57 protein-coding genes, 1 tRNA gene and 4 pseudogenes (1 of these 62 running past the window's edge) are annotated in these 57,671 nt (G+C 65.1%); 42 read left to right on the top strand and 20 right to left on the bottom strand.

The window, feature by feature from the left end; translation table 11 throughout:
* A pseudogene (locus IEX72_RS06845) lies at positions 1-74 on the bottom strand (IS200/IS605 family transposase); the annotation flags it as partial.
* A 234-nt stretch (positions 75-308) separates the two neighbouring features.
* Here IEX72_RS06845 and IEX72_RS06850 point away from each other — a divergent pair.
* A complete protein-coding gene (locus tag IEX72_RS06850; RefSeq protein WP_326838262.1) occupies positions 309-2,486 on the top strand; it encodes an ATP-dependent DNA helicase in 2,178 nt (725 codons plus the stop codon).
* Between the two features lie 245 nt (positions 2,487-2,731).
* Here the strand turns inward: IEX72_RS06850 and IEX72_RS06855 are convergent, their stop codons facing one another.
* Positions 2,732-3,298 carry a DUF4112 domain-containing protein gene (locus tag IEX72_RS06855; protein ID WP_188786640.1) on the bottom strand — a complete coding sequence of 189 codons (567 nt, stop codon included), beginning with the start codon at positions 3,296-3,298 and terminating at the stop codon, positions 2,732-2,734.
* Positions 3,299-3,474: 176 nt separating this feature from the next.
* Between IEX72_RS06855 and IEX72_RS06860 the strand changes: the two genes are divergently transcribed.
* From IEX72_RS06860 to IEX72_RS06890, 7 genes and pseudogenes are all read left to right on the top strand, one after another.
* The gene (locus IEX72_RS06860) at positions 3,475-4,431 is read left to right on the top strand and encodes an ABC transporter ATP-binding protein (protein ID WP_188786641.1); all 957 of its coding nucleotides are present in this window, start codon (positions 3,475-3,477) and stop codon (positions 4,429-4,431) included.
* Positions 4,428-5,231 (top strand): ABC transporter permease, encoded by an 804-nt coding sequence (locus IEX72_RS06865; protein ID WP_188786642.1) that lies wholly within the window; start codon positions 4,428-4,430, stop codon positions 5,229-5,231. Before IEX72_RS06860 ends, IEX72_RS06865 begins: the two co-directional genes overlap by 4 nt.
* A 64-nt stretch (positions 5,232-5,295) precedes the next feature.
* Positions 5,296-6,222, top strand: coding sequence for a S49 family peptidase (locus IEX72_RS06870; protein WP_188786643.1), 927 nt, complete (start codon positions 5,296-5,298; stop codon positions 6,220-6,222).
* Positions 6,209-7,204: a hypothetical protein gene (locus IEX72_RS06875; RefSeq protein ID WP_188786644.1), complete on the top strand. Its 996-nt coding sequence runs from the start codon at positions 6,209-6,211 to the stop codon at positions 7,202-7,204. The genes IEX72_RS06870 and IEX72_RS06875 overlap by 14 nt, the downstream gene beginning before the upstream one ends.
* 64 nt (positions 7,205-7,268) lie before the next feature.
* Positions 7,269-7,865 (top strand): tRNA (pseudouridine(54)-N(1))-methyltransferase TrmY, encoded by a 597-nt coding sequence (gene trmY / locus IEX72_RS06880; protein ID WP_188786645.1) that lies wholly within the window; start codon positions 7,269-7,271, stop codon positions 7,863-7,865.
* A gap of 2 nt (positions 7,866-7,867) precedes the next feature.
* Positions 7,868-8,317 (top strand): annotated as a pseudogene (locus tag IEX72_RS06885) (CHY zinc finger protein).
* 66 nt (positions 8,318-8,383) lie between these two features.
* Positions 8,384-8,456: transfer RNA gene (locus tag IEX72_RS06890), tRNA-Pro, on the top strand.
* A gap of 288 nt (positions 8,457-8,744) precedes the next feature.
* Here the strand turns inward: IEX72_RS06890 and IEX72_RS06895 are convergent.
* Positions 8,745-9,167: a hydrolase gene (locus IEX72_RS06895; RefSeq protein ID WP_229663765.1), complete on the bottom strand. Its 423-nt coding sequence runs from the start codon at positions 9,165-9,167 to the stop codon at positions 8,745-8,747.
* 226 nt (positions 9,168-9,393) lie between these two features.
* On the opposite strand from IEX72_RS06895, the gene IEX72_RS06900 reads away from it, so the two are divergent.
* Positions 9,394-10,623, top strand: coding sequence for an aryl-sulfate sulfotransferase (locus IEX72_RS06900; RefSeq protein WP_188786646.1), 1,230 nt, complete (start codon positions 9,394-9,396; stop codon positions 10,621-10,623).
* Between the two features lie 226 nt (positions 10,624-10,849).
* Here the strand turns inward: IEX72_RS06900 and IEX72_RS06905 are convergent, their stop codons facing one another.
* On the bottom strand, positions 10,850-11,899 hold the full coding sequence (locus IEX72_RS06905; RefSeq protein ID WP_188786647.1) for a metal-dependent hydrolase: 1,050 nt from the start codon (positions 11,897-11,899) through the stop codon (positions 10,850-10,852).
* A 128-nt stretch (positions 11,900-12,027) separates the two neighbouring features.
* Here IEX72_RS06905 and IEX72_RS06910 point away from each other — a divergent pair, with 128 nt between their 5' ends.
* From IEX72_RS06910 to IEX72_RS06990, 18 genes and pseudogenes are all read left to right on the top strand, one after another.
* The gene (locus IEX72_RS06910) at positions 12,028-12,432 is read left to right on the top strand and encodes a VOC family protein (RefSeq protein WP_188786648.1); all 405 of its coding nucleotides are present in this window, start codon (positions 12,028-12,030) and stop codon (positions 12,430-12,432) included.
* An 80-nt stretch (positions 12,433-12,512) separates the two neighbouring features.
* A complete protein-coding gene (locus IEX72_RS06915) occupies positions 12,513-13,811 on the top strand; it encodes an NHL repeat-containing protein (RefSeq protein WP_188786649.1) in 1,299 nt (432 codons plus the stop codon).
* A gap of 86 nt (positions 13,812-13,897) precedes the next feature.
* On the top strand, positions 13,898-14,494 hold the full coding sequence (locus IEX72_RS06920; protein ID WP_188786650.1) for an NUDIX hydrolase: 597 nt from the start codon (positions 13,898-13,900) through the stop codon (positions 14,492-14,494).
* 62 nt (positions 14,495-14,556) lie between these two features.
* Complete coding sequence (locus tag IEX72_RS06925) at positions 14,557-15,378, top strand: CPBP family intramembrane glutamic endopeptidase (RefSeq protein WP_394354598.1); 822 nt, start codon at positions 14,557-14,559, stop codon at positions 15,376-15,378.
* A 97-nt stretch (positions 15,379-15,475) separates the two neighbouring features.
* Positions 15,476-16,975, top strand: coding sequence for a tRNA guanosine(15) transglycosylase TgtA (gene tgtA, locus IEX72_RS06930; RefSeq protein WP_188786652.1), 1,500 nt, complete (start codon positions 15,476-15,478; stop codon positions 16,973-16,975).
* Positions 16,976-17,081: 106 nt separating this feature from the next.
* Positions 17,082-18,926 (top strand): archaeosine synthase subunit alpha, encoded by a 1,845-nt coding sequence (arcS, locus tag IEX72_RS06935; RefSeq protein ID WP_188786653.1) that lies wholly within the window; start codon positions 17,082-17,084, stop codon positions 18,924-18,926.
* A 92-nt stretch (positions 18,927-19,018) separates the two neighbouring features.
* Positions 19,019-19,288, top strand: a complete 270-nt coding sequence (locus IEX72_RS06940) for a hypothetical protein (protein WP_188786654.1) — start codon at positions 19,019-19,021, stop codon at positions 19,286-19,288.
* Between the two features lie 179 nt (positions 19,289-19,467).
* Positions 19,468-19,818: a winged helix-turn-helix transcriptional regulator gene (locus IEX72_RS06945; protein ID WP_188786655.1), complete on the top strand. Its 351-nt coding sequence runs from the start codon at positions 19,468-19,470 to the stop codon at positions 19,816-19,818.
* A gap of 161 nt (positions 19,819-19,979) precedes the next feature.
* Entirely contained in the window at positions 19,980-20,294 is a 315-nt protein-coding gene (locus tag IEX72_RS06950) for an ArsR family transcriptional regulator (protein WP_229663766.1), read from the top strand.
* Positions 20,295-20,562: 268 nt separating this feature from the next.
* On the top strand, positions 20,563-20,727 hold the full coding sequence (locus tag IEX72_RS06955; protein WP_188786656.1) for a hypothetical protein: 165 nt from the start codon (positions 20,563-20,565) through the stop codon (positions 20,725-20,727).
* Between the two features lie 78 nt (positions 20,728-20,805).
* Positions 20,806-20,910: pseudogene (locus tag IEX72_RS15535) on the top strand (surface glycoprotein); the annotation flags it as partial.
* A 27-nt stretch (positions 20,911-20,937) separates the two neighbouring features.
* On the top strand, positions 20,938-26,709 hold the full coding sequence (locus tag IEX72_RS06960; protein ID WP_229663767.1) for a beta strand repeat-containing protein: 5,772 nt from the start codon (positions 20,938-20,940) through the stop codon (positions 26,707-26,709).
* Positions 26,710-26,798: 89 nt separating this feature from the next.
* Complete coding sequence (locus IEX72_RS06965; RefSeq protein ID WP_188786658.1) at positions 26,799-27,986, top strand: PGF-pre-PGF domain-containing protein; 1,188 nt, start codon at positions 26,799-26,801, stop codon at positions 27,984-27,986.
* Positions 27,987-28,086: 100 nt separating this feature from the next.
* A complete protein-coding gene (locus IEX72_RS06970) occupies positions 28,087-28,893 on the top strand; it encodes a carbon-nitrogen hydrolase family protein (RefSeq protein WP_188786659.1) in 807 nt (268 codons plus the stop codon).
* Positions 28,894-28,930: 37 nt separating this feature from the next.
* A complete protein-coding gene (locus IEX72_RS06975; protein WP_188786660.1) occupies positions 28,931-29,344 on the top strand; it encodes a hypothetical protein in 414 nt (137 codons plus the stop codon).
* 198 nt (positions 29,345-29,542) lie between these two features.
* A complete protein-coding gene (locus IEX72_RS06980) occupies positions 29,543-29,833 on the top strand; it encodes a ubiquitin-like small modifier protein 1 (protein WP_188786661.1) in 291 nt (96 codons plus the stop codon).
* A complete protein-coding gene (locus IEX72_RS06985) occupies positions 29,830-30,099 on the top strand; it encodes a hypothetical protein (RefSeq protein ID WP_188786662.1) in 270 nt (89 codons plus the stop codon). The genes IEX72_RS06980 and IEX72_RS06985 overlap by 4 nt, the downstream gene beginning before the upstream one ends.
* On the top strand, positions 30,092-30,559 hold the full coding sequence (locus tag IEX72_RS06990; protein WP_229663768.1) for a hypothetical protein: 468 nt from the start codon (positions 30,092-30,094) through the stop codon (positions 30,557-30,559). Before IEX72_RS06985 ends, IEX72_RS06990 begins: the two co-directional genes overlap by 8 nt.
* A 334-nt stretch (positions 30,560-30,893) precedes the next feature.
* Here the strand turns inward: IEX72_RS06990 and IEX72_RS06995 are convergent.
* Positions 30,894-31,106 (bottom strand): annotated as a pseudogene (locus tag IEX72_RS06995) (DUF7562 family protein); the annotation flags it as partial.
* A gap of 270 nt (positions 31,107-31,376) precedes the next feature.
* On the opposite strand from IEX72_RS06995, the gene IEX72_RS07000 reads away from it, so the two are divergent.
* The 5 genes from IEX72_RS07000 to IEX72_RS07020 all read left to right on the top strand — a co-directional run bounded on the left by IEX72_RS07000 (position 31,377) and on the right by IEX72_RS07020 (position 36,863).
* Positions 31,377-31,859, top strand: a complete 483-nt coding sequence (locus IEX72_RS07000) for an RNA-binding protein (protein ID WP_188786663.1) — start codon at positions 31,377-31,379, stop codon at positions 31,857-31,859.
* A gap of 117 nt (positions 31,860-31,976) precedes the next feature.
* Positions 31,977-32,330, top strand: coding sequence for a cell division protein SepF (locus IEX72_RS07005; protein WP_188786664.1), 354 nt, complete (start codon positions 31,977-31,979; stop codon positions 32,328-32,330).
* Positions 32,331-32,363: 33 nt separating this feature from the next.
* Positions 32,364-32,471, top strand: coding sequence for a zinc-ribbon domain-containing protein (locus tag IEX72_RS15540; protein WP_188786767.1), 108 nt, complete (start codon positions 32,364-32,366; stop codon positions 32,469-32,471).
* A 120-nt stretch (positions 32,472-32,591) separates the two neighbouring features.
* Entirely contained in the window at positions 32,592-35,546 is a 2,955-nt protein-coding gene (uvrA, locus tag IEX72_RS07015; RefSeq protein WP_188786665.1) for an excinuclease ABC subunit UvrA, read from the top strand.
* A gap of 234 nt (positions 35,547-35,780) precedes the next feature.
* The gene (locus tag IEX72_RS07020) at positions 35,781-36,863 is read left to right on the top strand and encodes a geranylgeranyl reductase family protein (protein WP_188786666.1); all 1,083 of its coding nucleotides are present in this window, start codon (positions 35,781-35,783) and stop codon (positions 36,861-36,863) included.
* 23 nt (positions 36,864-36,886) lie between these two features.
* Here the strand turns inward: IEX72_RS07020 and ygfZ are convergent, their stop codons facing one another.
* Both ygfZ and IEX72_RS07030 read right to left on the bottom strand, forming a co-directional pair.
* Positions 36,887-37,993 (bottom strand): CAF17-like 4Fe-4S cluster assembly/insertion protein YgfZ, encoded by a 1,107-nt coding sequence (ygfZ, locus tag IEX72_RS07025; protein WP_188786667.1) that lies wholly within the window; start codon positions 37,991-37,993, stop codon positions 36,887-36,889.
* A gap of 568 nt (positions 37,994-38,561) precedes the next feature.
* Entirely contained in the window at positions 38,562-38,861 is a 300-nt protein-coding gene (locus tag IEX72_RS07030) for a DUF6432 family protein (protein WP_188786668.1), read from the bottom strand.
* A 172-nt stretch (positions 38,862-39,033) separates the two neighbouring features.
* Between IEX72_RS07030 and IEX72_RS07035 the strand changes: the two genes are divergently transcribed.
* The 6 genes from IEX72_RS07035 to IEX72_RS07060 all read left to right on the top strand — a co-directional run bounded on the left by IEX72_RS07035 (position 39,034) and on the right by IEX72_RS07060 (position 45,191).
* On the top strand, positions 39,034-40,470 hold the full coding sequence (locus tag IEX72_RS07035) for a DUF7093 family protein (protein WP_188786669.1): 1,437 nt from the start codon (positions 39,034-39,036) through the stop codon (positions 40,468-40,470).
* 215 nt (positions 40,471-40,685) lie between these two features.
* Positions 40,686-41,066 carry a DUF5611 family protein gene (locus tag IEX72_RS07040; protein WP_188786670.1) on the top strand — a complete coding sequence of 127 codons (381 nt, stop codon included), beginning with the start codon at positions 40,686-40,688 and terminating at the stop codon, positions 41,064-41,066.
* 121 nt (positions 41,067-41,187) lie between these two features.
* Positions 41,188-42,156: an ROK family protein gene (locus tag IEX72_RS07045; RefSeq protein WP_188786671.1), complete on the top strand. Its 969-nt coding sequence runs from the start codon at positions 41,188-41,190 to the stop codon at positions 42,154-42,156.
* A complete protein-coding gene (locus tag IEX72_RS07050) occupies positions 42,156-43,730 on the top strand; it encodes an LVIVD repeat-containing protein (RefSeq protein ID WP_188786672.1) in 1,575 nt (524 codons plus the stop codon). The genes IEX72_RS07045 and IEX72_RS07050 overlap by 1 nt, the downstream gene beginning before the upstream one ends.
* Before the next feature lie 104 nt (positions 43,731-43,834).
* Positions 43,835-44,167 (top strand): NifU family protein, encoded by a 333-nt coding sequence (locus IEX72_RS07055; protein WP_188786673.1) that lies wholly within the window; start codon positions 43,835-43,837, stop codon positions 44,165-44,167.
* A gap of 13 nt (positions 44,168-44,180) precedes the next feature.
* Positions 44,181-45,191, top strand: coding sequence for a DUF5787 family protein (locus tag IEX72_RS07060; protein WP_188786674.1), 1,011 nt, complete (start codon positions 44,181-44,183; stop codon positions 45,189-45,191).
* Between the two features lie 702 nt (positions 45,192-45,893).
* Here IEX72_RS07060 and gvpM read toward each other — a convergent pair.
* From gvpM to IEX72_RS07110, 10 genes are read right to left on the bottom strand one after another with little or no spacing between them, the layout of a single operon-like run.
* Positions 45,894-46,127, bottom strand: coding sequence for a gas vesicle protein GvpM (gvpM, locus tag IEX72_RS07065; protein ID WP_188786675.1), 234 nt, complete (start codon positions 46,125-46,127; stop codon positions 45,894-45,896).
* On the bottom strand, positions 46,127-46,981 hold the full coding sequence (gvpL, locus tag IEX72_RS07070; protein WP_188786676.1) for a gas vesicle protein GvpL: 855 nt from the start codon (positions 46,979-46,981) through the stop codon (positions 46,127-46,129). Before gvpL ends, gvpM begins: the two co-directional genes overlap by 1 nt.
* Entirely contained in the window at positions 46,978-47,325 is a 348-nt protein-coding gene (locus tag IEX72_RS07075) for a gas vesicle protein K (RefSeq protein ID WP_188786768.1), read from the bottom strand. Before IEX72_RS07075 ends, gvpL begins: the two co-directional genes overlap by 4 nt.
* Complete coding sequence (gene gvpJ / locus IEX72_RS07080; protein WP_188786677.1) at positions 47,321-47,671, bottom strand: gas vesicle protein GvpJ; 351 nt, start codon at positions 47,669-47,671, stop codon at positions 47,321-47,323. Before gvpJ ends, IEX72_RS07075 begins: the two co-directional genes overlap by 5 nt.
* The gene (locus IEX72_RS07085) at positions 47,664-48,095 is read right to left on the bottom strand and encodes a protein gvpI (RefSeq protein ID WP_229663770.1); all 432 of its coding nucleotides are present in this window, start codon (positions 48,093-48,095) and stop codon (positions 47,664-47,666) included. Before IEX72_RS07085 ends, gvpJ begins: the two co-directional genes overlap by 8 nt.
* Positions 48,092-48,658 (bottom strand): gas vesicle protein GvpH, encoded by a 567-nt coding sequence (gene gvpH / locus IEX72_RS07090; RefSeq protein WP_188786678.1) that lies wholly within the window; start codon positions 48,656-48,658, stop codon positions 48,092-48,094. Before gvpH ends, IEX72_RS07085 begins: the two co-directional genes overlap by 4 nt.
* Entirely contained in the window at positions 48,658-48,909 is a 252-nt protein-coding gene (gvpG, locus tag IEX72_RS07095; RefSeq protein ID WP_188786679.1) for a gas vesicle protein GvpG, read from the bottom strand. The genes gvpH and gvpG overlap by 1 nt, the downstream gene beginning before the upstream one ends.
* 3 nt (positions 48,910-48,912) lie before the next feature.
* Positions 48,913-49,554, bottom strand: coding sequence for a gas vesicle protein GvpF (gene gvpF / locus IEX72_RS07100; RefSeq protein ID WP_188786680.1), 642 nt, complete (start codon positions 49,552-49,554; stop codon positions 48,913-48,915).
* Positions 49,547-50,122, bottom strand: a complete 576-nt coding sequence (locus tag IEX72_RS07105; protein ID WP_229663771.1) for a winged helix-turn-helix domain-containing protein — start codon at positions 50,120-50,122, stop codon at positions 49,547-49,549. Before IEX72_RS07105 ends, gvpF begins: the two co-directional genes overlap by 8 nt.
* Positions 50,119-51,729 (bottom strand): gas vesicle protein GvpD basic region 2 domain-containing protein, encoded by a 1,611-nt coding sequence (locus IEX72_RS07110; protein ID WP_188786681.1) that lies wholly within the window; start codon positions 51,727-51,729, stop codon positions 50,119-50,121. The genes IEX72_RS07105 and IEX72_RS07110 overlap by 4 nt, the downstream gene beginning before the upstream one ends.
* 180 nt (positions 51,730-51,909) lie before the next feature.
* On the opposite strand from IEX72_RS07110, the gene gvpA reads away from it, so the two are divergent.
* From gvpA to IEX72_RS07130, 4 genes are all read left to right on the top strand, one after another.
* The gene (gene gvpA, locus IEX72_RS07115) at positions 51,910-52,128 is read left to right on the top strand and encodes a gas vesicle protein GvpA (protein WP_188786682.1); all 219 of its coding nucleotides are present in this window, start codon (positions 51,910-51,912) and stop codon (positions 52,126-52,128) included.
* A gap of 80 nt (positions 52,129-52,208) precedes the next feature.
* On the top strand, positions 52,209-53,318 hold the full coding sequence (locus IEX72_RS07120; RefSeq protein ID WP_188786683.1) for a MucR family transcriptional regulator: 1,110 nt from the start codon (positions 52,209-52,211) through the stop codon (positions 53,316-53,318).
* A gap of 2 nt (positions 53,319-53,320) precedes the next feature.
* A complete protein-coding gene (gene gvpN, locus IEX72_RS07125; RefSeq protein WP_188786684.1) occupies positions 53,321-54,364 on the top strand; it encodes a gas vesicle protein GvpN in 1,044 nt (347 codons plus the stop codon).
* A 23-nt stretch (positions 54,365-54,387) separates the two neighbouring features.
* Positions 54,388-54,819: a gas vesicle protein GvpO gene (locus IEX72_RS07130; protein ID WP_188786685.1), complete on the top strand. Its 432-nt coding sequence runs from the start codon at positions 54,388-54,390 to the stop codon at positions 54,817-54,819.
* 178 nt (positions 54,820-54,997) lie between these two features.
* On the opposite strand, the gene IEX72_RS15635 is transcribed toward IEX72_RS07130, so the two are convergent.
* From IEX72_RS15635 to tatC, 3 genes are all read right to left on the bottom strand, one after another.
* Positions 54,998-55,444 (bottom strand): NAD(P)/FAD-dependent oxidoreductase, encoded by a 447-nt coding sequence (locus IEX72_RS15635; RefSeq protein ID WP_229663772.1) that lies wholly within the window; start codon positions 55,442-55,444, stop codon positions 54,998-55,000.
* Between the two features lie 85 nt (positions 55,445-55,529).
* Complete coding sequence (locus IEX72_RS15640) at positions 55,530-55,724, bottom strand: hypothetical protein (RefSeq protein ID WP_229663773.1); 195 nt, start codon at positions 55,722-55,724, stop codon at positions 55,530-55,532.
* 153 nt (positions 55,725-55,877) lie between these two features.
* On the bottom strand, positions 55,878-57,671 hold the 3' portion of the coding sequence (gene tatC / locus IEX72_RS07140; RefSeq protein WP_188786686.1) for a twin-arginine translocase subunit TatC. 468 nt of this gene lie beyond the right edge of the window; 1,794 of the gene's 2,262 nt are visible here — the last part of the coding sequence; its start codon lies beyond the right edge, outside the window; its stop codon occupies positions 55,878-55,880.

The following is a 57,671-nucleotide window of genomic DNA, read 5'->3' on the forward strand; positions in this document are numbered from 1 at the left end:
CACTTCGTGACGGTCACGAAGTGATATTGGAGCGCATAGACCGTGTGCGACCCGGTTTCGAGGTTGTACTTCATTTGGCCGTACCGACTTCTATACACCCAATTCTGATAAAGGTTCGTAGTCGTGGGGTATTCGGCCTGCAACCGATGGTGGTTCGTGTAGGAGTTGTCGGCTTCACGCCCGCCCTAAAGGGCGGGATTCTCGCCTTGAAAAAAGATAGTTGGAACCCGACGAAGTACGACGCGTAACTACAGGCGACCACCGGACCCGTCAGAGGGTTTTAATCGCAGGAGGGCCGAAGCTCACGCGTGTCGACGACGGCCGACTACGATCGGTTCTTCCCGTACGAGGAGCCTTACCCCAACCAGCGCTCCGCGATGTCGGGGATCGCCGAGGCGCTCGATGACCAGCGCGACGTGCTCCTGGAGGGCGCGCCGGGGACGGGCAAGACCCTCTCGGCGCTCGTGCCCGCCCTGGAGTACGCCCGCCGGACCGACAAGACCGTGATCATCACCACCAACGTCCACCAGCAGATGCGGCAGTTCATCCAAGACGCCCGCGCGATCACCGACGAGGAACCCCTCAGGGCGGTCGTATTCAAAGGGAAGTCGTCGATGTGCCACATCGACGTCAACTACCAGGAATGTCAGACCCTCCGAGACACCACCCGTGACCTCGTGGAGACCGAACAGGACCACGACGAACTCAGTCGGCAGGCAGACGCTTTGCTTGACCGGATGCGGGAGGGCCAGGACGGCGCCGGCGAGGCCCGCACGGCGGTGACCGACGAACTCGACGACCTGGAGACCGAACTCGAAGAGCTGCGGGAGGGTAACGTCTGCGAACACTACTACAACAACCTCGTCGAGGACACCGACGCGTTCTTCGAGTGGCTCTTCGAGGACATCCGAACCCCCGAGGACATCTACGCCTACGCCGACGAACGGCATCTCTGTGGGTACGAGCTGCTGAAAGAAGGGATGGAGGCGGTGGATCTGGTTGTCTGCAACTACCACCACCTGCTGGATCCGATGATCCGCAAACAGTTCTTCCGGTGGCTCGGCCGCGACCCCGACGAGGTGGTGACGGTCTTCGACGAGGCGCACAACATCGAGTCGGTCGCCCGCGACCACGCCACCCGGACCTTGACCGAGACCACCCTCGAGTCCGCGCTCCGGGAGCTCGAGGACGCCGACGACTCCCGGGTCGATCCCGCTGAGAACGTGCTCTCGGCGTTTCTGGGGGCGCTCCGGGAGACCTACGACGACGCGCTCGGGTTCGGCGAGCACGAACAGGTCGACGAGGAGTGGTACGACCTCTCGATCGCGAACCAGGATCGACGGGACGATCTGACGATGGCGTTCCTGGCTCGCTACGAGGGCCGGGGGATCGACGCGGAGATCGACCTCGCGCTCCAGCTCGGAACGGCGCTGGACCGGGAGTACGAGGACGCTTACCGGAACGGGTCGGCGACAACGCGTGCGGAGTGTCAGACCCTCCAGGCCGCGGAGTTCGTGGCGTCGTGGATGGCCGAGGGCGGGGAACTGGGTCAGCATCCGATGTGTGCGGTGCGACGCGACGCCGGAAGCGAGGAGATCTACGGCCGCGCGGAGCTGTACACCTGCATCCCGCGGGACGTGACCGAGGGCCTGTTCGATGAGGTCGACACCACCATCCTCATGTCGGCGACGCTCCGCCCGTTCGACGTGGTCGAAGACGTCCTCGGAGTCTCCGATCCGGTGACGATGGCCTACGGCCTGGAGTATCCCGAAGAGCGCCGGCGGACCCTCGCGGTTGAGGCGCCTGCGCTCTTCAGTTCCGACCGGGACGACCCCGACACACAGACGGCCATCACGGACGTCCTTGCCGACGCCGTCCGGTTCACGCCCGGGAACTGCCTGCTCTTTTTTCCGTCGTACGCGGAGGCCGAGCGCTACCACGACCGGCTTCGGGGCCGATCGGACGTCGAGGCAACCCTCCTCTGCGACGGATCGGACGAGGACACCGAGTCCCTCCGGCAGTCGTTTGTCAACAGCGACAACACGGCGCTCTGTACCTCGCTGTGGGGCACGCTCGCGGAGGGCGTGAGTTTCGACGACGACGACGCCCGGACGGTCGCGGTCGTCGGCGTTCCCTACCCACGGCTCTCCGAGCGGCTGGAGGCGATCCAGGACGCCTACGACCGGGTGTACGACGACCGGGAGAAGGCGGGGTGGCGGTACGCCGTGGAGATCCCCACCATCCGAAAGACCAGACAGGCGCTCGGTCGCGTGATCCGGTCGCCGGAGGACTACGGCGTCCGGCTGTTGGTCGACCGGCGGTACACCCAGGAGAGCGTCGAGATGGGGAAGTACGGCGTCCGCGAGAGCTTCCCGCGCGAGGAGCGGGCGGAACTCGTCGACGTCGCCCCGGAGAAGCTGAAGTTCTCGATGCTGAACTTCTACGCCGACCTCGACGCCTACGACGGGGCGCCGCCGCGGCCGTGAACAGTCGGGGTTGGAGTCGAGTACGCCGTTCGCACTGGTAGTCCCCGCTACGATGTCGCCCACGGTCCCCGGCCAGTGCGCCCGAGGCCGACCGGGAGGCTCCGACGCGCAAATTTATATGCGGAACCGCGGCCACCCCAGGTGTGACCTGACCGTCACCCCGCGCCGGGCAGCGATTGCTCGGCACGTCGGCGCGGGGAGCGAGTGTGCCGACTGTTCGCCACGCAGGTTGCCGTCCCCGACTCCTACACGACGCCGGCGACGCCCAGCACCCACCACGCTGCAACCACGCCGGCGACGCCGACACCCAACACCGACAGGAAGACCGCGAGCCCCAACACCGCCACCGCCACGCTGTCGCGTCGCTTCCCGCGTGGGTCTGCCAGCCGTGCCTCCAACAGCCGGACGTTTCGGTCGTTCGCGCGCCAGACGACGTCGAACGCGTCGCCGACAAGCGGAATTGACCCGAAGACGGCGTCCGCGAGGAGGTTCAGACACATCCGGAGCAGCGTCGCTCGGGGGACGCCGAGCGCCGCGGCCTCGGCGACGATATACGCCGACGCGGCCGTCGGGACGACGTCACCGACCCCTGGGAGCACGCCGACAATCGGGTCGAGTCCGACCCTGATGTTCGTCCGTGGAATAGTGACCGCGCTGTCGAGGATGCGACTCACCCGGCGCAGCCTGGCCACCCGCTCGGGAAAGTCGTGACCGTCGGAACCCGGGGCGACGACCTCGTCGAGCGCGTCGACTTCGGCCCTCGTCGCGCTGCTGTCGACCGTCTCGCGGTCGGCCGAGTCAGTCGGCGGCACGACCGGATCTCGTTGTCGAGAGGCATTGACCTTTCGCCGGGACAACCGAACCGTCCTCCCTCTTCGGCCCCCGATGCTTGCGTCGTTCGGGTGCGACGGACCCACAGCCGGGTGGTTCTCTCACACCGGATCCGGCTTCGACGGGCTTAGGTCCGGCCGGATCCTCCAATCCTGTAATGGATGCTGCCCTCGAACTTCGCGGTCTACAGAAGTCCTACGGGGATGTACAGGCGCTCGGCGGGGTCGACCTGACAGTTCCGAGCGGCTCGTTTTTCGGCTTGCTCGGCCCCAACGGTGCGGGTAAGACCACACTGATCGGAATCCTGGTCGGGTTGGTCCGTAAGACCGGCGGCGAGGCCCGCGTGTTCGGCCACGACGTCGAGACCGACTACCGCGAGGCCCGCGACCGGATCGGACTGGCCCCCCAGGAGTTCAACGTGGATCGGTTCTTTCCGATCCGCGAGGTGCTCGAACACAAAGCTGGCTACCACGGGATCCCGACGGATCGCGCCCGTGACCGAGCCGACGAGGTGCTGAAACGCGTCGGGATCTACGACAAGCGCGACACTCGCTTCGACTGGCTCTCCGGCGGGATGAAACGCCGGTTCGTGCTCGCGCGGGCGCTAATCACCGATCCCGACCTGCTCATCCTCGACGAACCCACAGCCGGTGTCGACGTCCAGCTTCGTCACGAGTTGTGGGAGACCATCGTCGATCTGAACCAGCAGGGGACGACCGTCCTCCTCACGACCCACTACATCGAGGAGGCCGAGCGGCTCTGCGACGAGGTCGCGATCCTGGATTCGGGCCGTGTACTCGACGTCGCCAGCCCCGAAGAGCTGATGCGCCGCGGCACGGACGACGTCGTTGTCGAACTCCGGACCGAGCCGACCGCGGTCCCGGACTTCGCGGCGCTCGACGACCGTGTCGAGTCGGTCGACCTCAACGGGGCACGACTCGTCGTCACCGCGCGTCAGGGCGGGCTAGTCGCCCCCGAGGTCGTCCGGCGGCTCGACGACACCGGCCACGAAATCGTCGATTTGGAGATCCAACGGACCTCACTCGAGGAGGTTTTCGTAGAGATGACGCGGGCCGGCGAGGGGCGCGCTACCCCGGAGGTGGCCTCACAATGAGCTCCGAAACGGCGGATAAAAGCGCTTCACCCGCCGGCTCCGACACCACGGGGTTCTACGCGCTGTTCAGACGAGAGGTGCTCCGGTTCGTTCGCCGGCCGCGGAACACCTTCGTTCCGCCGTTCATCACGAACGTGCTCTACTTCTCGGTGTTCGGCGTGATCCTCGGTGAACGGATTAACGAGATCGCGGGCGTCCCGTACATCCTGTTCATCCTTCCCGGGTTGGTCGTGCTGGGTGCCATCTCCAACGCGTTCGAGAACACTTCGTTTACCATCTTCCACGGCCGGTGGAACCGGTATATCGAGGAGGTGCTGACCTCGCCGCTGTCCTACCGGACGATGGTCGGGGCGTACGTCCTCGCCGCCGCACTCAGGGGGCTCATCGTCGGCGTCCTGATCGCGCTCATCGGCGCGTTCTTCACCGCTGTCGGCGTCGTTCGGCCGCTCTACCTGATGGCGTTTGGGATCGTGATCACGCTGCTGTTCGCGGCGCTGGGCGTCGCCGGTGGGCTGTGGGCCGACGATTTCGACGACCTCACGATGTTGAACCAGTTCATTCTCCGGCCGCTGGTGTTCTTCGGCGGTGTTTTCTACTCGCTGAACGAGCTGCCGGCAACGGTCCAGCAGGTGTCGCTTCTGAACCCGATGATTTACATGGTCAACGGGGTCCGGTTCGGGTTCCTCGGCGTCAGCGAGGTTGACCCCAACGCGTCGCTGGCGGTGCTCAGCGGGCTGACGGTCCTGGTCGTCGCGATCGACATCTCGCTGTTCCGCCGCGGGTACGGACTGTCCGAGTGACTCAAATGTGTGTTTTCGTCTAAGGAATCACTTTACGAATCCCACGACAGCGTCGACGTGCAGCATGAACAAAGACACATCAGAAGCGTCGGCGAGGACGATATTCGTTGTCGCCGTTGTTGCGGCCGTCCTGGTGAGTGCGATACTCGCCCCCGTTGCCTACGACGCCGCGCAGTCCGCGCAGTCGGAGGGAACGGTGTCGGTCATCACCGTATCCGGCATCATCACCGGTTCGACGGTCGACGGCGTCTCCGAGGACCTCCGTGAAGCCCGGACGAACGAATCGATCCGCGCAGTGGTACTGAAAGTCGACAGTGGCGGCGGGCTCGTCGCCCCCAGCGAACGGCTCTATCTCGAGGTGTTGCGCACGTCCGAACAGATGCCGGTCGTCGCGTCGGTGCAGGGTATCGGGGCTTCGGGCGCCTACTACGGGATGCTCCCGGCCGACGAGATCTACGTGCTGTCCTCCTCGGAGGTGGGCAGCGTCGGCGTGATCGGCCCCGGCGGGAGCACCCCCGTCCCGGACTCGATCATCCGGACCGGCCCGGACAAGGCACAGCCGACCGCCGAGGACCGCCGGCGGGCGATCGAGTCGCTGAAGCGGCAGTTCGTCGGCCGTGTGGTTGAGCACCGCGGCGAGGAGCTGTCGGTTTCCCGCGAGGAGGTCGCCTACGCGAAGACCTACCTCGGCCCGGAGGCCGCGAGCAACGGCTACGCCGACGGCGTCGGCGCGCTCCCGACCGCGATCGACCGCGCGGCCGAGATGGCCGGTATCGAGAACTACGACGTCGCGAGGCAGGAACCGCCGTTCCGCGGGGGCTTCTTCCTGTTGACCGCAGAAAACAACAACAAAACAATGGTTTACAAGCAGGGACCGGGTATTGACACTCCTGTCCCGGTCACACAACCGCTCTTGGTGGACGAGATACCCGATCACGACCCGGAACTTTCGACCGACGACTCGGAGGTGACTCGCAATGCCAGCGCGTGACTTCGTCGCGCCCGTGGTCGCGTTCGTGGTGCTCGTCGCGGTGATCGTCGGCGGCGCCGCGGCCGTCCCGTTCGTTTCCGGTGGGGAGTCCACCGATGTGACCAACCTGGCGGACAGACAGACCGACATCGACGCCGTGACCGTCTCCGAGGCGGAAGCGGAGGGGACAATCACGATGGACAGCGACGCCGAATCGAAGACGGTGCTGATCGATCAGGCGCACGCAAACCAGGTCTCCGACAAGAAGCTCTCGACGCTGACAAACACGTTGGTCGAGAACGGCCACGAGGTGGAGTACGTCACCCAGGAGCAGGCCCGCGGGCCGGCGTGGAACGAGTCGCTCCGTAGCGCCGATGCGTTCCTGATCGCGAACCCGAATCAGCCGTACACCTCCGGCCAGCTCGCCGGCGTGCAGGCGTTCGCCGACGCCGGCGGGCGCGTCGTGATGCTGTCGGACCCCGCGTCGATCCAACGGTTCGGGATCTTCGGCTTCGGGTTGCAACAGCAGTCGAACGACGACCCCGCGCTCAACTCCGAGTTCGGGATCTCTGCGCAGTCCGGTTACCTGTTCAACATGAACGACTACCAGCAGACGTTCAAGAGCGTCTACGCCGCGCCGGGTGATGGCCCGCTCTCGGCGGGCGTCGACCGGGTCGTGGTTCGTGACGCCGCCGCGGTCTCGGTCGCCGACGGACAGACCGCGCTGCGGGCCGGCGAGCAGACCCGACTGTCGACCACCCGCCGCGCCGACACGTACGGGGTCGCGGTGCAGTCCGGCAATGTATCGATGGTGGGCGACACCGACTTCCTGACGCCCGAAACCGCCTACGTCGCCGACAACAACGTGTTCATCGGCAACCTCGCGGACTTCCTCGTGAGCGGCGAGAAGACCGAGAACGCGCCCGCGCCGCCGTCGGAGGGGTCCAGCGGTCCCGGTGGCCCGTCGGAACCCACTCGACCGACGCCTGAACCGGTCGTCTGACGCAGCCACCGCGTTTTTCGTCCGCGAACGGACGATTCTTGCCCGTTGAGTCCGGACTCCGGGTATGCGACAGTTCCTGGTCGTCAGCCACGACGCCCCGACCACACCGGAGTTCTCGCTCGACGACCTGGCGGGGGGCGCCGGACGCCTCGACGTCCTCTGTCGGTGCGTCACGAGCGCGTTGTTCCTCTCGCACTCGATCCGGGAGGCGGTCCGGGTCCACCTGGTGCTCGGCGACGAGTTCACCGTCCGATTCGACGGGGCGACGATCAGGCGGCTCAACCCCGACGAGCGGAGCACCGCCGCGCTGATCCGGACCGCCCTGGAACACCGGAAGGACGCGATCGGACACGTGCCTGCCGAGAGCACGCCAGGAGTCACAATCCGCCGGATGGGCCTCGCGGCGACGCTCGAGGGGCTCGCAGCCGATGCGACCGTCGTGACACTCCACGAGGACGGCGATCCGGCCGCCGCCGTCGACCCGCCGACAGACCCGCTGTTCGTGCTCTCGGACCATCGGGATTTCACCGACAGCGAGTCGTCGCTGCTCGCGTCGACCGCGGACGAACGCCTCCGACTCGGGCCCGAAGTCCTCCACGCCGACCACGCGATCACCGTCGCACACAACTACCTCGACACCGAGGGGTACACGGCGCACTGAGGATGCGCGGCGACAGTCCAGCGTGGGACGCCGACGGGAGCGCCCCCGAGCACCGAACGGTCCACGCGCCCGCCACCGACAGCCGGTTCCGGATCCCACTCCGCGGCGTCGCGGCCCGCCCCGAACCCCGGTGTGCGCACTGGAACTCGGAACGAGACGTCGTGGCTCTCCGGTTCGGATGCTGTGGGGCGTTCTTTCCGTGTCACACCCGTCACGTCGCGACCGCCGACCACGACCACGAGCCGTGACCGCGGGCGCGCTTCAACGACCCCGCGGTCCTGTGTGGCGCCTGTGGGGCGACGCTGTCGGCACGGACGTACCTCGACGGCGACAGCGAGGGACGGAGTCCCTCAGGTAGTCGGGCGAAGCCCGACGACAACTCGTGTCCGGCGTGTGGGGCCGAATTCAATCCCGGGTGTCGTCGCCACCCGGATCGGTATTTCGAGCCGTGATCGGTCGGGTGCGTCCCGCTATCCGTTCGGAAGGGTTAAAAGAACGAACGGCGACGGTTAGGGTGCGGGCCGGTGGGGTAGCTTGGTATCCTTCGGCCTTCGGGTGGCCGTAACCGCAGTTCGAATCTGCGCCGGCCCACTTCTCCCGCACTGCGTTTTGTGACGGCGTTCATTTGTGATGGCTTTCATTTGTGATGGCTTTCATTTGTGACGGCTTTCATTTGTGACGGCTTTCATTTGTGACGGCCGTAACCGCATCCCCACGAGCGAAGCGAGTGGGGGCCGGCGAGACGAGCGAAGCGAGTCTCGACTCGGTTCGAATCTGCGCCGGCCCACTTCTCCCGACGCAGCGTGTGAGGAGCGACAGCGACGAGCACGCGTATGGAGCACGAAAGATTCGAGCACGTCTCCCGCGTGCGTCACGGCACTACGAGTCCGCTTGCGGAGTCGGGAGGCCGTCCCGCGCGAGCAGAGCCCCGACAGCCGCCCAGATGACGAGTTCGACGTAACACGAGGGCGTCCCGACGTACTGGACGGCGAACGTGCCCGGTGCGGCGTCTATCCAGTCCCACTCGCTGATGACGGGCCACAGTAGGAAGACGGTGTCCTCCGGACGCCCGTTGGTGATGATGTGGACGGCGTCGGCCAGGAGGTGACTCCCCCCGCCGAGCGCCACCGCCGCAACGCGCCCGACGCCTGAGGGGTCACCACGCCGGCGCACCAGAAGGAGCGCGACGGCAGCCCGGAGCGCAACGAGCGCCGAGTGAGCGACGGAGTGGTACGCGGAGATCACCCCCAACATCGCCAGCGGTTTGTCGACGAGGTCCGGTAGCGCGGCGCCGGCAACCACCCAAGCCGTCGGGAACCTGCTCCGCGCACCCCGACCGCGATGACCAGATGCGTCGGAAACAGCATACGTCTCCGTGTGGGCTCCGTGCGAGTGTGTCTTGCCCACGGTCGCCGAGCGTACCCACTCCGCTCGCCGACCCCGTGACACCCGCGCCGGCGAACGAAGCCGCCAAATGTCGCGAATCAAAAGTCGGGTTGTGACGCCGCCCAGGCTCGTGCTGACGTGTTTGGTAGTTATCCCGCTGGTGGTGACCGCCGCAACGAATCCGGTGCTCGTGTCGGGCGAGTCGCGCTACTCGACCGACGGGGGCGGCTCCGTTTCCGGACTGACGGCGATCACCGGAACGGAGTTGGTGGTGGTTGAGGGGGAGGGCACGATCGACTACCGTGACACGCGACGTGACGAGTACTGGGACGTCGATCCGGTTCCGAACACGTCCGCGGTCGTCGTCTCGACGGTGGTCAAAAACCCCGACCGGCTCGACTGTTCGGACTGTACAGTCCAGCGGATCGAGCGAATCGACGTCGCGACGGGCGACCGGAGGGTGTTGTACACCGAGGTCACGCCCGGAACCCGGAATGTCGAGTGGCACGACGTCGATCGGATCAACCGAACACACCACCTGATCGCCGACATGTCACAACACGAGGTGGAGATGGTTGATGTCTCGACGGGCACGACGGATTGGGAGTGGAGCGCCTACACCGCGCTGTCCCCGGGGTCCGGCGGTGCGTTCGACGGTGACTGGACACACCTAAACGACGTTGAGATCGTTCGTAACGGGCAGTACGTGGCTGCGAGCCTCCGCAACCACGACACCGTGGTCTTCATCAACCGAACCTCCGGGTCGGTGAACGAAACCATCTCGCTCGGCGAGGACGACGACCACTCGATACTGTACGAACAACACAACCCGGATCATATCCCCGCGGATCGTGGCGGGCCGGCAATGATCGTCGCCGACTCGAACAACGACCGGATTGTCGAGTACCAACGTAGCGACGGCGAGTGGGTCGAATCGTGGGTGTGGCAGGACGACCAGCTCAAGTGGCCTCGTGACGCCGACCGGCTCCCGAACGGCCACACCCTCATCACGGACACGAACAACAACCGTGTTCTTGAAGTCGACGCGCGGGGGCGAGTTCAGTGGTCGATATTCACGCCGATCAACGTTTACGACGCCGAACGGCTCTCGACGCCCGCCGAGAGTGGCGGCGGGGTGACGGCCGCAGCCGCGGATCTGGAGTCGCGAACCGTCCGCCCGGAAACCGCGCCGGAGCGGCTCCAAGCCGGCGTTGAGGCGACCCTCGGGCCGCGTGCGGTGAACGGAATCCTCTGGGTAACCCCCAGTTGGATGCGCCTCCCCGAGTTCGCGACCGTTCTCCTGAGCCTCCTGTCGGCACTCGCGCTGGCCGGCTACGAGGCGTCCGTCCGCGGGCTCCTCTCGGGCCGGTAGCCCTGGGGGCTGGCGGACCACCGAGCGAACGGGGAGGCCGCCGGCGGTCGCTCGGATCCGCGGTTCCGATCGAATAAGCCCGATTAGTCTCGATTTGATCCGGACTGACTGTCTCTGAGAGGGGGAGCGGTGGGGCGGACCGCCGGGGCCGGAGTAGTAGACGTCGCGCGCGACCCGGGGCGTCGAAACACCGGGGCAACGGTCGGACTCGACGCGCGAGCACCGATCAGACCAGTGCATACACAACCGTGTACGCGACCGAAGCCAGGGTGAGCGCCGTCACGCCGGCGACCACGCCGGTGTAGACAGCGCCGGTCCGTCGGGCGTCCGCGTCGGCGTGGGCAACCGCGACCCCGCGTGGGAACGAGGTGTAGCCCACCCACACCCCGACAACAGCGGCGAACGGGACGATCGTGGCGCCCAGCACGTGTGCGTCGACGATCGTCGGTCGGGGGAGAAGCCCCGCAGCGGGGGCGTACGCGAGGCCGACACCGGCTCGCCGGTCGAGCGCGTCCCGAAGCCGGCCACCGATATCGGTGCGGTGGCCGGCCACCCGAGAGAACACGACGAGCCCCGCCCAGACGGCCGCCAGCTCCGCGAACAGCACGGAGACGATGTCGAGAGTCGGATCCGCCGCCAGCGAGACCCGTCCGGTCCACACCGGCGGCCCGAACGGCGAGAGAAGCGGCGGCGGCGCGGCCAGCAAGGTGTCGCCGAACGGATGCGACAGGAACCCGACGCCCGCGGCGGCGATCGTCCCCGACAGCGACAGGGCCGTCCGCGTGGCGAGGAGCCACCCGGCGACTGCAACACACGCGAGGAATCCGCCGGCGACGGCCGCGGCCGCCGGGGAGACGACGGTCCGGAACCCCCAGAGCAGCACCGCGCTCCCGACAACGGCGGAACCAGCAAGTGCGACCCTCGCGATCCGTTCCGACCGGGGTCGCGACCGGCCGCCGGGCGCGCTCCTCTGTCCCCGCGAACCCGCGACAGCCGCGCCGAGTACCAGCGTCGCGACGACCCCGGTCGGGAGCGGATGGGTCGCGACCCGGTGGGTTGCGTTCGCGACGCCCCAAAACGTCTCCCACCCGAGCGGCGTCCCGCCCGCGACTGCGACGGCGTAGGTGGCGGCGGCGTACCCGACGTCGAAATCAGGGAGTAAAGCGGCGACGGCGGCGACCACGCCGGCGTTGAGCGCCGTCCGGTCGTCGCGGCCGACTCCGAGAGCGCCCCACCCGGCGAGCGCGAACGCCAGGAACTCGTGGCCCACGAACATCGCTTGTGTCGGGAGTCCCCGGCGCGGCGCATATGTCTTCGGTTGAGCGCTCGTCGGACGGCGGTCGACGTCGGGACGTCCCCGCGCCCACCGCGGGGATTTTGAGCCGGCGGCCGGAACCACACCGTATGGACGCGACAGAGATCGATCACGCGAAACTCCGGATCCCCGCCGACGGCATCGACACTTCGCTCGGGTTCTACCGCGACGCGCTCGGGTTCGGGATCGACGGGATGGACCTGTACGAGTCGGGCGACAAGCCGTTCTTTTCGGTCCGGCTCACCCCGGGTTCGGTGATCCACGTCGAACCCGACAAGGGGTTCGAGCCACCGGCGCGGACCGCCTACGACCACGTCGCGGTCCGGATCGACGACACGATCGACGGGATCGAGCGGGACCTACAGGCCGCGGGTGTCGAGGTTGACCGGCGGCTCGACCCCCTCGGCGCGACGGGCGTCGCGCCCGCCGTCTACGTCACCGACCCGTTCGGGTACCGGCTCGAACTGAAGGCCGAGCGGACCGCCGAGGCGTAGCGCGTCCCCGCAGACCGGGAGACGGGGCGGCGTTGACACCGAACGGCTTTTCTCGTCGGTCGTGTTTACCACACCCAGGAATGGGACCACCGGCCCCCGGCGACGCGGACGACGGCACCGGACAGCGAACGGGCGCAGTCATCGTCGTCGCCGGCGTCGCCCTCTTCGCGACCGCCCTCCTCGCTGGCGCCGCGCTCGCGCCGGACGTCGGTGCCGCCGGCGACGACGCAAGCGGGACGCTCGTCGGGTCCCACGGCGGCGGCGCGGGGCTCCACGAACGGGGGTCGGTCTACCTGCTCGACGGCCGCGAGATCGCGTGGCGCGCGGGCGACACGGACAGCTACTTCGACGTCACGAAACTCGACAACGGGAGCGTGATGGCGGGGTTTATGCAGAGCGGCTACGACGAGTGCGGCCCCTACGAGTCGCCGTGTGCCCACACCGGCTTCCGGATCATCGACCCCAACCCCGACTCCGGTGCGGACCCGGAGATCACCCACGAGTACTCCTTTCCGGTCCGGTCCGAGAAAAATAGCGAGGTCCACGACGTGGAACTGCTCGACTCCGGGGAGTTCCTGGTCACGGACATGGACCGCGAGCGGATCTTCACCGTCCGCGGCGACGAGATCACGTGGCAGTGGAACGCTAGCCAGCGGTACGACGCCCCTGAGGATCCCACCCGGACCGACTGGCTCCACATCAACGACGTCGACGTGATCGGCGAAGACCGATATCTGGTGTCGGTCCGGAACGCGCACCAACTCGTGGTGGTTGCGCGCGGCGAGGGCGTCGTCGAGGTGATCAACGAGGGCGACCCCGAGTCCACCCGCGGGGATCCGACGCTGCTCCGCCAGCAGCACAACCCCCAGTGGCTGGGGAACGACAGCGTGCTCGTCGCCGACAGCCACAACGACCGGATCGTGGAACTCGAACGCGGGGCCGACGGCGAGTGGACGGTCGCCTGGGAGATCTACGCTGCCGAGGGCGTGAACTTCAACTGGCCCCGCGACGCCGACCGGTTGGCGAACGGCAACACCCTGATCACCGACTCCCTGAACAAGCGGGTCGTGGAGGTCAACCGGTCGGGGGAGACCGTCTGGAGCTACAACACCCCCGAGGTCCCCTACGAGGCCGAACGCCTGCCGGAGGGCGAGACGGTCGGTGGGACCTCCTACGCCGACGGGGGCGGCGACACGACCACGATCGGCGAGGGCAGGGACGTCCCCGTGCTGTCGTTTCTGCTGGTGATCGTCCAGACCGCGGTCCAAACCCCGTTTTGGTTCACCGAGGTCCACGTCGCTGTCACGCTGGTGTCTCTGGTCGCCGTTCTCGTCGGGCTCGGATCTATCATCCGGGCCCGCGTTCGTGCCCGGAGGTAGCCGGCCGGCAATACGTGTCGCGTTCGGGGCGACGGCCACCGCCCCGTCGGAGCACCACTTTTGTTCGTCCGGCCGGATTCGGTGGTATGGCCGACACTGACGCGCCCGACGGATCTGGGTCCGACACCGCCGAGGCCGACGAGCTGGCGTGGCGCACGACCGGGAGCGAGACCGAGTACACCTGTCCGGGATTTTCGGTCCGCCGTGACGACGTGGTCCTCCCGGACGGCACTGAGACCGACTTTCATTCGGTCGAGGACCCGCCAGCGGTGGTGATTCTCCCCTTCACCCCCGACGGCGACGTGGTCGTGATCGAGGAGTGGCGGCAGTCGGTCGGGCGGGTCAACCGCGGGCTGCCGGCCGGGACCGTCGACGCCGACGACGCCGACCTCGCCGCGGTCGCCCGCCGGGAACTCGCCGAGGAGACCGGGTACGAGGCCGAGTCGCTCCGGTATCTGTGCGCGGTCGAGCCCGCGAACGGGCTGTTGGACAGCGTCCACCACTACTACCTGGCGCACGGGTGTGCGCCGACCGCCGACCGCGACCTCGACTTCAACGAGAGCATCCGCGTCGGGGTGGCTGACTACGACGATCTTCTGGACGACGTTCTCGACGGGACCGTCCGCGACGGCCGCACGGTCCTCGGCGTCACCAGGTACGAACTCGCGGAGCGGTGGCGGTAGGGCGGCACTGAGGAGACAGCCGCGGAGGGAAGGATTTTGACCCGCGACACCTTACTGTGGGTGTGTCCTCCGATCCGACTCCAGTCGATCGACCGGACGGTGTCGAGGCCCCGCGGTCCCCGCGCGCCGTGGCCCGAGCCTTCGCCGTGGCGATCCTGCTCTCAACGGGCGGCATCGGCGTCGGGCTATTCCTAGTGATTGTCGGTGCCCTTGTCCTCGGAGCAGCCGGGGTAGAGATCACGCCGCTTCTGGAGATTATTCTCTCCTTGGTGCTCCTAACGGTCGTAGGGTTCGGAGGTGTCGCCCTGGCGTACCTCCGGTACCGCGATTGCGATATCGACTATGTCGGGATCAATATGCCCTCGATCCGCGAGGTTGCCTACGTGATCGCGGGCTATGTCGCGTCACTCGCACTGTTGATTATGGCCGGTGTCGTCCTTGCTGTCACCAACACTGAGTCCGCCCCGAACGCGGTAGCCGAGTCCGGAATGCAAAACCCCGAGATTTTTTTGCTTTTGATTCCGGCTTCGTTCCTCCTGATCGGCCCCTTCGAAGAACTGCTCTACCGTGGGGTGGTCCAGAACCGGTTGAGCGAAGCGTTGCCGGCCCCCGCCGCGATCGTGCTCGCGAGCCTGATCTTCGCGTCGATCCACTTCTTCTCGCTCGCGGGTGCGCCACGGGCCCAACTCGCCAGCATCTCGGTGTTGGTGCTCCCGACGCTGGTGTTCGGGACCCTGTACGAACTCACCGACAACATCGTGGTGCCGGCGCTGATCCACGGCGCGTACAACGCGACGCTGTTCTCGCTTCTGTACGTCACGCTCCGGTTCGCCCCGGACGACGCGACCCAGTTGCCCGAGGCGGTGACCGCGCTGCCGGTCTGAAATATTTCGTGGGTCGGGTACGGCGAGTCGAACGCCGCGAACACCGCTGCTCGGCCGATATGCGACCATACTTACCACGTCACGACTACGTCCGTGTATGCGCGATCACTTCGAGCTCCGGGACGGGGATGCCGCGGGTCGGATCGGCGAGCTCTCGGTCCCCCGCGCCGGGGTGACAGTCGAGACCCCGGCGCTGATGCCGGTGATCAACCCCAACATCCGCACCATCCCGCCCGCCGAGCTCGAATCGGCGTTCGGCGCGGAGATCCTGATCACGAACGCGTACATCATCCACTCCGGCGACGACCTTCGCGAGCGGGCCCTGTCGGAGGGGCTCCACGAGCTGCTCGGTTTCGACGGCGCCGTCGTCACCGACTCCGGATCGTTCCAGTTGGCCGAGTACGGCGATGTGGAGGTGACAACCCGGGAGATCCTCGAATTCCAGTACGACATCGGCTCCGACATCGGGACCCCGGTCGACATCCCGACGCCGCCCGACGTCTCCCGGGAACGGGCCGAAGCCGACCTCACAAGAACGGAAGCGGCGCTGTCGGACGCTGAATCGGTCGACACCGGCGAGATGCTGGTGAACGCGCCCGTCCAGGGGTCGACGTACCCCGACCTCCGGGAGGAAGCCGGACGGCATGCGGACGCGACCGCCCTCGATGTGTTCCCGATCGGCGCGGTCGTGCCGCTCATGAACGGCTACCGGTACGCCGACATGACCGACGTCGTCGCCGCCGCAAAGCGCGGACTCGGCCGCGACGCCCCGGTCCACCTGTTCGGCGCGGGCCACCCGATGATGTTCGCGCTGGCGGTCGCGGCGGGGTGTGACATGTTCGACTCGGCGGCGTACGCCATCTACGCCCGCGACGACCGCTACCTGACCGTCCGGGGAACCGAACACCTCGATGACCTGGACTACTTCCCGTGTTCGTGTCCGATCTGCACCCGCCACGACCCCAACGGGCTTCGGGCGTGCGACGAGGGCGAGCGGGAACGGCTGCTCGCGGCGCACAATCTTCACGCGTCCTTCGCAGAGATCCGGCGGATCAAGCAGGCCATCCGGTCGGGGACCCTCCTGGAACTCGTGGAGTCGCGGGCGCGCGGCCACCCTCGGGTGCTCGACGGCTACCGCGCGCTCTTGGATCACGCCGACCAACTCGAACGCGAGGACCCGGTCTCGAAGGGGTCGTTCTTCGCGCTGTCGGCGGAGTCCGCGCGCCGGCCCGAGGTCCGACGACACCACGACCGGCTCGACCGACTCGACGCCGAAGGGCGGGTGCTGCTGACCGAGGGGGGGACGCCGTCCGGCGACGAGTACGACGCGGTCTGGCGGGTCGTGCCGCCGTTCGGGCCGTTCCCGCGAGCGCTCTCGGAGACGTACCCGCTGACCGCAACAGTCCCGGACCGTGCCGACGCGGCGGCGCAGAGAGCCGCAGCCGAGGGCGTGTGCCGAGTGGTGGCGGCCAACCCCGACGCCGACTTCGCGCTCGCACACGAGGGGTGGCCCGACGCGGCGCTAGGGCGGCTCCCCGGGGGGGTCGCGGTTGAGTCGCTGGCGGAGCGAAGCGACCCCGGCGACGACCGGGGCTGACACCCCGGATGTGGCTGCCAGCAAATATCCGTTTCCTGTCACATACGCGAGCTGTCTAGGAACGCAAACGGACAGATAATTCACGCTCCCCACCGATTAGGCGTGTATGACCGACTACTTCGAGGTCCACGGACGCGACGGGGCCGCCAGGGTGGGAGAACTCCGGCTCGCGGACCCGCTCACGACGCCGGCGCTCGTCGACGACAGCGTCGACGACGGGGGGAGCCTCTGGGCGGCCGACCGGGAGGTGCCGCGGGGGTACCGGGAACTCCTGACGGTGCTGCCTCACCGGTCGTTCCCGGCGGGTACCGACGAGACCGTCCAGGACGCCTTCGCGGTGGACTATCCCGACGTCGACTACCCCAGCGCCGCGGTGGTCACGAGCGAGACCGCCGCCGACCACGGCGCGGACGTGTACATCCCCTCGGACGCCCCGGGGTTCGTGGGTCATGCCGCTGCCTTTCGTGACGAGATCATCGCCGCCCGCGAGGCGCTGCCGCCGGACACCGGGCTGTACCTCTCGGGCGTCGCCACCCCGCGGAACGCCGCGACCCTGGTCTACGCCGGGGTGGATCTGCTGGACGCCAAACGCGCGCGGGTCAGGGGGCTCCAGGGGTTCTACCTCACCCGCGAGGACGAGCAGTTCCTCGCGGATCTGACAGAACTCCCGTGTTCGTGTCCGGCGTGTCGCGGGAAGCGGACCGTCGCGGATATCCATCCCGACGCCGACACCGAGGCCGCCGCCGACGCCCGCGAGGACCCCGCTGTCTTCGGCCGCGAGGACTGCGCCGACCACAACGAGTACGCGCTCCGGTCGGAACTCGCGACGATCCGCCGGCGGATCCGCGACGGGCGGCTCCGGGACTACGTCGAGGCGCAGGCGCGCCACGATCAGTGGCTCACGGCGGCGTTCCGGGAGTTCGACGACGAGTACAGGTACGTAGAGGAGCGGACACCGGTGATCCGCGACGCCGAACTCACTGCGGCCAGCGAGGACACCCTCCGGCGCGTGGAGATCCAGCGGTTCGCCGACCGGGTGACTTCCAGATATCGGAACCGCTTCTCCAATCCCCTGGTCCTCGTTCCGTGCTCCGCGACGAAGCCCTACAGCGAGTCACAGAGCCACGAGCAGTTCCACGACGCGATCCAGTACCGCGGCCACACCGTCTCGATGACCTCCCCGATCGGGGTGGTGCCGATGGAGTTGGAGCTGACGTATCCGGCCCAACACTACGACGCCGTGGTCACGGGCCGGTGGTCCGACGACGAGGTCTCGTTCGTCGCGAGCGTGTTTCGACAGTACCTCGCTCGCAACGACTACCCACGGGTGATCGCGCACGTCCCCGACGGCGGCTACCGCGAGGTCTGCGAGCGGGTCGAAGCCGATCTCGATGTCGAATTCGAGTACACTGTGACGGGACACCCCACCGACACCGACTCGATCGCGAACCTGATGTCGACGCTCGACGGCGAGTTGAAATACGGAAAGAGAGAGCGCCAGCACAATACCGTAAAGGCGCTCGCGGACTACCAGTTCGGCCCCGACGCCGGCGACGACCTCTTCGCGGACGTCGACCTGCAGACGACGAGCCGGTATCCGAAGCTCCAGGTTCGAGACCGGGAGCGAGAGGACGAGAACGGCACCGGCGGCGAACAGCTGGCGACGATGGTGCCGCAGTACGGCGTGCTCGCGCTGACACTCGCCGGCGCACGGCTGTGGGACCGGTCGGACGTCCCGACAAGGCGCGTCGAGATCGACGGGTTCGTGCCGCACGGCAGCGTGCTCGCGCCGGGCGTGGTCGACGCGGACGAGGACATCCGGGTCGGCGACGAGGTGGTTGTCGAGGGACCCGACGCCTACGCCGTGGGGCGCGCGCGGATGTTCGGCCGGGAGATGGCCGAGTCGACCCGGGGGGAGGCGGTGCAGGTGCGGCACGTCACTGAGCGGTAGGAGACGTATTTGCCGCAAAGTCCGTTTCTCGAACGCGGAATTATATTTTTCAGGTGCAAAGTTTATGTAGTGATTGGCAGTACAAATAGCTGATGTCTCACCAACAAGAGGAGGCGTGCCCTCCGGCCGACGAGCTCCCCGAAAACGAAGACGTCGACTGGACAATCCTTCGGTCGATGCTCGCAGCCAGTAACGAGACGTCACAGGCGATGGAGTCACACCTCTTACGTGTCTACTACAGTGAGGGCGAGGACTCTCAGGTCGCACAGACCGAAGAACATCTGGAGCGTGCCATCGCACGGCACGAACGGATCATCGAGAACCTCGGGTTGGCCAAGAAGATGGTCGACAGGCGTGGCTGACATCCTCCCACGACTGAAGTTGTGGGCGTTCCCGTCGAGCCACTGTAACGGGCGGTCGTGTGTGGATGTCGACCGGATGTTGAAAAACAATGCCAAATTCGGTAGATGGTGTCGGAAATCGGCAAACATACCGATGCTACATAGAAGAGTATTTCTATTAGGCGTAGTATGCGCGTCGTATGCGACTATCGACGCCAGTAGATTTCGAGATCCTCAACGCTCTCTCTAACGGGCGCCGGAACACGGCGGCGAACCTCTCGAAGATCATTGACCGGAGTCGGTCGTACATCAACACGCGGCTGCCGGTGCTCGCGGACTACGGGCTTGTGACGCGGATCGGACCGGCAGAGAACAGCGGGCTCTACGAGATCACCGACAAGGGACTCGTCGCGACGGCGAATCGCGAGGCGTACGCCCGTGACGACGTCGACTTCGACGAACTCGTCGAACGGAAGGTCGAACAGCGGCGGGCGTCGGACGACGGCGACACCGCCGGGTCGGACGGTTCCGGCCCGGGGACCGACGAGTAGCTCTCTGCGGTACTGCTTTTTCGCTCCCAGTACGGACTCGGTCTTCGGATCGGGTAGAACCCGCACACTCGGTCGCGGCGGTCCCGCCGGCCAACAGCTATATACCGTCGGTAACTACCGCTGAGACAGAGCGGTCGGCGTCGCCGGCCGGTCGTAAATACATGGGACTGTACCTCGTCGAACCCACGGACTTCGAGATCCTCGCGTATCTGGCCGACGTCGGTCGGAACAATGCGGTCAACATCGCCGTCGCCTTGGAGCAGAACCGCGAGTATATGAACGCCCGGCTGCACGCGCTCGCGAGCCACGAGTGCGTCGAGCGGATCGGCCCGGCCGACAACAGCGGGCTCTACGAGATCACGGCGAAAGGCGAGGCTGCGCTGGAATTCCGGGAGTTGCGCGACGACCCCGACGCCGACTTCGGCGCACGCGTCGAGGCCGCGATCAGCGACGACACCGCGGCCGCGGAGGACTGAGACGGACTCCCCGAGCGCCGCCCCCGTCGCACGGGTGGGGACGACCACCGGTCGGTGCAGGCGGTTTCGTCGGTGCGGTCGGGCGGCCCGTCGACAGCCACCGCTGTCCCGAAATTAGTACCGACGGCAATAACCGGAAAGAGTGACTGACAACAACTACCATCAGTAATTCTAAGTAATGTCATCCGGAATCAATTCCTGAGTGGTGGAGACGCCACCGAAAGCCACTCGATGGCGGTAGATTGCGGTAGAACGGAACATAGAGACGATGACCACATCCAACGACGGCGGCGCGAGCGACGACACGACGCACACGTCCATCGAAGTCGATCGCGACGTGTGGCGTCACCTCAGAAGCGACGCCGTTGCAGACGGGAAGAACGTCTCAGAGAAACTTCAGGAGGTGCTCGAGGATTATTACGACCTCGATTGACGCGCACGGCGCGAGTGCGTCGGAGCACGGCAGGGCGCATCGTTCGACGACTGACTACGATACAACTACAAACACGAAATGACACGCGATAGACGCGAGATACGCGAGAAGACGCGTGCAGTGTTGCTGGCGGCCATTATGATTGTCTCCATCTTCGGAGGCACAATGGCGTTTGCCGGCAGTGCTGCGGCGCAACCGAGTAATACTTCGTTGAGCGATAGTCTCGTTCAACCCAGCGAATCAGTAACTATATCGGGAGATGTTCCCGAGGACTTCGACCCCAATAATCAGGACCTATACGTCAACGTTGATGAGAACCAGGACGGGAGCGTCAACACTTCCGTAGTAGTTTCGGATGGCAATATCGACGCGGAAGCCGATACATTCGAGCAGTCGTTCGTAGTTGACGGTGGCCTCGAACTCGAAGACGGTGATGTCGCCGAAATCTACGTCGCCGAGGACCAGAGTTCACTCACTGACTTGGCTGGAACGCTCACCGTTGACGGGAGTTCTCCGACAATCGAGAACTTCTCACCCGAAGAGGACGCTGACGTAAACAATCCGTTCCAGCCGATCACCGTCGACGTGTCGGACGAGGTGACCGCTAATGAAGACCTCTCCATTACAGTCAACGTCGACAACGCGGGGAACATCAACACCTACGAGATCAACCCCGAGACGGCGACCGGTGATGGCGTCGAGTACGCTGACGGTACAGTGACGATCGATCCGTCGAGTGACAACGTTCCGCGCTTCACCCAAGATACTGTCGACGTTTCGGTGACCGTAGTCGACGAAGCCGGTAACGAAGGATCGGGGGACGTGACCTTCGAGGTCATTCAAGCTGCCGTTACGGCTGACTACAACATAGCTGACCCAGGGAACGACGTGAACGACGTGAACGAAACCGTCGAAGTCGAACTCACCGCACAAGGTGCGGGTCTCGAAGTCAATGACTCGACGGCGACACTGACGATCACCGGGCCTGACGGCTACGAGCAATCGTTCGACTACACGGACGATCAGTACAACAACGACACCGATACGTTCAGTGTCACGCCTGACGGTGGCGAAACCGTCCCATCGTTCGATACGGACGGCTCCTACACCGTCAGCGTAAGCGCGTCGGACAGCGCGGGTAACTCCGTCGACGAAAGCGACGAAAGCGAGAGCTTCTTAGTCGACACCCAGTCGCCGAACGTCACGAGCGTCACGCTCACTGACGACAACCTCAACGTCAGCGATACAGACGAGAACGGCGAAGAGGTTCGCGTCACGTTCGACGAGTCGGGTACTGGTCCCAGCGCTGAATCAGGGGTCAATCCTGGTTCGGTTGAGGTAGCTGTCGATATCGGTGGGGAAGTCCAGACAGCCACCGGGACTGAGTTCGTTGACGATGACGTTGAAGAGACGGTCATCGTTCCGCTCGATCTCAGTAACGGGGGCTACGACGGCGTAGAAAACGAGTCTGCGATCGTCAACGTCACCGCTGCGTCCGACACTGCCGGTAACTCGCTCGGCAACGCGGACGCAGACGAGAGTAACACCACGTTCGCTATCGACACTGACGGCCCGAGTGTCGAACTCAGTGGATTGCCCGCCGATGGAACCCTTAGCGGCTACGTGAACGTCACGTCGCTCATCGATAGCGACAAGACGAGCGATGTCGACGAGACGGTCGTTACTATCGAGGTCGGTGGTGAAGACGAAACAGTTCAGAACGCAGATGAACTCCCCGGAGCTATCGACCAGAACGCACTAGTCGATATCACTGGGACCGCCGAGAATCTGACGACGCAGGTGGATGCCTACCCTGACGGAACTCACGTACTAGTCGTAGCCGTTCAGGACGACGCAGGCAATCCCGCCTTTGCAACGAAGCCATTCACCCTAGATAACGGTGAGGGTGCGACGATCAACCAATCTGGTACGAACTATCTCCCCGGTGTCGTGACGCCGGTTGGTGTCGGGACTTCGGATGTCGACGTATCCGAGGTATTCAACGAAGAGGAAAGTGAGCTGGAGTACGAGGTCAACGGGGATGGGGTCCTCGATGACTCCGTGATCGAGGCCGAGGACTTCCGCGGCCAGACGGTCAATGTGAGCGCGGAGACCGAGGATGGCTCCGATTCGACGCTCCCGGTTCAGATCCAGTTTGCGCCGCTCATCGGGGCCGAGAGCGTCAGCGGTGACGAGATCAACATCGGTGTCGAAACTGACGCCGAGAGCCTCGAAGAGCTCAACGTTACTGTTGAAGATACTGATGGCCACTTCGCGCAGACCGAGCGTCAGCTCACGCGCGACGACTTCACCGAGTACGGTGATGACAGCGGCATCTACACGGCGGATCCCGAGGGCTTCGACGACGGTGTCTACGAGGTCACGGTGACTGATGCCGTAGAGAACGGTGACGACGTGCTCGGACAGACCACCGATCTTGACGGAAACACTGAAGCAATTGTCGACGCTGGAGGTCCGAGTCCCGAAACGGCCTACGTGACTGGGAGCGACGGTCAGGCGACGTTCGTCCGCGTCGAGTTCAACGAAGTTGTCGACGATGTCGACGCCGAAGATGTCTCCTTCGACGGCAGCGGTGACGCGGTCGTAAATGTCAACAACGGCGCAGACGATGGCATCCTGAACGTCACCCTCGACGGTGAGGTCCAGACTGCCGACGCGCCCCTGCTGAACGTTTCCGGGGTCACCGAGGCGACCGGCGACGGCTCGACTCTCGGAGCGGATGCGTCCACCAACGTCACGACGGCCAGCTTCGACCTCGCAGCTGACGGCCTAAACGTCATCTCGCTGCCGGCCGAGGCCGGATCCAAGGACATTGCGGAAACTGGACTCAACAGCTCCGCTATCGAGACGGTCAGCGCGTACGACGCGACGACCGACTCGTTCGAGCAGTACTCGCCCGGTGCCGAAGAGAACGACCTCACCGAACTCGAAGGCGGTGTGGGCTACGTCGTGAACGTCGACGAGGACACGACGGTCGAGTTCAACGTGCAGAACGTCCCGAGTGAGGAGCTCCAGGCGCCGCAGTCACAGCAGATCAGCGAGGGTTACAACCTGATCGGTCACTACCAGGAAGGTCAGCAGTCCGTCGGCCAAGCGCTGACCTACTTGGACGCCACCTACGACATCGAGCGTGGGTACAGCGGTACCCAGGTTAGCGCGCTCGAAGCCGGCGAGGGCTACTGGCTCTTCTCCAACGGGGCCGGCACGCACGCACCCGTGAACTACGGCGGCGTGAGCAGCGAACAGCCCAGCGTCGGTAGTGTTCAGCTGACTGAGACCAACGATGACGGCGTCCTCCGGCAGAGCGAGCAGGTCGAGATCTCTGCCACAGTGCAGCACGACGACGTCATCGATTCGGTGACCGCGGATCCGCCGAGCGAGATCGCGGCTGGCACGGGTCCGGTCACTCTGACCGACGACAACAACGACGGCGAGTACACCGGCACGCTGACGGTGAACTTCAGCGACGACGCTGAGGGCGACACCACGCTCACCATCCCAGTCCAAGCGGTCGACGTTGACGGGAACGCCGGAATCGCCGACAGCGGTGAGGTGCAGACGGCGTCCGACGCCGGCAGCGACGATCCGAGAGAGCCGAAGGCGGTGACGAACCTCGACACCGGTGTCGAGTACAACAGCCTCACCGCCGCGCTGAACGAGGCCGAGGAGTTCCAGACGCTCGAACTCACGCGCGGGAACTTCTCCGAGGACCGCGACTCGCTGACAGTCTCGACGAACAACCTCGAACTCGTCGGCCAAGGTGAGGCCGGCGCGCCGGAGGGGACGACCATCGTGCCCGAGCTGCGGATCACCGGCGACAGCGTTGAGGTCGAGAACATCAGCTTCGAGGAGATCAACCCCAGTGGTGACGTGACCGTCATAGGTGACGGCGTCACGCTGGACAATGTCAACGCCGACAACACGATCACCATCGAGGGGAATCAGGCGAGCGTCGACGACTCTAACGCCACCTCGATCGACATCACCGGTTCGGAGGCCTCGGTCAGTAACAGCCAGGCCACCTCGGTGACTATCGAGGCTGACGACACCTCAGTGACGGGTGGTTCGGCAGAGACGATCACCATCGCTGACGGGAGTACCGGCAGCAGTATCAGCGGGACCCAGACGACTGAGGGTATTGATGATCAAAGTGGTAACGCGACCACGTCGGATATCAACCCGGCCGATGATGTCGTCGTGAACTCCGATACTGGCGAGACGTTCGACAGCATCCAGAACGCGGTTGACAATGCGAGCAGCGACGAGACGCTCCGTGTCGGTGCTGGTACGTTCAATGAGTCGGTGACGGTTGATACCGAGGGCCTGACGCTCGAAGGCCCGAACGCTGAGCTCGCTGGTGACAGCGACGCCCGCGGTGACGAGGCATTGATCAATCGGACCGGTACGCCTGTGAGTGGTGGCTCGGCTGTAAGCATCACCGAAGCAGGCGTGACTGTTGATGGATTCCAGATTGAGAGTGCCGCACAAAACGGTATCTCGGTTGACCAGCCTGTCAACGATACAACCATCCAGAACAATCGCATCACGAGTGTTGCTGGAAACACATTCGGAAGTAACAGTGGTCCTAGAGCGACTGGCAACGGAATCACGTTCGGATTACCACGTGATGTGAGTCAGACCACTGTTACAGGCGCTGTCATCAGTGACAATGTGATTTCAGGGGTTACAACCGAAGACCTGGGTACTGACGAAGACCGCACGACTGCTAATGGTATTCAGATTCTCACGCGTCAGCACAACGTCGAGGGTATGGAGATTACCGGCAACGTCATTTCCGACTTGGAGGCCGGAACCTCTGGCGACAGTGGTGACAAGCGTGCCCGTGGGATCATAGTCAATGTCGGTGACGATGGTGGTACAATCGGAGCCGCCGACGGGGTCACTATCGCGGACAACGACATCTCCGGTGTCACCGGCGCCGGTGGGTTCTCTGACGCCACTGGAGTTGGCCTGTTCGAAGCTGGTGGTGCCGCCAGCGACACGCAGCCACGGGTCGGACCTGAGAACTTCACTGTGACGAATAATCAGTTCGACGACCTCACCAACAATGGAAAAGATCCTGCACCGGCAATCTTTGTCGGTGGAATCGAGACGCTCGGTGAGAGCCACAGTGTGACCCAAAACCAGATTGACGATGGGTCGATAATCCGGTTCGCTGGCGATCAGATAGGCTTTGATCCCGCCGCTGCTGACGCGTTGAACGCCAGCGGAAACACGTTTACTGACGAGAACGCTGAGGTCTATTACGTTGATGCGACCGACGCGGCTGACCTCAACACCGTGCTCAACGACAACACATTTGAGCCTGAGGTCATCGCCGGTGATGCGGCAATCCTGGCACCACCCGCTGAGGGTGAAGTCCTGAACCTCAACACCGGCGAGCGGTTCGACGGTGACAAGCCGATTAGTACTGCCGTGGACAATGCCAACCCCGACGACACGCTCCGTGTCGGGCCTGGTACCTACACTGCGGGAGAAGGTGATAATTCTGAAAACGAGCGAACGATTGATGTGACAGGCCTGACGCTGGAAGGCCCGAATGCTGGCATCGACGGTAACAGTAGCGAGCGCGGTAGTGAAGCGACGATTAATGGACCGTTGATGATTGGAGCAGACGAGGTCACTGTTGATGGGCTCGCCATCGACGACACTGACGCTAATTCCGGTGGCGATCTCCCCGGCCCAGGTGCAGTCCAGATTGCTGTGGGCGGTGCCTACGGTGATACCGCTGACAATGCTACGGTCAGAAATAATGTTATTATTGCTGGTACTAATAATAACAATGTTAATTTCGGAGTGGTCTACGGCGAGGGTACCACTAACGCGACCGTAACTCAGAATCTCTTCGACGAGGGGCAGTATAGCGCCTCAGCCTCAGCGGCGTTCGGTGATCAGCCTGATTTTGAAGAAATCAATAACACCGACGAAACTACCGGCTAACTGGAGTAAGTAGGTTACTACCTACCTTTTCTCTTCGTACCGCTCGCTAATTGACCGCGGCTTCTTTCGATTATCAAACCACACAACGAATGAAAAACGACACAACGATACTTCGACTCGTCATCGTCACTGTTGCGCTCGCAACAGTCGTCGGTGCGGTAGCACCGGGGATGGCGGTCGCCCAAGAGGACCCGCCCGTGCCGCCCCACCGCTACTACGGCACGGTGAGCGACGCCAACGGCAACGCGATCAGCGGCGTGACCGTCGAGGTCGTCTACGACGGCGCGGAAGTCGCCAACGATACTACCGACGCCGACGGCTACTACGACCTCCAAGTCCCACAGGAGAACGGGATCGAGGAGGGCGACAAAGTCACCATCACCGTCCGCGATAGCTCCCAGAACGCGGCCTGGGAACCCGGCGGTGCCACCAAGGTGAACTTCGAGGCCGAGCCACCGGAAGAAACGCCCACCCCGACGCCCGAACCCGGTGACGGCGGCGGCGGTGGTGGCGGTGGTGGTGGTGGCGGCGGCGGCGGCGGTGCCGCCCCCGCCCCCGAACAGGATGTCGAGGGTGACGCGGCCGCCGACTCCAGCTTCGACGGCCGGACGCTCTCGACGCAGGTCGACAGCGCGAGCGCCGGCAGCAGCGTCACGTCCTCGCTGAACGACGACACCGTCGACGAGAACATCCAGAACACCGGCGCATCGCTGAACTCGCTGACCACCGAGTTCGCGAACGACGTGTCGAACGCCGACTTCGACACGACCTACAGCGCGACGAACCCGAGCGACGACGTGCCGGACCTCTCGTCGCAGACCGACGCTGACGAGGTCGCGTACGTCAACGTCGACACCGACGTCGCCGAGGACGATCTCGACAGCGTGACCTTCGAGTTCAGCGTGAGCCGCGACCGGCTGTCCGAAGCCGGATTCGACCCCGACGAAGTCGCGCTCTACCGGTACAACGGTGGCGAGTACACCGAACTCGACACGTCGATCGACTCGGAAGGTGACGACCGCGTCACCTACACCGCCGAGTCGCCCGGCCTGTCGGTGTTCGCCATCGGCGCGGCGAGCGAGCAGGTGACCACTACGGCAACGCCGGAACCGGACACTGCGACGCCCGAGCCGGACACCGCGACGCCGGAACCGGACACCGCGACGCCGACCGACACCCAGACGACGACGGACACTGGGACGCCCGGCTTCGGCCCGATTGTCGCGATCACCGCGCTGCTGGCGCTCGCGTTCGCGGCGCTGCGACGGCGCGCGTAACCACGACTGACCGCCGGTAGCGGTCGCCCGCGTTCACTTTTTATCCGCGCTCGAACGACGAACGACCACCGTTTTCTCCGCCCCCTCCCACACACCACGTATGCCCCCGACCGTCGCGGCCTGCCAACTTTCGATTGCGGACCTCGATCCCGCCGCAAACCTCGCGACCGTCGAATCCCGACTCGACAGCCTCCCTGACGCCGTCGACGTCGCGGTCTTCCCCGAGTGCGCGCTCACCGGGTTCGTGCCCGACGACCGGGTCGAAGACGCCGCGCTCCGGATCGACGGCGACCGGATCGCCCGCCTCCGCGAGATCGCAGCAGCACGGCGGACGGCACTCCTCGTCGGGTTCGTCGAGACCGACGGCGACGACCTGTACAACACCACGGCGTACCTCGCGCCCGACGGCACGACGACCACCTACCGGAAACGCCACCTCTGGGGTCGCGAGGCCGAGGTCCTGACCGCTGGCGACGACCTCGTGACCGTCGAGACGCCGGTCGGAACCGCCGGCGTCCTCACCTGCTACGACCTCAACTTCGTGGGCGACAGCGCCGACCTGGCAGATAGAGACGTCGACGCGCTGTTCGTCGTGGGCGCGTGGCCCGCGGCGTACAGCGAGAACTGGCGGCTCCTGCTCCGGGCCCGCGCGCTCGACGGCGTCCGGTGGGTGGTCGGCGCGGGGCGGACCGGGCGGCGGAGCGTCCCCGGCGACAGCGACGCGGACACCAGCACTGACGGCGACACCACGACCGACGCCGTCGCGTACGCCGGCCGCTCCGCCGTGATCCGCCCGGACGGTGGGATCCACGCCGCGTTGGACCGCCGCGAGGACGATCTCGTCGCCGAACTCGATCCCGACACCCTCGCGGCCCACCGCGAGTTCGTCGGGTCGGTTTCGGAGTGACCGCGACTTTTTCACCCCGGCACCCATCGATGCGGGTATGACCGACGACGACACCTCACAGACGGATCGCGAGGTCTCCTTGGGCGTCCCGCGCGGCGTCCTCGACTCCCTGCCGGAGGATGGCGACAGCGCCGCCGCGGACATAAAGAAGGCCGTTGCGGGGCTCGAAGGCAGCCTGAACGACGCCATCGCTTCTGCGGAGTCGGACTCGGAGGCCGCGAGCCACGCGGCCGACGCCGTTGAGCACCTCGAAGACCGGATGGAGACCTACGACGAGTTCGTCCCCGAACTCAGGGCGTGGGGGCAGTCGCCGATCTACGCGATCGCGTGGCGGAACCTCTACGCCGAACTGATCGCCCAGCTCTACGACCACGAGTGGCTCGCCGCCCAGATCGACCGCGAGCGCAACTACCGGCTGGTTGAAGATGGGATCCGGTTCGGGAAAGACTAACGACTCACGAGGCCACAGCCGGCGATTGCAGGCGACTTCGGACGCGCGATGGCTGGTCGGGACTCCGCCATCGTGAGACTGGACGGGGCCGCGGGGGCCTCCGGAGTCTTCCCCGCACCAGTCACGACAGTTCCACTCAGGACAACACAGTACACGCAGTACGCGCACTTTTTTGTCCAGCGGCTCCGACTACCGTGTATGTCGCTGGAACTGCGGTTCTTCGCCACCTTCCGCGAGGCGGTCGGGACGAAGACCATCAACCGGGAGTACGACGCCGCCACCGTCGGCGACGTTCTGGTCGCGCTCGAGTCCGAGTTCGAGGGGTTGGCGGGGGAGGTTCTCGACGACGGCGCGGTCCAACCCCAGGTGAACGTCCTGCTGAACGGCCGGGACGTGACCCACGAGCAGGGCATCGACACGCCGATCGAGCCCGACGACACCGTGAGCGTCTTTCCGCCCGTCGCGGGCGGCACGAGGGCGGGGGCGTGACCGACGCGCGCGTCACTCGGGAGAAGTCCTACCGCGGGATCTCGCTGCGGCTCGCCCGGGAGTACCTGGTGAAGCTCGGCGGCGACGCCGTCGCTGACGGCCGCGTCGAAGCCGACGAGTGGGCTGCGTCGCTGTCGGCAGAGACGGTGTCGATCGGCCCGACGATCGAACTGACGGAGGTGACAGTCGTTTTCGAGGGGGACACCGACGCGCTCGAGGGACTCGTCCCGCGGTTCTCCCAGAAGGCGATGCGTGCGGGTGGGTGAGACACCGTCGGACGGCGACGACCGACACGGCCGCGACTCCCACCGCGACCGGTGGAGTCGCCTCCCGTCGGGCCGCGGCCCGACGCCGGCCGACGACGAGAGCGGGTCGTCGCTCCCGCTCGACGGCGACGTGTTGCTCTACACCGGCGCGACCGCGAGCGTCGCCCCCGAGCGGATCGAGCCGCTGCTCCGGGCGGCGCAGACGTACCTCCAGGAGCGTGTGGACCGCTACCGCCGCGGCTACGAGTCGGCGTTCGTCGACGACGAGCGGCGGATGCTGCTGGTGCCGGCGGGTCACTGGGCGGAAGTCGGCGCGGAGTTGGGGCTGCCCGAGCGGGAGGTTGACGCCGTCCGGCGGGCGCACGCCCAACAGCTCAGGCGGATCGGCTCGACGGCGGATAGACGCGAGGAGTTCGAGACCGCCCTGGAGATCCGCGAGGCGGTCGTGATCGGCGAGTAGGCGGCTACGACTCGCGGCCGGGCCCCCCGGCGGGGCCGTAGCGCTCCTCGACCGCCCGGAGATACTCGGCCAGAAAGGCCCGGTCGGCGTCGGGCCGTCCACCGTCGGTTGCGTCTGCGTCAACGTCGACGTCGACGTCGACGTCGACGTCGGCAGGCGGGTTCGGGTCGGGCGCCGAATCGGGGTCAGCCTCGGAACCGGAGTCGGGCGCCGAATCGGGGTCAGCCTCGGAACCGGAGTCGAGCGCCGAATCGGGGTCAGCCTCGGAACCGGGGCCGACCCCGGAAGCCCGGGAACCGCCGGGATCCCGGGAAGCGACGGCCGAGACGGCCCGCTCGACGTCAACGAGGAGGGCTTCGAGTTCGTCGCGGGGCTGGTGACACAGCCCTCGGTAACACTCCTTGCAGAGGTGCTCGAAGGACTTGTCGTGTCGCTCCCAGCGGTTGCCCTGCTTGTCGTACTCGCGTGCTTCCGACCGGGGGAGCGACGTGCCGCAGGCGATACAGACGACCGTCGTCCCGTCCCGGTTGGTCCGGGAACGCCACATACACCCACCCAGGATCCACCGGCACTTAGCGTTTATCGATAGGACGACCGCACTGGTCAGTGGAGGTGAACGTGGAGGCAACAGCGGAGCGACGGCCTCGGAAGCCCCCTCGCGCTCGCGGGACTCCGGGTCGGCGGTGGATTCTCGAGCACCCCCCGCTGGCTCACGCGCGAGTGAAACGCCCGGCCGAGTGTGGCCCCAGCGGTCGACACCGCCCGTCCGAGACGGTATCCCGCGCCATTTATCGGCCGCCCCCGCGTGAAACCGGGTATGCAGGTGAAATCCCGACACCACCTCCGCGCGGACGAGATCGATGACCTGGAGGCGACCATCGCCGCGGGAACCGGCGTCGATCTCCCCGGCGACACCTACGAAATGGTCGACCTCGGCGACGAGTCGTTCGGCGTCGTCCTCGTCGACGGCAATCCCGACGTGGTCCGGTTCGGCGACGGCGAGGCGTTCCTGACTGTCCGGGGCGCGAACCGCCACGAACCCACACGCGGGATCGTGACCGTCGATGCGGGCGCGATCTCGTTCGTCAGCGACGGCGCGGACGTGATGCGCCCGGGGATTGTCGAGGCCGACGCCGAGATCGGGGCGGGCGATCTCGTCACGATCGCCGAGGAGACCCACGGAAAGACGCTCGCGATCGGGCGGGCGCTGGTCGACGGCCCGGAGATGGTCGGAAATTCGGGGAAGGTCGTGGAGTCGATCCACCACGTCGGCGACGACCTCTTTCAGTTTGCGGTGTGAGAGGCTAGAAACCGGTGTTGTGTGGGGGTTCGACGAACCGGCCGCGTCACGATCTGCGACCGCGTCAGACGGACGTCTGACGTAAGAACTAACCCGGTACTGACGCTTGAGGATTCTATGGGAATTATGAGCAAGATCATTGGCAGTGACGGACAGCACTCGACTGATGAGTACCTCGATCTCGACGTCGACGGGATCGAAGCCTCCCGCGGCGACGCCGGGATGAGCGTCCGGATCGCGACCATCAGCGAGCGCCAGGACGTCATCGACATCAAAGACGCCGTCTACGACGGTGATCTCGTCATCGCCGACATCACCCGCCACACCACGAGCGACAACACGATGAAACGCATCGTTGATGAACTCCGGCAGGTCGCCGAGGAAGTCGACGGCGACATCGCCCAGAAGGCCGACGAACAGATCATCGTCACTCCCACCGACGTCGCGGTCGCCCGCGAGAAACTGAACTGACGGCCGCGTCGCGAGTCCCGGCGGAGCGTTTCTATTCGTTTTTTACAGGCTGCCGCGTCGAGTCGTCCGTCCTGCGGCCACGACCTCGCCGGCGGGGAGAACTTCTGCCCCGAGTGCGGCACCGACATCGCCGCCGACTGATCGCCGCAGCGTGCGTTCGCGGACGGCCGTCCGGGCTCGCAACCCAGCGGGTCGAGCATCCGTAGCCGGGGTTCCCAGAACCGACGGGCTTTCCTCTCCGCTCTCCGTACCCCGTCGTAGATGAGCAAGGACTTCATCGAGGTTCGGGGCGCTGAGGAGCACAACCTCACGGACCTCGACGTCCGGATCCCGCGCGAAACGTTCACTGTGGTCACCGGCCTCTCGGGGTCGGGCAAGTCGTCGCTCGCCTTTGAGACCGTCTACGCGGAAGGCCAGCGCCGGTACATCGAGTCGCTGTCGGCGTACGCCCGCAACTTCCTGGGGCAGATGGACAAACCGCAGGTCGAGTCCGTGGAGGGGCTCTCGCCCGCGATCTCCATCGACCAGAAGAACGCCGCCAACAACCCCCGGTCCACGGTAGGGACGGTCACGGAGCTCCACGACTACCTCCGCCTGCTGTACGCTCGGGTCGGCGTGCAGTACGATCCCGACACCGGAGAGGAGGTCGGCGAGCAGTCGGCGCAGGACATGGTGTCGCAACTGTTGGAACTGCCCGCAGGCACCCGCGCGAAGATCGCCGCGCCGATCGCCCGCGACCAGAAGGGCGCCTTCGAGGACCGCTTCGAGGACCTCGTCGCCGACGGGTACGCCCGCGTTGAGGTCGACGGCGAACCCTACGACCTCACCACCGAGACCCCCGACCTCGACAAGAACTACGACCACACCATCGACGTGATCGTCGACCGGGTGAAGATCGACCCCGATGCGCGGTCGCGGATCGCCGACTCCGTCGAGACCGCCTTAGACGAGGCCGACGGGGTCCTGAAAGTGATTGTTCCCGACCCGCCGGCGGACGTGCCGTTCGGGTCGAACACTCGGTCGACGGGGTCGCTCGCCGAGGGCAGCGACGGCGACGACCGACTGACAGTGGAGTTCTCCGAGGAACTCGGCAACCCCAACTCCGATTTCCAGTTCTCCGCGATCGAGACGCGGTCGTTCTCGTTCAACAGCCCCTACGGCGCGTGTCCGGAGTGTGAGGGCCTCGGCCAGACAAAGGAGGTCGACGAGGAGCTGGTGGTCCGCGACCGCTCGAAACCGATCAAACACGTCTTCGAGGCGTGGTCGTACAACCGGTCGTACTACCGGACGCGGCTCGACGCCGTCGCGAACCACTTCGGCGTGAGCGTCGGGACACCGTTCGACGACCTCAACGAGGACGTCCAGCGACAGTTCCTCTACGGAACGGATCGAGAAGTCGTCTTCGAGCGCCAGACCCGAAACGGAACGCGCCGGAAGACAAAGCGCTTCGAGGGCGTGCTCCCCAACCTCGAACGCCGTCACGTCGAGACCGACTCCGACTCCACGAGAGAACACATCGAGGACTACATGGCCGTCACCACCTGTCCGGTCTGCGAGGGGACACGGCTGAAAGAGCAGTCACGGTACGTCCGGATCGCGGACACCTCGATCACCGAGGTCAACCGGATGAGCATCGGGGACGCCCTGGAACATTTCGAGGGGTTGGAAGCCGAGTTGACCGAACGCGAGCGCACCATCGCCGAGGAGATCCTCAAGGAGATCCGTGCACGACTCGGATTCATGCAGGAGGTCGGGTTGGAGTACCTCACGCTCGACCGCGAGGCGTCGACGCTCTCGGGCGGAGAGAGCCAACGCATCCGGCTCGCGACCCAGGTCGGGTCCGGGCTGGTCGGGGTGTTGTACGTCCTCGATGAACCATCGATCGGGCTCCACCAGCGGGACAACGACCGGCTGCTCGACACCCTCGAAGGGCTGCGCGACCTTGGCAACACCCTGCTCGTGGTCGAACACGACGAGGAGACGATGCGCCGCGCCGACAACATCATCGATATGGGCCCCGGCCCGGGCGCTCGCGGCGGCGAGATCGTCGTGCAGGGCGACTTCGAGGACGTCTGCAACGCCGACGACTCCGTCACCGGCGACTACCTCGCGGGCCGACGGTCGGTGCCGGTCCCGGAAGAACGCCGCGACTCTGACATCTTCATCACGATCCGCGGCGCGCGCCAACACAACCTGAACGAACTCGACGTGCCGATCCCAGTCGGAGAGTTCACCGCGATCACCGGTGTGTCGGGGTCGGGGAAATCCACCCTGATGCACGAGATCCTGTATAAGGGCCTCGCCCGGGAGATGAACGATAACACCTCGGTCGACCCCGGCGACCACGACGCCATTGAGGGGACCAACCACATCGAGACCGTGCGGCTGATCGATCAGTCGCCGATCGGTCGGACCCCACGGTCGAACCCCGCGACCTACACCGGCGTCTTCGACCACGTCCGGAAGCTGTTCGCGGAGACGAAGCTCTCGAAGCAGCGCGGCTACGAGAAGGGCCGCTTCTCGTTCAACGTGAAGGGCGGACGGTGTGAGGCCTGCGGCGGGCAAGGAACCGTCAAGATCGAGATGAACTTCCTCTCGGACGTGTACGTCCCCTGTGAGGAGTGCGACGGCGCGCGGTACAACGACCGCACCCTCGACGTGACCTACAAGGGCGAGACCATCGCCGACGTGCTGGACATGGAGGTCTCCGAAGCCCTCGAATTCTTCGAGGCCAACTCCCAGCTTCGGCGGCGGCTCCAGTTGCTTGAAGACGTCGGCCTCGGGTACATGACTCTCGGCCAGCCCTCGACGACGCTCTCCGGCGGCGAGGCCCAGCGCGTGAAACTCGCGGAGGAACTGGGCAAAAAGCAGACCGGCGACACGCTCTATCTGCTCGACGAGCCGACGACCGGACTACACAAAGCCGACGAGCGGAAGCTGATCGAGGTGCTCCAGCGACTCACCGACAACGGGAACACTGTGGTCGTGGTCGAACACGAACTCGACCTGGTGAAAAACGCCGACACTATCGTCGACCTCGGCCCCGAGGGCGGCGAGGGCGGCGGGCAGGTCGTCGCCACCGGCACGCCCGAGGCGGTCGCCCGCACCGACGACTCCCACACCGGCCGCTACCTCCGGGACCTCCTGCCCGATGTCGACCTGGAGGGCCCGCGGTCGGACCGGCGAATGCCGGCACTTGCGGACGACGACGACTGATTCGCGACTGTCGGGCAGTCCGGGCCCGGAGATTTATATACGAATCCGGGACCACCCGGCCCGTGAACTGACTACGGCCCCGCGTCGGGCAGCGATTGCTCGGCACGTCGGCGCGGGGCGCGGGGCGCGGGGCGCGGGGAGCGGGAGTGTCGACTGTTCGCCACCCTCGAACCGGACCCACCCTGGTGTCCGGACAGAGAAGGTATTTGACCGCGCGGCCGGTACGGTTCGGTAATGTACGACTTCGCAGTCGTCGGCGTCGGCCCCGCCGGGGCGCGGTTCGCCCGCCGCGTCGCCGAGGCGGGGTACGACGTCGTCGCGTTCGAGCAGGGGAGCGTCGGAACGCCGCTTGCGTGTTCGGGCCACGTCAGCACCGACGTCTGGGGATATGTCCCTGACGGCGCGAAAACGGACCTCCTCCAGAACCGCGTCTACGGCGCGCGGTTCCACGTCGGGGGCCCCGACACCGCCGCCCACCCATTCTACAAATCCGAGGAGATCTCGAACGTGATCGACCGAGTCGAACTCGACCGAACGCTCGCGGCCTGCGCGGAGGAGGCGGGCGCGGACGTGCGGGAAAATCACACTGTTGTCGACATCGAAGAGCGACACGATGCCGTTGCACTCACGGTCTCGAACACCGGCGGGATCGAGACCGTCCGGGCCAAGATGGTCGCGGGGTGTGACGGTCCCACATCCCGGGTTCGTCGGCAGTCGGGGCTCCCGGAACCGGACGAACTCCTCCACGGCGTGCTCGCGTTCGATCCCAGCCCCGACGACGGCGACTTCGTTGACGTCCACCTGACGGCGCCGCGGTTTTTCGCGTGGCGGATCCCCCGCGGTGACGCCGGCGTCGAGTACGGGCTGGGCGCCCCGCCCGGCGCGTCGGTCAACGAGCTGTTCGACCGGCTGACCGAGGTCTACAACGTCGAGACCGAGCACTTCTGTTCGGGGGCGATCCCGATCGGGCCGCCGGAGCGGGTCCACACCCGCCGGGCGTTCCTGATCGGTGACGCCGCCGCCCAGACCAAGCCGTTCACCGGCGGCGGGATCCTCTACGGAATGACCGCAGCCGACTGCGCGGCCGGAGTGGTCAACCCGGATGACCCCGGGTCGATCCGGGATTACGAGTCGGCGTGGCGGTCGGCGCTTTCGCAAGAGATTGCACTGGGCCACTGGATCCGGCGGGCGTATTCGCTGCCGGAACCGCTCCAGCGGGGGGGGCTCCGGGCGCTTTCCGGCGAGATCGGCGTCCACATGGACCAGCCGACGTCGTTTTTCTCCCGGGAGCACCTCTCGAAGCTGGTGAGTCGGTAGCGGCGTTGCCGGCTGTCCGGCGACTACGGCTCCGGATATGTCGGGCGGCGCTCCGAGACGGCACCGCCGTCAACGAAGGGCAGCGGCGTGCGAGTCGCATCGACTGCGCCGTCGTCGCCGTCGATCGACACCGACGCGCTGCCGGCGTCGAAGTCGACGAGCGCGAGCGCGATCGGCGCCTCGAGCGACGGACTCTCGACGGCCCGCGTCACCTCCCCGATCGAGTCGCCGCCGGTGGTGACAGGCGTGCCCGGGTCCGGAAGGGGATCGGTGCCCTCCGGTCCGAGTTGAAGCCCGACCAGCCGTTGGCTCGGCTGTCCCCGGTTTTCGACCTTCGAGACCACCTCCTGGCCGACGTAACACCCTTTCGCGAAGTCGAGCGCGTTCCGGAGGCCAACAACGTTCGGGATCCGGCCGTCGAGTTCGGTGTGGAAAAGCGGCGTGCCGGCCTCCGTTGTGAGCGTCCGCCACGTCCGATACCCGAACGGGACGGCGTTCATTCCGAATGACAGAAGCGTCTCGAACACCCGGTGGGCGGCGTCAGCGGTACACACCACCTCGTAGCCCTCCTCGCCGGTGAGGCCGTCGCCGGCGACCACGGTCACACCCTCCCCGCCCATCGACCCGCGGACGAACGTCAGTTCGGGTTCCGGCGACCCGGCACCGTTGAGCACGCTCGCGACCTTCTCCGTCGAGTTCGGCCCGTGGACACCGAAGACCGCGAACTCCGTCGACGCCGCCCGAACCGCAACATCGCGGATGAACACGTTCCCCGCCCACTCCTCGGCGAGTGGTTCGGCCCGATCCGGCGGCGTGAAACACAGCAGCCGCTCGCCGGCGTTGTAGACGTAGAGGTCGGTCTCGATGCGACCTTGCGGGGTGAGAAGCAGCGCGTAAACGCCCGCCCCATCCGCGTCCGGAACCTGGTTCGAGACGGTGTCGTCGACGAACTCAACGCGGTCATCGCCCTCGACCACGACAACCCCGTACCCCATCTCAACGACGCCGACTCCGTTACGGACGGCACGGTGCGTCCGCTCGGGGCGGCCGTAGTCGCGGACGAACCGCCGGTCGCCGCGTTCGAAGAACGTCGCACCGTGCGCCTCGTGCATCTCGGCGACGACAGTCATCGCGGTAGTATCGGCGACACGGGAATAAATGCGTTCGGCACGCGGTAGCGCACGCGGCGCACCCACCGGCGTCTACAGAGTAGCGAGGCGAGTGCCTCGGGGTCGCCCGGAGATCGAAGATTTCCGTGATCACGAGAATCGAAGATCCTCGAACGACTTGCCCCCGAAGGTGAAGCCGACACGAAGATTTGATAGATATATCACTCACATAGACTACAGTCAGAGAACTCACAAGACGGGTTAACGACCGTAATCCAGTGGTGACTGAGCAAGCTTTGGAAATGCGACTCCTCTCAAAACCCACGTTTGATGTGGTGCGACGGGAGTTGTCGGGCGGGGTGGAGCCGCCGACCCTCACGGACGCACCGGGCGTTCGGGTGTGAATTCCAACCGACCCAGTTCGGGAAGGCCGAGGGGAATTACATTCGCCTGCGGGTACAGTGCGGTCCTAATACTGTCGGCTATAGTCGCGTGACGTATTTCGACACCCCGGGGTGTCGAAAACCTTCACGTAGTTATAGCCGACAGTATAAGATCGTGAAGCCTCGGGGTTCGTCCCTGAGGTACTTCACAACCCGAACCGTTCTCGGAGCGCATCCAGGTACCCCTGCTCCTCGTGGTGTTCGGCGTCGGGATCGGGGACGACGCGATCGGCAACCAGGATCACCACCTGGTCGCTGCCGTCCTCGACCGAGATCAAGCCGTCCTGTTTCAGCGCCGCGAGCGCCGCCTCGATGTCGTCGATGTCGGTATCGACGGCAGCGCGCACCTCGAAGACAGTCATTCCCTCCTCTGCGCGGTCGACGAGCGCATCAAGGACTTCCACCTCGACGTCCCGCCGGTCCCGGAACTCGCGCTGCGCTCTCATACCCGGGTGTTGTCCCGCATCGGGTATACGCTTACCGCCGTCACGGGTGCCGGTCGTCACGGACCCGGCTCACGGGCCGTGCGGTAGGGCTCGGAGACACACCGACGCGGCGTCTGCCGTCCGTCTGACGGAGCAGGTACACTTTTGATGGTGACCGCCGCAACACCGCGTAATGGGACTGAAATGTCGTCTCTTCGGGCACACGTACGGGAACCCCGAAGTCGAGCGCAGCCGCAAGGAGGAGGGTGACGAAGTCGTCGTCACCATCCGAAACGTGAAGCGGTGCGAACGGTGTGGGGACGAGAAGATGGTGAACCAGACCAAGGAAGTCACGTCGGTTCGCACCCCTGAAGAGGTCGGGCTCAACGCGGCCGAGGACGACTCGGCAACCCCGAATTCCGCAAGCGAGGGAGACGGCGGCCCGCCAACGGGGCCGGAATCGCCGGTGACACCGGTGGAGTCGGAACCGACACCGGCGGCGGAGCCGACCCCCGATCTGGACGCCGCGGCGGACGCGACCGCAGACGGCGACGCGGAGCCGACAGTCGAGATCCCCACCGAGTTCCGGGGGGGTGGGATCGACGACAGCACCGCGGCCGACCCCGCTGAGGACGCGGCGGACGCCCGGCCCGAATCGGGCGACACCCCCGGAACGGACGGCGAGTGGGACGCTGAGACGGTGGTTGAGGAACCGGACGAACAGACCGGAACGGCCGGTGTGGAGCCGTCTGCGGCCGATGACCCCGACGAGGGCGTGGCGTCAGAGCGCGACGAGGGCCGGGAGACGGGAAGCGACGAGGGTTGGGAGACGGGAAGCGACGAGGGCCGGGAGACGGGAAGCGACGAGGGCCGGGAGACGGGAAGCGACGAGGGCCGGGAGACGGGAAGTGACGAGGGCCGGGAGACGGGAAGCGACGAGGGTTGGGAGACGGGAAGCGACGACTGGGACGATGTCGAGCCGGATCCCGATGTCGACGACGCGGTGATTCTCGACGCTGGTGAGACCGAGCGCGACGACGTCCAGTGGCCCGAGGACCCGGACGCCGACCCGGATCCGGCCACTGATGCCGTCGACTCGGAGGCACCACACCCGGCGGACGAACGCCGGACCACTGACGCCGAGATCATCGACGCCAGGGAGGCGGAAGCCGAGCCAGCGGGCGGCTCAGCGGGCGGGTGGCCCGAGAACGACGACACGGGGGGAGCCGATGGGTGGCCCGACCACGAGGGCGCCGACGAGGGCTACTCCGCGACCCCCAACGGCGATATCGACGCCGAGTTCGCCGGGGACGGACTGACACCCGAGGCGAACGGCGGTGCCCCTGACGACCCCGTCGCAGTCGACGGCATCACCGTGGGGGGCGGCGCAGCCGAGGGGGCGCACGCGGACGCCGGGACGGACTCGGACCCCGAAGCCGGGGGCGACACCGGGACCGGCGAGGGGTTCGTCCGCGCCGGGAAATCGACGGCGGACGACGTCCCCGCAGACCGGGTTGAGTTTTACTGCCCCAACTGCGAGCACGCCCGGGTCGCCGGCGCCTCCCCCATCCGCGCCGGCGACATCTGTCCCGGGTGCAAACAGGGATACATCGCCGAACGCGAGCGGTGAACCCGCTGGTGTCCGGGAATCCGTCCGGCGACACGGCGCGGGAGGGGGTATGAACCTGTTCTACCGCCCGAACTGCGCACACCACGCGGCCGAGACTGACTCGTCGCTGCGTACGGGCGACATCTGCCCCGAGTGCAAGCGGGGATATATCGCCCGACGCGAGCGGTAACGCGCGGGACGAAACTGGTAAACCACCACCTGTCGAACCACGGGCCATGAAGCAGTACAAGATGCGCCGCGGGGAGACTCTAGAGGAGCGTATTCCGGATATGGAGTCGACCGTCGAAGAGTATTTCGGCCCGATCACGGGGACGACAGAGCACAGGGGAAGCGACCTCTACGTGGTCGGAGAGCCCGACAACCCGGTGTTCGAGCGGGTCATTGCCGGCACCGTCGCATACAGCAGCAAGAAGGATCGGTTAGGCGTCGAGTTCGAGGAGCGCGACCCCACCGAACTGGGCCCCGACGAACTCGAAGCCGCCGGCGAAGCCGTCGAGAAGAAAAACGATTTTCTGCTCGAGGCGACCGGCCGTGACGCGAAGTCCCGCCGGGATTCGATGAAGCGCGATGTCGAGGACGACGCCCCCGACTACTGAGCCGGGTCGGCCCGCCACCGACGCCACCGCCCGTGCGGTGTCTCTCCGGGGCGTACACGGTGGGGCCGGGGTCGGGCGCGAACCCGCTTAATTAAGTATCGCGCTCACTCGTACCGACACGATGGCCAACTACGTTGGCGTCGACTTGGGGGCGACGAACATCCGGGCGGTCGCCGCCGGAGGCGACGGCACGATCTTGGGGGCGGCCGACGACGACACTCCGCGGAGTCCCACCGGAATCGGCGTCACCGAGGCCGTACTAGGTGTCGTCCGCGAGGCGTGCGCCGAGGCGAGTGTCGACCCGGAGTCGGTGACTGCGGCCGGAATCGGATCGATCGGGCCGCTTGACCTCGCGGAGGGGGCGGTCGAAAACCCCGCGAACCTTCCGGACACCATCGATCGGATCCCGCTTGTCGGGCCGCTGTCAGTGCTTCTCGACACCGGCCAAGTGTACCTCCACAACGACACGAGCGCGGGCGTGATCGGCGAGCGGTTCTACTCCGAGCGGAACCCCGACGACATGGTGTATCTCACCATCTCCTCAGGGATCGGCGCGGGCGTCTGCGTTGACGGCCACGTCCTCGCGGGGTGGGACGGTAACGCGGGCGAGGCCGGGCACATGACCGTCGACCCACAGGGTCGGCTTACCTGTGGGTGCGGCCACGACGGCCACTGGGAGGGATACTGCTCGGGAAACCACATACCCCGGTACGCGGCGTATCTCCACGACAACGACCCCGTCGAGACGGCGCTGCCCATAGACGACCCATCGTTTTCGGCGGCGGACGTCTTCGAACACGACCGCAGCGACGAGTTTGCGACCCACGTGGTCGATCAGATCGCCCACTGGAACGCCATGGGCGTTGCGAACATCGTCCACGCGTACGCGCCGCTCGTGATCTACGTCGGCGGCGCGGTCGCGCTCAACAACCCCGACCGAACCTTGGACCCGATCCGCGACCGGATGGCGGACATGGTGATGTCGAACGTCCCCGAGATCCGGCTGACCACCCTCGGCGACGACGTGGTGGTGAAAGGCGCCTTAGCGAGCGCTATGACCGGCGGGACGGGGGACGCCTCCCGGGCGTGATGCGACGACGGCGCTTCCTCCGGGGTGTCGGCAGCGGGTTCGGGACAGCCGCGGGCGTCGCGGTCGGCGGGCGGGCGTCGACCCGCCGGGTCGCGGCCCACCCCGGCCCCTACGAGCCGTACGGCTCGATCGACGTTGCGGGCGCGAGGGAGGCGGTCGTCGACCCCGACGGCGACGTGGCGTACCTCGCCACCACCACGGGCTACGCGACTGTCGACGTGTCTGCACCCGACCGGCCCGAACTCCTGGCGGACGTCCGCGACCCGCTGACCGACCGCGAGGGCGGCCCGCTCCGGGGAATCTTCGACGCGAAGCTCGACGCGACCGATCCGACGACTCTCGTGGTCGCCGGCCCCGCGAACCCCCTGCGCGGCGCGGTGTCGGGGATCCTCGTGGTCGACGTGTCGGACTCCGCCCGGCCCGACGAGGTCGTGTTCCACGCGACTGACGGTCCGGTCCACAACTGCTTCGTGCGCGACGGCCTCGCGTACATCACCGGCAACGACGGTGGCCGGAACCCGGTCGTGATCGTCGACCTCGGGACGGGCACGGAGGTGGGGCGGTGGTCGGTGACGGACGTCGCCGACGCGTGGGCAGCGGTGCCGAGCGGCCTCCGGAGCGTCCACGACGTGTACGTTGCCGGCGACACCGCGTTCGTCGCGCTGTGGGACGCCGGTACCTGGCTGCTGGACGTGTCGGATCCCGCCGACCCGACCGTCCGGGGACGGGTTGACGTCCCCGATCCGGAGCCGCTCGCGGACCTCTCGGAGTCGGCGGTCCGGCGCCGGGCGACGCTGCCGCCGGGGAACCACCACTACGTCGCGACCGACGAGTCGGGAACGCTCCTCGGCGTGGGTCGGGAGTCGTGGGGACGCCGGGTCGACCAGAACGCCACCGCGACCCCCGCGGCCGACGTGACGGCGACCGACTCGGGGCCGGCACCTGGAACCGCCGCGCCGCTCTCGGCCGGAGCGGACGCGAAGTTCGTCGGTGGCCCCTCGGGGATCGACCTCTGGGACGTGTCGGATCCTGCAGAGCCGGTCCCACGGGCGACTGTTCCGGCGCCCGCGTCGCCGGACCCCACATACGGCGGCGTGTGGACCACCGCCCACAACTTCGAGCTCTCGGGGGAGGTCCTCTACTCCTCGTGGTACCGCGGGGGAGTCAAGCGCCACGACGTGTCGGAGCCGAGCACCCCCAAGGAACTGTCGTGGTGGCGCGACCCCGAGACCGCCAGCTTCTGGACTGCGCGGCTGGCAGCGCCCGGCGAGCGCGACGGCTTCTTCGTCGCCAGCAGTTGGGGCGTCGACGACGTGGCCGCCGGGCTGTACACGTTCCCCGACCACGCGGGCGAGCAGGCCGATCCGCCGGGCGTGCTGCCGTCGGGGACCGCGACGCCGCGACCGCGGTACGAAACGGCGACGCGGACGCCGGAGCGATCGGCGACGACAACCGCCCCGGAGACGGCGGTCGGCGGCGGCATCGGTGCCCCCGGGTTCGGCGTCGCCGCCGCCGTCGGGGGGGTTGCGCTCGCGACGTGGCGGCTCCTGTGTCGGGCCGAGGAGCGGAAGTAGCCCGCTCGCCCAACCCGTGCATAACCGTGACACACTTTAATCGACGCCGGAGCGTCACGAGTACAACCGCAAAGCTCCAAAACGTCGGGCCCGAAAGCAAGGTGATGAGCAACTCCGAGAACTCCCTCAAACACCGGATCGAGGAGTGGATGGTGGGCCAGATGCCGATCATCCAGATGCACGGCGGCGACAGTGTCGTCCGGAAGGCCGACCCCGACACCGGCGAGGTGGTGGTGGAGCTCGGCGGCGCCTGCGCGGGGTGTGGCATCTCCGACATCACCGCCAACAACATCAAATCCGACCTGATTATGGACTTCGAGGACATCGACAGCGTGGTCGTGAAGATCCCGAGCTCCGGCGATCACGGCAGCAGCACCGTCGAGGGCGGCCGCGGCGGCGAGCTCCAGTACGGCACCGACGATCCGGGCCACTTCTGACGCCGGCGAGCGGATGCCGGCCGACGAGACCGACTCGCCGAGGGAGTTCGCCTTCGAGGTGGCGCTGTGTTCGTTCTTGGAGGGCCAGACCGACTGGGTGATCGCCCGCCAACTCGGCGCGGCAGTCGCCGATCCTGGCCGCCGGATCGCGGACGTCGTGGGCGTGGTCCCGGGGTCGAACTTCGACGCTCGAGTGGCGGTCACACCCGACACCATCCCGGTCCGCGCCGTCGAGAGCGACGTGGGCGCCGGGCGGGCGGTGCCGCGGCGGCGGGCGGTTCGGGAGTCACCGGTCCTCCGAGAATCGACTGTCGACGCCGCGGTCGACGCGGGGTTTTTTACCACCGAACGCCGCGACGGCAGGGAGTACGTCCGGCAGGCCACCCGCTACCCGACCGGATGGTTCGGCGGGGTGGTCGGGATCGAGAACAAGCCCGACCTCGGGGAGCCGGGGTCGCTGGAGCGGCAACTCCGCGTCGACGTCGAACTCGGGGTGTTCGACCGGGTGGTGGTCGCCACGGAGAGCCACGTCACCCGCGCGCACCTCAACCGCCTCCCTCCGGAAGCGGGCGTGTGGCGGTTCGATCCCGATTCCGGCGACCGAACAGTCGTCCGCGAGCCGACGCCGCTCCCCGTCGACGATCCGGGAATCGAACTCCTGGCGGACCGACCGCTCGAAACCGAGGTCGAGATCGTCGACGCCGACGCGAAGGCACGGGCCCGGCGTCGGATCGCCGAGCGCGCCTACGGCAAGGGGTGGCGGAGCTACGGCTTCCCAGCGTGCGCCCGTGTTGACGTGACCCGGGACGGCCGCCCGTACTGTGCGTGGTTCGACCGCGTTGTCGACCCGCGACGGGAGTGCGGCCCCGACTGTCCCGGCCACGACCCCGGGCCGGCACCCGACGTCGACGCCGCCGCACTCAGGAACGCACGGACACCCTGGCGGCGTGACCCGCCGGGCGTGGTCCGGCGGCAGTCGGGGCTCGACCGGTTCCGGATGAGCGACGCGGGACCGGACCCCTGATCGGGGCCTGAGCCACCGAAGACGACCCGACTCGCCTGCACTGTGAACTGCTGAAAGCCGTCAGGAACTCCTGATGCGGCGGTAGGCATCGTCAACTGACAACCCCGTTCGTCCGGTGAAACGTGCCCACCATAGCACGAGTCCAACGAGGAGAACCCCTGGCAGCAAAATCAGCAGTGTATCGAGAGTCCCAGCCACCGTTCGCTCGGCCGTGACAAGCTTTGGGTACGGACTGGCACCCGTTCCGACGACCAGGTGAAGTGGATGCCGGTTGGGAGCGCGAGACGTCCCGTTGACAGATATGCGTAAGAATCCGCTTGACGGCCGTCCGCCTGTCTGTGGTTTGGGTTTCTTCCTCTCGGTTCGTCGGTTGCATATGTGTCCCTACTCAGTATATCACACCACCCGAAACAACGACCACGGTTCGTGTTGTGAGTAGTGCTACCGAGTCCCGGGTACGGATATACACCCCTCGTGGGGCAAAACAACGCCCACTATCCGAGTCGGGGGCCGAACTGGCACGGCCCACAACCCCACCGTGCGGTGCCACGGGTGAGGAACCTCCCGCCGTGGGACGGCCGGTCTGTGACCGGTACCCCCACGACTTCAGTCGTGGAAGAATGTCAGAACGCTAACTATACGCCCGTTCGACACATTGGAGACAGATTCACACTCATCTGCGGCACCCTCGGATACGACTGCTCATCGGTCTCGGTTTGTCGTTGTCCCCGTGTGTCGATGCGCAGCGTCCCACTCCTCAAACATACCGTAGTCGGTCATCGTTGTCATACCAGCGATTGCAGCTCGAAGACTAATTCCGACCAGCGGAATGTCAGCAACTGTCACGATCACGTCCGCTTGCACTACGACACCCTCACGTAACAGCACGTCGACAAGCTCGACTATTGCGTGGGTCTCGTCTTTCGTTGGCTCCATTACTCTGATCCAATATCTGGCGCGAACGTATACGGGGGCCACGGCCCGGTGAATCGGATCTCTACCCCATTCTGTTCGACGATTGTATCCAATCGCTCACCGAGCAGCTTTTCGGCGTCTTCGTCCGCAAGAACGGCTACTTGTAAGACCTGCTCCTGCTCGGTAGATGTGTCGGCATCGCCGGAGAGCGTGGGGCGCGAGTCCTGTTCGACGAGGCTGTTCACCACCGGGGTGATAGTCTCTTTCAACTGCGCTGCTAGTTCGGTCCGTTGATCGTGTTTCAATTCTCGAACGTGCTTATCGTACTGTTTCTCGAGCAGGAACTGTTTTCCTGCACCCGATTGTTGTTGGCGCTGTTGCAACTCCTGAAGTCGGTCATCCCGCTCCGTAATTCGGTCCTCAAACGGGGACGGATCCCACTCCAGAGTGATGCGGTACTCCCACATCCCTGCAAACGACTGTACGTCTCTGTGGATGCTCTCATACTGGTCGGCCAACCAGTGTTTGACGCTTTCGTCACCCCCCTCAAGAACGGTGTCAAACCGCATTGGCAGCGGTGTCCCGAATACGTCACCTGCTGCGTCAACCACCTGCTGGTGGGTAACCACCCATTGTTTGATCCGTTCGAGGTCGTCTGCAGTATACACCGTGTCACAGTCGTGAACGACAGCACCGATTTCGTCACTCTCGATGAGGTACACGCGGTTCCCGTCGATGCCTGCCGTGGGTAGTGTCTCTGTGTCCGAGGTCGTGGTATCGACCGCACAGTACAGATAGCGCCCCTGCCGAACGGATTGCTCATCGTCCGCCGCGGTGGTCTGTGCGTCGTCCAGCGACCGGGAGCGATCTGTCATCCGTTATCGTCCTGTCCGTGCGCTGCCCTCTGAAACGGGTGCGTTTCGTGCTCGGAGACCTGTTCGATCGCGTCGCGGACGACGTGGTCGAGATCATTCTTGAACTCAGACACGTCGTCATCGATGTCTTCTTGCTGTTTCAGCCGCTCAATCTCGTCTTCCAGCGCTTGCAACTGCTGACCCAACTGTTCGATGTCCTCCTCCGAGAGCGTCCCTGATTCCATCCGACGGACGGCCTCTTGCTCGAGAGCTTCAACCAGCAGTTCGATAACGGTTACAACCAGTGCCGTAAGCCCACCTTGGACATCATCGGCGTCATCATCAAGGGCCAGTTGCATATTAATCGCTCTGCTCCGACGATGAGGGTGGTGTCGATGAGGGACTCCCCGACGGGGACGGTGCCGGTTCGGTCGCTGGCGAGGGCTCGGTTTCGGTGCCGGACTCGGACGGGTCTGCCGGGATATTCGCAGCGGATTCGACACGCTCCATGTCTGTCCCAGTAGGAAATTCGAGCCCGTACTCAGCCGCTGTTTCGAAGGAGGCAATCGCCGCCCGCAGTTCGATCCCAAGCAGCTCTGTATCCCCAACGCTGACGACGACATCGGCGTTGACGACAACCCCCTTATCCAACAGCATCTCTACCATTTCGGCGAGGTCACCTTGCGAGCGCGTCGGCTTCGGATCACTCATTAGTCTGGTCCTCGTTAGTACTCCGGTCTAACGGAGTCGTAGTGGTGTCCGACGTACCGGCTGACCCCGCGGGTTCGCTTGTTGTTCGCTGGTGGAGACGCTGTCCGTACAACCGCTCGCGCCCCGGCGCAGCCGAGTACTTGGGGGTCGACGGGACGGCCGAGTGAGAGTTTCGAACCGCGTTTTCAGCGTTCGTCTTCTGCGGCGGCACCGTTGAGTGCGCCGCCGGGTTTTCTACCCCGTCTCCACTCTCATCAGCCTCGTTGCGTCGGGCCTCCGACTGCTCGCGGTTACGTTTCCGCCGTCGAGCGAGGTTCTCGCGCTGTCGGAGCAACTTGCGGCGCGCGTTGTCCCGGCTGTGTTGTGCTTTAGCCCGTGCTTGTCGCGCTTTCCGCTCGTGTCGCTGTTGGTGTTTGTCACTCATGTAGTCTCACCTCGGCTGGAATCCGACGCGTGTGAGGCGCGTATTTCGAGCACCTGGTTGTTGACCGTTATGTCGGTAATCCTCACTTCGGACTGACCAAGCGGAACCCGCTTGATTTCCGTCCCATTGACCCAGAGGATCAACTCCGGCTCATCGGCAGCAATCTCGGCATCAACAACGTCGTCGTCAGCCACACCCGGCAGATCAGCGATTATGATACGTTCGTCATCACTTGTTCCCTCACGGGTTTCGATGGCTATCGAATCACCCACGCTTCTCCGGGGGTACGATCGCTGTTCGGAATGCGACCGAGACGGTGATGCCCCCGTGCCCGGTGAGTGGTCACTCTGTCCCAGCCCGATTGACACAGTATACTCATAGTCGATGCGACTCGCTCCGCGGTCACTCTGTCCCGACCCGCGGCGGTGACCTCCTTCCTCCCTGTCGATCTCGGCAAGCGCCTTGAGGAGGATCTGCAACTGGTCAAGCAGACCTGTCGGCTGGGTGGCTGTGTTCTCACGCTCGCTGTCGGGCGTCTCGTCGTTGTCTTTGTGCGGTGGCATTACTGTTTGATCTCCACGCGGCCGCGCATCTGTTCTTGTATCTGTTGCGCCAGTTCGAGTTGTATCTCGAGCTCTTGCTTGCGCCGTTGATATTCGTCTTCGGACCGCTCACCCACCTCGTAGAGAAGTCGGTTTTCCTTGATATCATCCCGGATCGCGTCGGTATCGTACATCTCGTCAAGCGCCATCGTGTGTATGATGTCCACCAGCGAGAGAAACGGTTTCACCAGCAGATCGTCTATAATGAACATGTGTTACCGCCCCCCCTGTTGCTCGGCCCCAATATGGATATCTACGAAGTTGTATGGGGGCCACGGTCCGGTGTACTTGATGATCAACTCGTCGTCGTACTCCGACTCAATCCCATCAATCGCGGCATCGAAGGCGTCGCGCTGGTCACGGTCTACGAGGTACGACTTGTTGACGATCAGGCGGTCCATGAACAGATCGTTCTCAGTTTCGCTGGCACTCAACCCTGTCAGTTGGTCTGTGACAGATGCGTAGACGTTTTCTCGAGGGGTCGCGTCGTCAGCAGGCGCGAGTATCTTCACACCAAGTTCGACAGTCCCCTTGATATCGTTGAACGTACTACGCAACGCGCGTCGTGCGCTGCGTAGTACGCCTTTGAGCGTGCGCTTGTTTTTGAACGCCATCCCAAAACTCATCGGGACGACTGTCCGCCCCCCATCGTACTCCAGCACGCGTTGTAAGACGGTATTGTGCGCCTCTACGTCCTCGTCGGTACGTTCAGGCTCAGTCGTATCGATGTCGGACACGACTGCGGAGAAGGTCCTGTAATCAACCGTGTAAATCCGGTCTGCGCCAGCGACGCCTTCGGTGGCTACCTCAAGATCTTCCTGTTCGACAATTCCGTACGTGTATATGTTCTCACTCATTGGTCGAACTCCGATGGTGTTGATTGTCCTTGCAATCACTCAGGGCTACTCTGAGCACGAACGAAAACAGCAGTAACTGATCAGCCACGCGGTCTACTCGGGTGAGTACCTCCTCGAGATCCGATATCTTGTACACCTTGCTCTTACGCAATCTGTGTACCTCAATAGTGCCACTGTCTGCAAGGTCGGTCAAATGCGGATACACCGTGCCCGGGCTCAGGTCCGTATTAAACACCCTCCGAACGTCCTCTAACAGTTCCTTGCCGCAGGCACCGTTGCGCATACCAATCATAAGGAGAAGGATTTCGTCGATATACTCGGTAACGATCTCATCCCTGACCGTGTGCAGTTGGTCACTGTCAACCCACCTGCCCATCGTCGTAGACGCGTCGTCAGTCAGCGGCGCGTCCGCGTGGTGTTGCACCGACCACTCGTCGTCCCGTCGGCTTGCCTGAGGTGACTCACTACCGGTGTCGAGTATCGATTCGAGGTCTGAGAATGTAACTGAGCCTACGGTGTCGGTATCAACGTCCGCGGCGAGTTCTTCCAGTAGGTCGTCCACTGTCACACCATCTCCGTGAGCGTGGTTTTTGTGATCGACTCAGACCGCGTGGTACCGATTCCGAGCAGGGGTGTCAGTGGGTTCTCGCCATACAGGATAGTGGCATCACCAAATCGTTCCAGCCGAAGGTGCATATCCGCAACTCGATCCGCCCACGTGCGGAGTTCAGTCCCAGGGTTGGTGAGGAGGAGAGCCAGATCGTTGTGGAGCGCGACGTAGTTCGCAAAGTCCCCCAACCTGGCTTCGAACGCCTCCTGCGCTGCGTCCATACTGATCACGTGCAACAGCGGATCTTCGGTTTCGTTCCGCACCTGTTCGGTATAGGTTATATACGCCCCATACGAGAGCTGACCGCCTTTCACTGGCGACTCGAACTTGTTACCGACCGGCCGCGACTGCTCTCGCCCCGCAACTCCGTCAACTGACGGGGGCTTCTCGCCCTGTGTACACGTCGCCTCTGCCGGCGTCGCTGTGACGGCCCGTGTGGATGTCGGTGTCGTCTCCCCAGCGGACGCGTGAGTGTCCGGCTGGGCGCCTTGACCTCCGCCGTCAGTGGGGCCCACATACGCCTCGAATATATGACAGTAATCGTCGAAGGTCTGTTGAGACAGCACCGTGGTGAGGTCGTTGTGTAGTAAGCCAGGACTGGCTTTCTGTGGGGGGACAACCGCGACACCCATCTTCCGGGAAAGGAAGTTGCGAATTGTCGGGAGCGTCAGCACGGACCACGCGTCACGGCACAGTTCGGCCCCGAAGTCGAGATGAACGACGCTGCCGCGGTTGTACCCGTCCGAGAGGAAACGATCGAGGTCACGGATACCCGTCGAGAATTTGGCCTTTGAGTTCACCAATGACTCCCACGAGCCATCTCCCGTTCCTGTTCTGACCGTCGGCAGTCTGACCGGTGTGATCGATTGAAACCGGCCGTCGGCCAGGGTGAACGGCTGTAAACGGTTCCCGATCCGGACACCCCGGAGCTTTTTTAACTGAAGATACCGACGTGTTCGCCCCCGCTCGTCGTCTTCAACATTGAGGGTGATGACACCATCAACGACGTACTCAAGCGATACGGGCTCTGCTGTTTCCGACACCAAGATCAAACGGATGTTCTCCTCACGCGCAAGAACGACCAGCTGGTTCGTCACCGCCTCGATGCTGGGGGGGTCGTCGCTGCGCGCACTCAGGTACTCGTAGGTGAGTTCCCAGCTGTCGAATGCGATTGTGAGTTGGGTGGTCGCAGCGCTGATCTCTTGGATCCACCTGATCAGTGAGTCCAGGTTGAGTTTCTCGAACGGAACGTCTACATCCAGTGGGAGGTCGAATGGGTCCTGCGAGAGGTCGAGAATCGCAGTCGTGTTGAGCGATGAGTGATCGTCGAAGTACATCCCGTGGATCGTCTCTTGGTCAACACGTGTGGACACGTAGAGGGCATCACCATCCCGATTCATCATGTCGAGACCACGGATTGTAAACAGGGTTTTGCCTGTGCCTGGTGCACCGTTGACGAGGAGCGCCTGCCCGACGTCACCCGTGAAAAAGCGGCTAACTTCCCGGGGGAATGGCGCGAAGCCACCGTGGTCTGCAGGCGATTGAGCCGGACGTGGTGAAATCATTATACTCTAGTCGCGGTAGCGGGCGTTCACCACCGCTGTATGGGGACCGCTCCACACCCCGTCACCGGAGTTTCCGGTGCATTTACACTTATAGATTTTCCTCATTACAGACAGTGAAATCATCCAAACATAATTTTAATAGCCGGATCTGGTTACGACCGGGTAACACCCAGATTACCGATGGCACAACCAGATTCCTCAAGCTTGGCAGAAGTCCTTGACCGCGTACTGGACAAAGGCGTTGTCGTAGACGTATACGCCCGCCTGTCTTTGGTGGGCATCGAGATCCTGACCGTCGAGGCACGAGTCGTCGCCGCCTCGGTGGACACGTTCCTCCACTACGCAGAGGAAATCGCTAAAATCGAACAGGCCGAACTTACTGCCGGCGCCGAGGCCTGACGTACGGGCCTCCTAACCCGGCGTGTGAGTACTGTATTGTCCCTGAAACAGCATTACCACCCCGGGTACACAGTCACCCTATGAGTGTCACAGACAAACGCGACGAGATGAGAGCGGCCCGCGAGGAGTTCGCGGAGGCACAGTACGAGTTCGAATCATACGCTGAGGAGTTTGCAGCCGACGTCGAAACGAAAGCAGACGAGGTCGACGACCTCGTTGCTGCGATCAGCGATGTCCGGGCGGAGATGGGTAGTACGACAGATGCATTCGACAGGTACCGCGACGAGTTCGCCGCCGACGTTGGGGTTTTGCGCGACGACATTGACACCCAGCGGGACGTGATCCGCGAGCTCCGAGACGCGTTCAACACATACGCTGACACCTTCGCGGCAGACGTCGAAGACAAACAGGACATCGACGACCTCCTGGCCGCGATTGCGGCGTTCCGGACGGAAATGAACACCACCAACGAGGCGTTTGCGGCGTACTCCGACGAGTTCAACGCCGAGATCGATCAGTTCCACGCCGCCACCGCGGACCAACGCGACAGCTTCGATGCCACCGCCGACGCCGTCGCAGAGTACCGAGAGGAGTTCCACGCCGAAGGGGTTGACTCACTGCGTGAGGCGATCGGTGACTTCCGAGCAGAGCTCGAAGCGACCGAGCAAGGCTTCGCCGCCTTCGTTCGTAGGTTCTACGGCCACGAGGCCACAACCGAGGCAGTTGCCGCTGACACGGAGGCCGAATCCGCCGAAATCGACACTGACGTCGACGCGGACGCAGAGGCCTCACCAGACGACACTGACGTCGACGCGGACGCAGAGACCTCACCAGACGACACTGACGTCGACGCGGACGCAGAGGCCTCACCAGACGACACTGACGTCGACGCGGACGCAGAGGCCTCACCAGACGACACTGACGTCGACGCCCGTGGCGTCGAAGCAGACACCGACCCGGTCGAAGCTGAACCACCGGCTCAGGACGCAGCAGGTGGTCCTGCGAATGTGTCCGACGAGACAGGCGAAGAACACGTCACGGAGGAAGCACCGGAAAATATGATCGAGTGTCGGATGTGTGGCGAATACTACAAGGCGATCACGGAACCCCACCTCCAGACACACGATATGACGATTCAGGACTACCGCGATGAGTTCGGCGATGACGCCCCACTCCGGCCAAATGATTAATTATGGTGGACAACTCCCGGAAACGAAAGGTACGTGGCTCACAGGTGCGCTCCTCACACGAGGAAAAGAAACAACAGCGAACACAGCAGCAAGAAGATAAAGAGATCGAGCGGCTGGAAAAGACCCACGATGGTCGCCGTCAGGAGCCACCGACTGACACCGATGGGAATTTTATCCCCGAACAGCAGCCGTTTATCGAAACCGAGGCCGTCAAGCAGGTGCAAACGCGGATGGAGCGGTGGCTTGATGTGGGGCGTCCTGTCCACGTGATCGGCCCCACCGGCAGCGGAAAAACCTCGGTGGCGATGCACGTCGCACGGGAGCGCGACCGCCCCGTGGTTTGGATCAACGGCGACGCCGAACTCACGACGAGCGATCTCGTTGGCGAATACGCTGAGGAAGAACGGATCTCAGAGCGGGATCAATACATCCATAATGTGTTCAAGAGCAAGGATATCATCCGAGATCGGTGGGTGGATAACCCCCTGACACTCGCTGTTAAAGAGGGCGCGACGCTCGTCTACAACGAGTTCTCCCGCACCAAACCCGTCGCGAACAACGTGCTACTGTCGGTCTTCGAAGAAGGCGTTCTCGAGTTGCCGGGGAAGCGTGGCGACTCACGCCACGTCGATGTCCACCCCGAGTTTCAAGCCATCCTCACCTCGAACTCCGTTGAGTACGCCGGCGTCCACGAACCACAGGATGCGTTGCTCGATCGCCTCATCGGCATCTACATGAACTTCTACGACCGTGAGACGGAAATCGAGATCGTACAAGCCCACGTGGAGGCGCTCGGCAGTACGGAGATTGAACAGATTGTGCGAATTATGCGCGAACTCCGCGAAACGCTCGACATTACTGTCGGCACACGAGCCGAAATTATGGCCGCCGAAGGGGCAACCACCGCCGATACCCTTGATACGGCGACCATAGCTGACATCTGTACGGACGTACTGGCCTCAAAAGTGGGCCAGCGGAGCGATGTCCACGAGCTCCGAGACGGGATCGATGCCACGCTTGACAGGATGGGAGCCAGTCTTTCTTAAGACTCGGTGTCCCAGACAGAAGTATGACAAACCCAGCAAACGACCGATCGGATCACGACAACGAAAGCGAACGCGCCGAGGCGCTGTCCGCTCCCGACGGAGGGGACCCATCAGAGACAGCGGATGCCGGCGATAGCGACACCGAGCGGGACACGCAGGGCGACGACAACACCTCCTCACCGTCGAGCGAGGCGCTCAGTCTCGCTGATGCTCAACGACGAGCGGAGGAAGCCGCCAAAGCGCTGTTAGACCACCAATTCGAGGGAACTATTAAAGCGGAGACACCGGACGGCGGCGGCTGGCGGACGGTCGTTGAGGTGGTTGAGCGGAGTGCTATCCCTAGCACACAGGATATTATCGGCCGCTACGAGATCATGTTTGATACGGCTGGGGAGGTAACCGGCTACGAACTACTTGAACGATACCGGCGTAACGACATGAAAGAAGAGCTGTAATCGCACAGAGGGGCAAACTGTCGTGTTGCACAGCGGTGTCCCGTCGACAGCCGGAAGCTGCGTACCCCTGTACGAGTCTGTGAGCGGTGGTCTCAGAATTGGTGTACCTTCGGCCTCATACTGTCGGCTATAGTCGACAGTATCACTCAAACCCCGCGATTCAACGGAGCGGTTTGAGCTATCCACGGCTTCGGCCGTGAGTGAACTGCCCGGAGAAGCCGCGCTGGACGACCTCCGAAAGCGCGGGGTGGATGTGGATCGACCCCCGGATGTCCTGGACAGTTCCCGATCCCGCCTTCATCGCCACCACGACCTCCTGGAACAGCGTCGCCGCGTCAGGGCCGACGATGTGACACCCTATGATGGTGCCGTTGCGGTCGATAATCGCCTTTAGGAAGCCGTCGGCGTGCATAGCGTCGCCGCGATCGGTCTGGTTGTAGCGGTACGTCCGGGTGGCGTACTCCCGGCCCTCGTCCCGTAATTCGTCTTCGGTCGCGCCGACGCCGGCGACCTCCGACGACGCGAACACCGCCCACGGCACGGCGGCGTAGTCGACCGGCACGAGGTCGTCGCCGAACATATTCAGCGCCGTGGTCTGGGCCTCGTGGTTCGCACCGTATTTCAAGCGTTGAGTCCGCGTCGGATCGACGCCGCGTCCGCGTCGACGTCATTGTTCACCTCCCGGACGGCCGTCTCGAAGTCGACACCGTTCACTTCCGCGTCGATGCCGTACTCGCCGGCGCTTTGATGAGCTCCAGTATGTCGGCGTGGTACAGCAGCATCTTCGAGGGGATGCACCCGCGGTTGAGACACGTCCCGCCGAGCGGCCCCTTCTCGACGATTCCGACGGACTGACCCTGGTTCGCGGCGGCGTTGGCGACATCCAACCGATCTCGAGCCGACAACGAGGAAGTCGAGTTCGTCCACACCGGTTTCACCCACCCCGTGAATAAGAAACGCCGGCGGGGCGTTTCCCAGCGGTCCCGAACGCAGCCGCGCCCGTCACACAACCCCCCGCGGGCGGTCCCAAACCACCACGACCAGCCGATAGGTGGTCGCTACCGCACGTCGGCCCGGGGAGCGGCCAGGTCCCGCCGGCCGCCGAGAGTCACGACGAACAGGATCCCCAGCCCGGCCCCGTACGCCGCCATCAGCGGGATGGTGACGATGAACATCGTGAGCACGTCCGCCGGTGTGAACAGCGCGGCGGCCGCGAGAACGGCGACAGTGACCTCCCGCCACCGGCCGCGCATCGAGTCGTAGCCGACTCCGGTTGTGTTCAAGAGGATCATCAGGATCGGTACGTCGGCTAGGAGCCCGATCCCCGCGGTAGTGAAGAAGATGAGCCAAAAGAAGTTGGTGATTCGGTAGGCGATCACCATCTCCGCGACGACAGCGTCGTTGACCAGCCCTGAGATGATCGACGGCGCGATCGTGGTGTAACCGAGCGCGAACCCACCGAGCAGTCCCGCGGTGAGCGCGCCGGTCCACGCGAAGACCGCGCGGCGACGGTGGCGAACGAGGCTTCGGTCCCGGAACGCCGGCCACGCGTAGTACGCGATCAGTGGAAGCGTCACCAACGCCGCGATGATTGTCGAGAGCTTCACCTCGAACACCAGCGCCTCCATCGGGTGGAGCGCAACGATGTTCAGCACCTCCTCGGGCCGTACCTGCGCGGGGAGCCGCGCCAGGAAGTCCTCGTAGACACGCTTGATCCCGCCGGTGTAGAGCCACCCGAACACCCCCGCGAGCACGATCATAAACAGCCCGACAATCCGGAACGACCCGGAGGTGATAGAATCGAGAATGAACCTGAGGTCGGTGTAGTATCCCTCAAAGTCGTCGTCGGCCGCGTCGCCTTCGGCCGACGCGCCGGCACCGCCGGTGTCGGCCGTGTCGCCGTCGCCGGTGTCACTGGAGAACGCGTCGAAGAACGCGCCGCTGGCGCGTGTGGCCCGGTCGGCGATCCCGCCGGAGGTCGATCCATCGCCGGTCGCGACCGACCCCGCCGGGGAGTCCGCTGCGGGTTCAGACTGGGGTTCGTCCTCGGCCGCTTCGTCCACACCGCCGTCCTCGTCGAAGCGGTTGACGATGGCTTGTGCTTTCTCCTTGTCGCCGGCGTCAATCGCGTCCCCGGCGGCGGCCATCGCCGCCTCCTCATCCAGCGTGGCGAAGACCTCCGGTGGGGCGGCGCGGACGCCCCCGGCGTCGAGATCCCCGAGGTCGATCGCGGCGGGGTCGCCGATGCCAGCCTCCACGACCGCGAGGTCATCGAGGTCGTTATAGACGAAGTAGCCGAGGGCGATCGCCGCGGCCGCGACCGCTGCGATGGTCACGTATGTGCCGAGAACGAGCGACGACTCCGGGGCGGTAACAACGTAGTCGCTGCCGATCGCGGCGAGGCCCCGGTCGACGTAGCTGACGCCGCCACGGGCGAAGAACGCGTACACGAGGAAGCCACCGACCGCCGCGGTCCCCGCGATGGTGTTCCAGTGTGCCCGGGCGCTTCCGCGGACGTCCATCCGCTCGCTGCCGCGGCGGGCGGTGGTGACGACCTTCGCAAGGTAGAGGCTGAATCCGTAGAGGGACAACACCGGGATCGCCCACATAATCTGGGTGAACGGGTCCGGTGGCGTGAACAGTGCGCCGACGGCGAAGACGGCGACGACGGCGTACCGCCACTTGTCGCGGAACGTCTCGTAGGGGACGATTTCGGCGTACGACAGCCCGGTCATCGCCAGCGGGAGTTGGCTCGCCAGCCCGAACGACGCGGTGAGAAGGAAAATGAACTGCGCCCACTTGACGATGGAGTAGGTAGGGGTGAACCCGGCGGCGATGGCGTTCTGTGCGAG

Source organism: Halobellus salinus, assembly GCF_014646875.1.
In the GTDB taxonomy this organism is placed as follows: Archaea; Halobacteriota; Halobacteria; order Halobacteriales; family Haloferacaceae; genus Haloquadratum; species Haloquadratum salinum.

Coding starts and splice junctions, on each gene's coding strand:
- gvpN (WP_188786684.1), top strand. CDS start 53,321: ATGGTGGACAACTCCCGGAAACGAAAGGTACGTGGCTCACAGGTGCGC.
- IEX72_RS06875 (WP_188786644.1), top strand. CDS start 6,209: ATGCCAGCGCGTGACTTCGTCGCGCCCGTGGTCGCGTTCGTGGTGCTC.
- IEX72_RS07050 (WP_188786672.1), top strand. CDS start 42,156: ATGCGACGACGGCGCTTCCTCCGGGGTGTCGGCAGCGGGTTCGGGACA.
- IEX72_RS07120 (WP_188786683.1), top strand. CDS start 52,209: ATGAGTGTCACAGACAAACGCGACGAGATGAGAGCGGCCCGCGAGGAG.
- IEX72_RS06905 (WP_188786647.1), bottom strand. CDS start 11,899: ATGTTCGTGGGCCACGAGTTCCTGGCGTTCGCGCTCGCCGGGTGGGGC.
- IEX72_RS06870 (WP_188786643.1), top strand. CDS start 5,296: ATGAACAAAGACACATCAGAAGCGTCGGCGAGGACGATATTCGTTGTC.
- IEX72_RS07130 (WP_188786685.1), top strand. CDS start 54,388: ATGACAAACCCAGCAAACGACCGATCGGATCACGACAACGAAAGCGAA.
- gvpM (WP_188786675.1), bottom strand. CDS start 46,127: ATGGAGCCAACGAAAGACGAGACCCACGCAATAGTCGAGCTTGTCGAC.
- IEX72_RS06940 (WP_188786654.1), top strand. CDS start 19,019: ATGTCTCACCAACAAGAGGAGGCGTGCCCTCCGGCCGACGAGCTCCCC.
- gvpA (WP_188786682.1), top strand. CDS start 51,910: ATGGCACAACCAGATTCCTCAAGCTTGGCAGAAGTCCTTGACCGCGTA.
- gvpJ (WP_188786677.1), bottom strand. CDS start 47,671: ATGAGTGATCCGAAGCCGACGCGCTCGCAAGGTGACCTCGCCGAAATG.
- IEX72_RS07085 (WP_229663770.1), bottom strand. CDS start 48,095: ATGAGTGACAAACACCAACAGCGACACGAGCGGAAAGCGCGACAAGCA.
- IEX72_RS06860 (WP_188786641.1), top strand. CDS start 3,475: ATGGATGCTGCCCTCGAACTTCGCGGTCTACAGAAGTCCTACGGGGAT.
- IEX72_RS07035 (WP_188786669.1), top strand. CDS start 39,034: ATGGGACTGAAATGTCGTCTCTTCGGGCACACGTACGGGAACCCCGAA.
- IEX72_RS07000 (WP_188786663.1), top strand. CDS start 31,377: ATGCAGGTGAAATCCCGACACCACCTCCGCGCGGACGAGATCGATGAC.
- IEX72_RS07040 (WP_188786670.1), top strand. CDS start 40,686: ATGAAGCAGTACAAGATGCGCCGCGGGGAGACTCTAGAGGAGCGTATT.
- ygfZ (WP_188786667.1), bottom strand. CDS start 37,993: ATGACTGTCGTCGCCGAGATGCACGAGGCGCACGGTGCGACGTTCTTC.
- tgtA (WP_188786652.1), top strand. CDS start 15,476: ATGCGCGATCACTTCGAGCTCCGGGACGGGGATGCCGCGGGTCGGATC.
- IEX72_RS07060 (WP_188786674.1), top strand. CDS start 44,181: ATGCCGGCCGACGAGACCGACTCGCCGAGGGAGTTCGCCTTCGAGGTG.
- IEX72_RS07055 (WP_188786673.1), top strand. CDS start 43,835: ATGAGCAACTCCGAGAACTCCCTCAAACACCGGATCGAGGAGTGGATG.
- IEX72_RS06910 (WP_188786648.1), top strand. CDS start 12,028: ATGGACGCGACAGAGATCGATCACGCGAAACTCCGGATCCCCGCCGAC.
- IEX72_RS06965 (WP_188786658.1), top strand. CDS start 26,799: ATGAAAAACGACACAACGATACTTCGACTCGTCATCGTCACTGTTGCG.
- IEX72_RS06865 (WP_188786642.1), top strand. CDS start 4,428: ATGAGCTCCGAAACGGCGGATAAAAGCGCTTCACCCGCCGGCTCCGAC.
- IEX72_RS06950 (WP_229663766.1), top strand. CDS start 19,980: ATGGGACTGTACCTCGTCGAACCCACGGACTTCGAGATCCTCGCGTAT.
- IEX72_RS06970 (WP_188786659.1), top strand. CDS start 28,087: ATGCCCCCGACCGTCGCGGCCTGCCAACTTTCGATTGCGGACCTCGAT.
- IEX72_RS06955 (WP_188786656.1), top strand. CDS start 20,563: ATGACCACATCCAACGACGGCGGCGCGAGCGACGACACGACGCACACG.
- arcS (WP_188786653.1), top strand. CDS start 17,082: ATGACCGACTACTTCGAGGTCCACGGACGCGACGGGGCCGCCAGGGTG.
- IEX72_RS06920 (WP_188786650.1), top strand. CDS start 13,898: ATGGCCGACACTGACGCGCCCGACGGATCTGGGTCCGACACCGCCGAG.
- IEX72_RS07020 (WP_188786666.1), top strand. CDS start 35,781: ATGTACGACTTCGCAGTCGTCGGCGTCGGCCCCGCCGGGGCGCGGTTC.
- IEX72_RS06975 (WP_188786660.1), top strand. CDS start 28,931: ATGACCGACGACGACACCTCACAGACGGATCGCGAGGTCTCCTTGGGC.
- gvpG (WP_188786679.1), bottom strand. CDS start 48,909: ATGTTCATTATAGACGATCTGCTGGTGAAACCGTTTCTCTCGCTGGTG.
- IEX72_RS07045 (WP_188786671.1), top strand. CDS start 41,188: ATGGCCAACTACGTTGGCGTCGACTTGGGGGCGACGAACATCCGGGCG.
- trmY (WP_188786645.1), top strand. CDS start 7,269: ATGCGACAGTTCCTGGTCGTCAGCCACGACGCCCCGACCACACCGGAG.
- IEX72_RS07110 (WP_188786681.1), bottom strand. CDS start 51,729: ATGATTTCACCACGTCCGGCTCAATCGCCTGCAGACCACGGTGGCTTC.
- gvpH (WP_188786678.1), bottom strand. CDS start 48,658: ATGCCACCGCACAAAGACAACGACGAGACGCCCGACAGCGAGCGTGAG.
- gvpL (WP_188786676.1), bottom strand. CDS start 46,981: ATGACAGATCGCTCCCGGTCGCTGGACGACGCACAGACCACCGCGGCG.
- IEX72_RS07030 (WP_188786668.1), bottom strand. CDS start 38,861: ATGAGAGCGCAGCGCGAGTTCCGGGACCGGCGGGACGTCGAGGTGGAA.
- uvrA (WP_188786665.1), top strand. CDS start 32,592: ATGAGCAAGGACTTCATCGAGGTTCGGGGCGCTGAGGAGCACAACCTC.
- gvpF (WP_188786680.1), bottom strand. CDS start 49,554: ATGAGTGAGAACATATACACGTACGGAATTGTCGAACAGGAAGATCTT.
- IEX72_RS06945 (WP_188786655.1), top strand. CDS start 19,468: ATGCGACTATCGACGCCAGTAGATTTCGAGATCCTCAACGCTCTCTCT.
- IEX72_RS06980 (WP_188786661.1), top strand. CDS start 29,543: ATGTCGCTGGAACTGCGGTTCTTCGCCACCTTCCGCGAGGCGGTCGGG.
- IEX72_RS06915 (WP_188786649.1), top strand. CDS start 12,513: ATGGGACCACCGGCCCCCGGCGACGCGGACGACGGCACCGGACAGCGA.
- IEX72_RS07005 (WP_188786664.1), top strand. CDS start 31,977: ATGGGAATTATGAGCAAGATCATTGGCAGTGACGGACAGCACTCGACT.